The 54,522-nt window shown below is 67.8% G+C and carries 57 protein-coding genes and 2 pseudogenes (1 of these 59 running past the window's edge); 24 read left to right on the forward strand and 35 right to left on the reverse strand.

The annotated features are described in order from the left end of the window. The 4 genes and pseudogenes from DIE12_RS07875 to DIE12_RS07890 form a co-directional block, all read left to right on the forward strand. Positions 1-296 (forward strand): annotated as a pseudogene (locus tag DIE12_RS07875) (glycine betaine/L-proline ABC transporter ATP-binding protein) (its annotated part extends 1,116 nt beyond the left edge of the window); the annotation flags it as partial. Further along, entirely contained in the window at positions 289-1,185 is an 897-nt protein-coding gene (gene choW / locus DIE12_RS07880; protein ID WP_044844439.1) for a choline ABC transporter permease subunit, read from the forward strand. The pseudogene DIE12_RS07875 and the gene choW, both read left to right, overlap by 8 nt. Positions 1,186-1,302: 117 nt before the next feature. Further along, entirely contained in the window at positions 1,303-2,304 is a 1,002-nt protein-coding gene (locus DIE12_RS07885) for a GlxA family transcriptional regulator (RefSeq protein ID WP_044844438.1), read from the forward strand. A gap of 110 nt (positions 2,305-2,414) precedes the next feature. Beyond that, positions 2,415-3,362, forward strand: coding sequence for a choline ABC transporter substrate-binding protein (locus DIE12_RS07890; RefSeq protein WP_124521396.1), 948 nt, complete (start codon positions 2,415-2,417; stop codon positions 3,360-3,362). Positions 3,363-3,499: 137 nt separating this feature from the next. On the opposite strand, the gene DIE12_RS07895 is transcribed toward DIE12_RS07890, so the two are convergent. Further along, positions 3,500-3,925 (reverse strand): PACE efflux transporter, encoded by a 426-nt coding sequence (locus DIE12_RS07895; RefSeq protein ID WP_124485095.1) that lies wholly within the window; start codon positions 3,923-3,925, stop codon positions 3,500-3,502. A 189-nt stretch (positions 3,926-4,114) separates the two neighbouring features. On the opposite strand from DIE12_RS07895, the gene DIE12_RS07900 reads away from it, so the two are divergent. Continuing rightward, complete coding sequence (locus tag DIE12_RS07900; RefSeq protein ID WP_124521398.1) at positions 4,115-5,038, forward strand: LysR substrate-binding domain-containing protein; 924 nt, start codon at positions 4,115-4,117, stop codon at positions 5,036-5,038. 50 nt (positions 5,039-5,088) lie between these two features. Here the strand turns inward: DIE12_RS07900 and DIE12_RS07905 are convergent, their stop codons facing one another. The 3 genes from DIE12_RS07905 to DIE12_RS07915 all read right to left on the reverse strand — a co-directional run bounded on the left by DIE12_RS07905 (position 5,089) and on the right by DIE12_RS07915 (position 7,107). Continuing rightward, complete coding sequence (locus tag DIE12_RS07905; protein ID WP_124521400.1) at positions 5,089-6,237, reverse strand: exo-alpha-sialidase; 1,149 nt, start codon at positions 6,235-6,237, stop codon at positions 5,089-5,091. 56 nt (positions 6,238-6,293) lie between these two features. After that, complete coding sequence (locus DIE12_RS07910; RefSeq protein ID WP_044844433.1) at positions 6,294-6,563, reverse strand: MoaD/ThiS family protein; 270 nt, start codon at positions 6,561-6,563, stop codon at positions 6,294-6,296. A gap of 145 nt (positions 6,564-6,708) precedes the next feature. Then, positions 6,709-7,107, reverse strand: a complete 399-nt coding sequence (locus DIE12_RS07915; protein ID WP_124521558.1) for a nuclear transport factor 2 family protein — start codon at positions 7,105-7,107, stop codon at positions 6,709-6,711. 78 nt (positions 7,108-7,185) lie between these two features. On the opposite strand from DIE12_RS07915, the gene DIE12_RS07920 reads away from it, so the two are divergent. Then, positions 7,186-8,127, forward strand: coding sequence for a LysR substrate-binding domain-containing protein (locus tag DIE12_RS07920; RefSeq protein ID WP_124521402.1), 942 nt, complete (start codon positions 7,186-7,188; stop codon positions 8,125-8,127). A 28-nt stretch (positions 8,128-8,155) separates the two neighbouring features. Here the strand turns inward: DIE12_RS07920 and DIE12_RS07925 are convergent, their stop codons facing one another. After that, complete coding sequence (locus DIE12_RS07925; RefSeq protein ID WP_044844430.1) at positions 8,156-8,845, reverse strand: aspartyl/asparaginyl beta-hydroxylase domain-containing protein; 690 nt, start codon at positions 8,843-8,845, stop codon at positions 8,156-8,158. A gap of 204 nt (positions 8,846-9,049) precedes the next feature. On the opposite strand from DIE12_RS07925, the gene DIE12_RS07930 reads away from it, so the two are divergent. Together DIE12_RS07930 and DIE12_RS07935 are read left to right on the forward strand one after the other, a co-directional pair. Further along, positions 9,050-9,394: a DUF4148 domain-containing protein gene (locus DIE12_RS07930; protein WP_044844429.1), complete on the forward strand. Its 345-nt coding sequence runs from the start codon at positions 9,050-9,052 to the stop codon at positions 9,392-9,394. A gap of 71 nt (positions 9,395-9,465) precedes the next feature. Further along, a complete protein-coding gene (locus tag DIE12_RS07935; RefSeq protein WP_124521560.1) occupies positions 9,466-9,756 on the forward strand; it encodes a DUF4148 domain-containing protein in 291 nt (96 codons plus the stop codon). A 266-nt stretch (positions 9,757-10,022) separates the two neighbouring features. On the opposite strand, the gene DIE12_RS07940 is transcribed toward DIE12_RS07935, so the two are convergent. Next, complete coding sequence (locus DIE12_RS07940; RefSeq protein WP_124521404.1) at positions 10,023-10,550, reverse strand: cytochrome b; 528 nt, start codon at positions 10,548-10,550, stop codon at positions 10,023-10,025. 70 nt (positions 10,551-10,620) lie between these two features. Beyond that, positions 10,621-10,935 carry a hypothetical protein gene (locus tag DIE12_RS07945; RefSeq protein ID WP_124521406.1) on the reverse strand — a complete coding sequence of 105 codons (315 nt, stop codon included), beginning with the start codon at positions 10,933-10,935 and terminating at the stop codon, positions 10,621-10,623. A gap of 251 nt (positions 10,936-11,186) precedes the next feature. Here DIE12_RS07945 and hpnI point away from each other — a divergent pair, with 251 nt between their 5' ends. Both hpnI and DIE12_RS07955 read left to right on the forward strand, forming a co-directional pair. Beyond that, entirely contained in the window at positions 11,187-12,356 is a 1,170-nt protein-coding gene (gene hpnI, locus DIE12_RS07950; protein WP_124521408.1) for a bacteriohopanetetrol glucosamine biosynthesis glycosyltransferase HpnI, read from the forward strand. Then, entirely contained in the window at positions 12,353-13,441 is a 1,089-nt protein-coding gene (locus DIE12_RS07955; protein WP_124521410.1) for a lysylphosphatidylglycerol synthase domain-containing protein, read from the forward strand. The genes hpnI and DIE12_RS07955 overlap by 4 nt, the downstream gene beginning before the upstream one ends. Positions 13,442-13,520: 79 nt before the next feature. Here the strand turns inward: DIE12_RS07955 and denD are convergent, their stop codons facing one another. The 8 genes from denD to DIE12_RS07995 all read right to left on the reverse strand — a co-directional run bounded on the left by denD (position 13,521) and on the right by DIE12_RS07995 (position 21,815). Next, positions 13,521-14,492, reverse strand: a complete 972-nt coding sequence (gene denD / locus DIE12_RS07960) for a D-erythronate dehydrogenase (RefSeq protein WP_124521412.1) — start codon at positions 14,490-14,492, stop codon at positions 13,521-13,523. Between the two features lie 28 nt (positions 14,493-14,520). Beyond that, complete coding sequence (gene otnI, locus DIE12_RS07965; protein ID WP_124521414.1) at positions 14,521-15,297, reverse strand: 2-oxo-tetronate isomerase; 777 nt, start codon at positions 15,295-15,297, stop codon at positions 14,521-14,523. A gap of 59 nt (positions 15,298-15,356) precedes the next feature. Beyond that, positions 15,357-16,682 carry an MFS transporter gene (locus tag DIE12_RS07970; protein WP_044844420.1) on the reverse strand — a complete coding sequence of 442 codons (1,326 nt, stop codon included), beginning with the start codon at positions 16,680-16,682 and terminating at the stop codon, positions 15,357-15,359. A gap of 140 nt (positions 16,683-16,822) precedes the next feature. Further along, a complete protein-coding gene (locus DIE12_RS07975; RefSeq protein ID WP_124485393.1) occupies positions 16,823-17,461 on the reverse strand; it encodes an aldolase in 639 nt (212 codons plus the stop codon). Next, complete coding sequence (gene otnK / locus DIE12_RS07980) at positions 17,461-18,747, reverse strand: 3-oxo-tetronate kinase (RefSeq protein WP_124521416.1); 1,287 nt, start codon at positions 18,745-18,747, stop codon at positions 17,461-17,463. The genes DIE12_RS07975 and otnK overlap by 1 nt, the downstream gene beginning before the upstream one ends. A 19-nt stretch (positions 18,748-18,766) precedes the next feature. After that, complete coding sequence (ltnD, locus tag DIE12_RS07985) at positions 18,767-19,657, reverse strand: L-threonate dehydrogenase (protein ID WP_124521418.1); 891 nt, start codon at positions 19,655-19,657, stop codon at positions 18,767-18,769. 76 nt (positions 19,658-19,733) lie between these two features. Continuing rightward, positions 19,734-20,438: a FadR/GntR family transcriptional regulator gene (locus DIE12_RS07990; protein WP_044844417.1), complete on the reverse strand. Its 705-nt coding sequence runs from the start codon at positions 20,436-20,438 to the stop codon at positions 19,734-19,736. 303 nt (positions 20,439-20,741) lie between these two features. Next, positions 20,742-21,815, reverse strand: a complete 1,074-nt coding sequence (locus DIE12_RS07995) for a GlxA family transcriptional regulator (RefSeq protein ID WP_124521420.1) — start codon at positions 21,813-21,815, stop codon at positions 20,742-20,744. A 241-nt stretch (positions 21,816-22,056) separates the two neighbouring features. Here DIE12_RS07995 and DIE12_RS08000 point away from each other — a divergent pair, with 241 nt between their 5' ends. From DIE12_RS08000 to DIE12_RS08025, 6 genes are read left to right on the forward strand one after another with little or no spacing between them, the layout of a single operon-like run. After that, positions 22,057-23,442, forward strand: coding sequence for an L-serine ammonia-lyase (locus DIE12_RS08000; RefSeq protein ID WP_124521422.1), 1,386 nt, complete (start codon positions 22,057-22,059; stop codon positions 23,440-23,442). Positions 23,443-23,457: 15 nt separating this feature from the next. Next, positions 23,458-24,702, forward strand: coding sequence for a sarcosine oxidase subunit beta family protein (locus DIE12_RS08005; protein ID WP_034180813.1), 1,245 nt, complete (start codon positions 23,458-23,460; stop codon positions 24,700-24,702). A 26-nt stretch (positions 24,703-24,728) separates the two neighbouring features. Continuing rightward, a complete protein-coding gene (locus tag DIE12_RS08010) occupies positions 24,729-25,028 on the forward strand; it encodes a sarcosine oxidase subunit delta (RefSeq protein ID WP_124485108.1) in 300 nt (99 codons plus the stop codon). Beyond that, positions 25,025-28,036: a sarcosine oxidase subunit alpha family protein gene (locus DIE12_RS08015; RefSeq protein WP_044844413.1), complete on the forward strand. Its 3,012-nt coding sequence runs from the start codon at positions 25,025-25,027 to the stop codon at positions 28,034-28,036. The genes DIE12_RS08010 and DIE12_RS08015 overlap by 4 nt, the downstream gene beginning before the upstream one ends. Beyond that, positions 28,026-28,655 carry a sarcosine oxidase subunit gamma gene (locus DIE12_RS08020; RefSeq protein ID WP_044844412.1) on the forward strand — a complete coding sequence of 210 codons (630 nt, stop codon included), beginning with the start codon at positions 28,026-28,028 and terminating at the stop codon, positions 28,653-28,655. The genes DIE12_RS08015 and DIE12_RS08020 overlap by 11 nt, the downstream gene beginning before the upstream one ends. Beyond that, positions 28,652-29,092 (forward strand): dihydroneopterin aldolase, encoded by a 441-nt coding sequence (locus tag DIE12_RS08025; RefSeq protein ID WP_006749884.1) that lies wholly within the window; start codon positions 28,652-28,654, stop codon positions 29,090-29,092. The genes DIE12_RS08020 and DIE12_RS08025 overlap by 4 nt, the downstream gene beginning before the upstream one ends. A gap of 243 nt (positions 29,093-29,335) precedes the next feature. Here DIE12_RS08025 and DIE12_RS08030 read toward each other — a convergent pair whose 3' ends face one another. Further along, the gene (locus DIE12_RS08030; protein WP_124521424.1) at positions 29,336-30,448 is read right to left on the reverse strand and encodes an alkene reductase; all 1,113 of its coding nucleotides are present in this window, start codon (positions 30,446-30,448) and stop codon (positions 29,336-29,338) included. 169 nt (positions 30,449-30,617) lie between these two features. On the opposite strand from DIE12_RS08030, the gene DIE12_RS08035 reads away from it, so the two are divergent. After that, positions 30,618-31,493: a LysR family transcriptional regulator gene (locus DIE12_RS08035; protein ID WP_124521425.1), complete on the forward strand. Its 876-nt coding sequence runs from the start codon at positions 30,618-30,620 to the stop codon at positions 31,491-31,493. Between the two features lie 65 nt (positions 31,494-31,558). Here DIE12_RS08035 and DIE12_RS08040 read toward each other — a convergent pair whose 3' ends face one another. The 5 genes from DIE12_RS08040 to DIE12_RS08060 form a co-directional block, all read right to left on the reverse strand. Continuing rightward, complete coding sequence (locus DIE12_RS08040; RefSeq protein WP_124521427.1) at positions 31,559-32,227, reverse strand: lytic transglycosylase domain-containing protein; 669 nt, start codon at positions 32,225-32,227, stop codon at positions 31,559-31,561. Positions 32,228-32,467: 240 nt separating this feature from the next. Then, the gene (locus DIE12_RS08045) at positions 32,468-33,241 is read right to left on the reverse strand and encodes an ABC transporter permease (protein WP_124521429.1); all 774 of its coding nucleotides are present in this window, start codon (positions 33,239-33,241) and stop codon (positions 32,468-32,470) included. Beyond that, positions 33,238-34,176: an ABC transporter ATP-binding protein gene (locus DIE12_RS08050; RefSeq protein ID WP_124521431.1), complete on the reverse strand. Its 939-nt coding sequence runs from the start codon at positions 34,174-34,176 to the stop codon at positions 33,238-33,240. The genes DIE12_RS08045 and DIE12_RS08050 overlap by 4 nt, the downstream gene beginning before the upstream one ends. Next, positions 34,173-35,351 carry an ABC transporter permease gene (locus DIE12_RS08055; RefSeq protein WP_124521433.1) on the reverse strand — a complete coding sequence of 393 codons (1,179 nt, stop codon included), beginning with the start codon at positions 35,349-35,351 and terminating at the stop codon, positions 34,173-34,175. Before DIE12_RS08055 ends, DIE12_RS08050 begins: the two co-directional genes overlap by 4 nt. Continuing rightward, positions 35,348-36,271: an ABC transporter substrate-binding protein gene (locus DIE12_RS08060; protein WP_044844405.1), complete on the reverse strand. Its 924-nt coding sequence runs from the start codon at positions 36,269-36,271 to the stop codon at positions 35,348-35,350. Before DIE12_RS08060 ends, DIE12_RS08055 begins: the two co-directional genes overlap by 4 nt. Positions 36,272-36,437: 166 nt before the next feature. Here DIE12_RS08060 and DIE12_RS08065 point away from each other — a divergent pair, with 166 nt between their 5' ends. Next, a complete protein-coding gene (locus DIE12_RS08065; RefSeq protein WP_124521435.1) occupies positions 36,438-37,367 on the forward strand; it encodes a 2-hydroxyacid dehydrogenase in 930 nt (309 codons plus the stop codon). Between the two features lie 178 nt (positions 37,368-37,545). After that, a pseudogene (locus tag DIE12_RS38020) lies at positions 37,546-37,677 on the forward strand (Zn-dependent hydrolase); the annotation flags it as partial. Between the two features lie 151 nt (positions 37,678-37,828). Here DIE12_RS38020 and DIE12_RS08070 read toward each other — a convergent pair. Further along, positions 37,829-39,781 carry a Xaa-Pro dipeptidyl-peptidase gene (locus DIE12_RS08070; protein WP_124521437.1) on the reverse strand — a complete coding sequence of 651 codons (1,953 nt, stop codon included), beginning with the start codon at positions 39,779-39,781 and terminating at the stop codon, positions 37,829-37,831. 621 nt (positions 39,782-40,402) lie between these two features. After that, positions 40,403-40,741 (reverse strand): helix-turn-helix transcriptional regulator, encoded by a 339-nt coding sequence (locus DIE12_RS08075; protein ID WP_044844401.1) that lies wholly within the window; start codon positions 40,739-40,741, stop codon positions 40,403-40,405. A gap of 78 nt (positions 40,742-40,819) precedes the next feature. On the opposite strand from DIE12_RS08075, the gene DIE12_RS08080 reads away from it, so the two are divergent. Further along, positions 40,820-41,725: a hypothetical protein gene (locus DIE12_RS08080; protein ID WP_124521439.1), complete on the forward strand. Its 906-nt coding sequence runs from the start codon at positions 40,820-40,822 to the stop codon at positions 41,723-41,725. Between the two features lie 279 nt (positions 41,726-42,004). After that, positions 42,005-42,235: a hypothetical protein gene (locus DIE12_RS08090; protein ID WP_124485119.1), complete on the forward strand. Its 231-nt coding sequence runs from the start codon at positions 42,005-42,007 to the stop codon at positions 42,233-42,235. A 227-nt stretch (positions 42,236-42,462) separates the two neighbouring features. Here DIE12_RS08090 and DIE12_RS08095 read toward each other — a convergent pair whose 3' ends face one another. The 7 genes from DIE12_RS08095 to DIE12_RS08125 form a co-directional block, all read right to left on the reverse strand. Beyond that, a complete protein-coding gene (locus DIE12_RS08095; RefSeq protein ID WP_124521443.1) occupies positions 42,463-43,470 on the reverse strand; it encodes an aldo/keto reductase in 1,008 nt (335 codons plus the stop codon). 74 nt (positions 43,471-43,544) lie between these two features. Then, on the reverse strand, positions 43,545-43,871 hold the full coding sequence (locus tag DIE12_RS08100; protein WP_059466882.1) for a carboxymuconolactone decarboxylase family protein: 327 nt from the start codon (positions 43,869-43,871) through the stop codon (positions 43,545-43,547). Positions 43,872-43,966: 95 nt separating this feature from the next. Continuing rightward, a complete protein-coding gene (locus tag DIE12_RS08105) occupies positions 43,967-44,866 on the reverse strand; it encodes a LysR family transcriptional regulator (RefSeq protein ID WP_124521445.1) in 900 nt (299 codons plus the stop codon). 144 nt (positions 44,867-45,010) lie between these two features. After that, complete coding sequence (locus DIE12_RS08110) at positions 45,011-45,859, reverse strand: alpha/beta hydrolase family protein (protein ID WP_185500329.1); 849 nt, start codon at positions 45,857-45,859, stop codon at positions 45,011-45,013. 146 nt (positions 45,860-46,005) lie between these two features. Beyond that, on the reverse strand, positions 46,006-46,737 hold the full coding sequence (locus tag DIE12_RS08115; protein WP_124521447.1) for an alpha/beta fold hydrolase: 732 nt from the start codon (positions 46,735-46,737) through the stop codon (positions 46,006-46,008). Further along, positions 46,734-47,540, reverse strand: a complete 807-nt coding sequence (locus DIE12_RS08120) for a DinB family protein (protein ID WP_124521449.1) — start codon at positions 47,538-47,540, stop codon at positions 46,734-46,736. Before DIE12_RS08120 ends, DIE12_RS08115 begins: the two co-directional genes overlap by 4 nt. Before the next feature lie 92 nt (positions 47,541-47,632). Beyond that, a complete protein-coding gene (locus DIE12_RS08125) occupies positions 47,633-48,403 on the reverse strand; it encodes an alpha/beta hydrolase (protein ID WP_124521451.1) in 771 nt (256 codons plus the stop codon). 180 nt (positions 48,404-48,583) lie between these two features. Between DIE12_RS08125 and DIE12_RS08130 the strand changes: the two genes are divergently transcribed. After that, a complete protein-coding gene (locus DIE12_RS08130) occupies positions 48,584-49,180 on the forward strand; it encodes a TetR/AcrR family transcriptional regulator (RefSeq protein ID WP_124521453.1) in 597 nt (198 codons plus the stop codon). A 68-nt stretch (positions 49,181-49,248) separates the two neighbouring features. Here DIE12_RS08130 and DIE12_RS08135 read toward each other — a convergent pair whose 3' ends face one another. Both DIE12_RS08135 and DIE12_RS08140 read right to left on the reverse strand, forming a co-directional pair. Continuing rightward, entirely contained in the window at positions 49,249-49,680 is a 432-nt protein-coding gene (locus DIE12_RS08135; protein ID WP_044844390.1) for a YciI family protein, read from the reverse strand. Positions 49,681-49,920: 240 nt separating this feature from the next. Further along, positions 49,921-50,367 (reverse strand): YciI family protein, encoded by a 447-nt coding sequence (locus DIE12_RS08140; RefSeq protein WP_124485127.1) that lies wholly within the window; start codon positions 50,365-50,367, stop codon positions 49,921-49,923. Positions 50,368-50,623: 256 nt separating this feature from the next. Here DIE12_RS08140 and DIE12_RS08145 point away from each other — a divergent pair, with 256 nt between their 5' ends. Further along, the gene (locus tag DIE12_RS08145) at positions 50,624-50,854 is read left to right on the forward strand and encodes a hypothetical protein (protein WP_044844388.1); all 231 of its coding nucleotides are present in this window, start codon (positions 50,624-50,626) and stop codon (positions 50,852-50,854) included. A gap of 42 nt (positions 50,855-50,896) precedes the next feature. Here the strand turns inward: DIE12_RS08145 and DIE12_RS08150 are convergent, their stop codons facing one another. The 3 genes from DIE12_RS08150 to DIE12_RS08160 form a co-directional block, all read right to left on the reverse strand. Next, positions 50,897-51,598: an MBL fold metallo-hydrolase gene (locus DIE12_RS08150; RefSeq protein ID WP_124521455.1), complete on the reverse strand. Its 702-nt coding sequence runs from the start codon at positions 51,596-51,598 to the stop codon at positions 50,897-50,899. A gap of 145 nt (positions 51,599-51,743) precedes the next feature. Further along, the gene (locus DIE12_RS08155; RefSeq protein ID WP_124485129.1) at positions 51,744-52,514 is read right to left on the reverse strand and encodes an ABC transporter permease; all 771 of its coding nucleotides are present in this window, start codon (positions 52,512-52,514) and stop codon (positions 51,744-51,746) included. Positions 52,515-52,519: 5 nt separating this feature from the next. Further along, on the reverse strand, positions 52,520-53,464 hold the full coding sequence (locus DIE12_RS08160; RefSeq protein WP_124521457.1) for an ABC transporter ATP-binding protein: 945 nt from the start codon (positions 53,462-53,464) through the stop codon (positions 52,520-52,522). A 417-nt stretch (positions 53,465-53,881) separates the two neighbouring features. Here DIE12_RS08160 and DIE12_RS08170 point away from each other — a divergent pair, with 417 nt between their 5' ends. Next, positions 53,882-54,178, forward strand: coding sequence for a cupin domain-containing protein (locus DIE12_RS08170; protein ID WP_044844384.1), 297 nt, complete (start codon positions 53,882-53,884; stop codon positions 54,176-54,178). Positions 54,179-54,522: the final 344 nt, after the last annotated feature.

Genomic DNA, 54,522 nt, shown 5'->3' on the forward strand with positions numbered 1-54,522 from the left:
GCGACGCCGCGAACGTCGCGGCGACGCTGAACGGCAGTGCCGAATATGCGTTCGTGCTCGACGCCGCACGCAAGATCCGCGGCTTCGTCACGCGCGAGGCGATCGGTCAGGACACGCCGTCGGTGCGGCCGATCGAAAGCATCCGGCGCGATGCGTCGCTCGAACATGTCGTCGCGCGCGTCGTCGCGAGCCCGAATGCACTGCCCGTCGTCGACGACGACGGCTGCTACTGCGGCTCGGTCGACCGCGCTCTTATCCTGAAGGCCATCACGCGTTCGCGAGGCTCCCATGTCTGAAATGATTCCGCTCGGTACCTGGGTCGACCAGTCCGTTCACTACCTGCTCGATCATGACGCGGCGACGTTCGATGCGATCGGCCGCGCGATCGAGGGGCTCGCCGCCTTCGTCGAGCACAGCCTGCAGGCGATCCCGATGTGGCTGATGATGGCGATCTTCATCGGCGTCGGCTTGTGGCGCGTGGGCTGGCGCTTCGCGCTGTTCACCACCGCGTCGCTGCTGCTGATCTTCGCGACGGGCTTCTGGGATCAGACGGTCATCACGCTCGGCCTCACGCTGTCGTCGACGATCATCAGCCTCGTGCTCGGCATTCCGCTCGGCATCTGGGCCGCGAAGAGCAAGTGGGTCGCCGCGATCGTGCGTCCGATCCTCGACCTGATGCAGACGATGCCCGCGTTCGTCTACCTGATTCCTGCCGCGATGCTGTTCGGTCTCGGCCGCGTGCCGGGGATCCTGTCGACGGTGATCTTCGCGATGCCGCCGGCCGTGCGCCTGACGAGCCTCGGCATCCGTCACGTGAACCGCGAGATCGTCGAAGCCGGCCAGGCATTCGGCTGCACGCCGTGGCAGCTGCTGTACAAGGTGCAGTTCCCGAACGCGCTGCCGTCGATCATGCAGGGCGTGAACCAGACCATCATGATGGCGCTGTCGATGGTGATCATCGCGTCGATGGTCGGCGCGGGTGGCCTCGGCAACGACGTGCTCGCAAGTATCCAGCGCCTCGACATCGGCCTCGGCTTCGAAAGCGGTCTGTCGGTCGTGCTGCTCGCGATCATTCTCGACCGCATCACCGAGAGCTTCGGCCGCGCGCCGGGCACCGCGAAAGCACCGCTGTTCTCGGGCCTGAAGCAGCTGTTCCGCGCGAAGGCCGCGCCCGCGCAAGCGTAAGCAACCGGCGGCCGGTTCGACTTCCGGCCGCCTCTTCCGATTCGATACCGGCTTCCGTGGCGTTTGCCACGGGGCTGGCTGCGTGCAACCTGCTCAACCGTTCGCCAGGAGCTCGATGTGACGTCCGCCGCCGCTGCCGCCGTGCCCGCCGCTCGCGTTTCACCGGTTTCGTCCCTTGCCCATTTCGGCTTCCTGACGCTGCCGCACTTCTCGATGATCGCGTTCTCGAGCGCGGTCGAAGTGCTTCGGATGGCGAACTACGTCGGGCGTGCCGATCACTACCAGTGGTCGATCTATTCGCTCGACGGTGCCCCCGTGCGGGCCAGCAACGGCATCGCGGTGCGGCCGACCCAGGCGCTCGACTACACGAACCTGCCCGACGTGATGATCGTGTGCGGCGGGATTCACATCCGCGAGGTGGTCGACGACGGCGCGCGCGACACGCTCGCGGCGCTCGCCGAACGCGGGCTGCCGCTGGGCGGCATCTGCACCGGCGCGTATGCGCTGATGTCGGGCGGCCTGCTCGACGGCTATCGCTGCACCGTGCACTGGGAGAACCTGTCCGCGCTGCATGCGGAGTTTCCGCAGGTGGGGTTCGCCGACGAGCTGTTCGTCGTCGATCGCGACCGGCTCACCTGCACCGGCGGCACCGCGCCGCTCGACCTGATGCTGAATCTCGTCGGCATGCGTTTCGGCCAGCAGCTCGCCGCGCAGGTGTCCGAGCAGTTCATCCTCGAACGCATCCGCAGCTCGACCGATACGCAGCCGATCCCCGTCGATGCGCGCGTCGGCTTCTCGCGCGCGGAACTGATCGAAGTGGTGCGGCTGATGGAAGCGAACATCGAGGAGCCGCTGTCGCTCGAGGAACTCGCGCGGCTCGTGCGGCTGTCGCAGCGTCACCTGCAGCGGATGTTCAAGGTGTACCTGAACGTGTCGCCCACTCACTATTACCTCACGCTTCGGCTGAAACGCGCGCGCGACCTGCTGCGCACTACGGATGCGTCGATCGCGCGCGTGACGACGACGTGCGGATTCCATTCGCCGTGTCACTTCAGCAAGGCGTATCGCGCGCAGTTCGGTCACGCGCCGAGCTACGAGCGACGGTTGCCGGGGCGCTGACGCAACCCGCGCGAACCATTCGGTCCGCGACGCCGCCGGGATCGCGGCGCGCGGCTTCAACCATCGATCCCGCCCCCATGAAAAACGACGTCACTTTGAGGAGAAGACAGATGAAGCGCCAATTGATCGCAGCGGTATGCGGGATCGGGATGGCCGCGCCGATGTCGGCGGTTTATGCGGCCGACCCGCCCGTATGCAAGAACGTGCGCTTCGCGGACGTCGGCTGGACCGACATCGCTGCCACCACCGGTCTTGCAGCGACGATGCTGCAGGGGCTCGGCTACGCGCCGACCAAGACGATCGCGTCGGTGCCGATCACGTTCGCGGGCATCAAGAGCAAGCAGATCGACGTGTTCCTCGGCTACTGGTCGCCGACGATGGACCCGATCATCCAGCCGTTCACGAAGGCCGGCACGATCAAGGTGCTCGCCACGCCCAACCTGACCGGCGCGAAATACACGCTCGCGGTGCCCGACTACGTGTACCAGGGCGGCCTGAAGTCGTTCGCCGACATCCAGAAGTACGCCGACAAGCTCAACGGCAAGATCTACGGGATCGAACCGGGCAACGACGGCAACCTGCTGATCAAGAAGATGATCGACGGCAACCAGTTCGGCCTCGGCAAGTTCAAGATGGTCGAGTCGAGCGAGGCCGGGATGCTGGTCGAGGTGAACCGCGCGATCCGCGACAAGCAGTGGATCGTGTTCCTCGGCTGGGAACCGCATCCGATGAACGTGCAGATGAAGATCGACTACCTGAGCGGCGGCGACGACGTGTTCGGCCCGAACTACGGCGAGGCGAAGGTGCTGACGGCCACGCCGCCGGACTACGCGCAGCGTTGCCCGAACGTCGCGAAGTTCGTGTCGAACCTGCAGTTCACGACGTCGATCGAGAACCACGTGATGTTGCCGATCATGAACAAGGAAGACCCGAACAAGGCCGCCGCCGAGTGGCTGAAGGCGAATCCGCAGGCGCTCGACAAGTGGCTGGCCGGCGTGACGACGCTCGACGGCAAGCCGGGCCTGCCGGCGGTGAAGGCGTATCTCGGCGTGCATTGAGCGTCGACGTGACCGACGCGCTCGCCGAAGGCGGCGCGCCGGCGTGATGAAACGCGGCCCTCCCGTATCGTGCGGGCGGGCCGCGTTGCTTTCGGGCTGCGCGTCGATCGGCGCGAAGCCGGCCCGCGAACACCTCGTCACGATTCCTTCGTCGCCGCCGGCACATCGAACACGCGATCGAACGCCCACTGGAACACGAACGCGTAGCAGAAGAAGAACGCGAACAGCCCGATGTCGACGACGAACGCGTCGAACCACGAGATGTCGAGCCACCACGATACGACCGGCACGAGGATGAAGATGAGCCCGCCCTCGAAGCCGGTCGCATGCAGGATCCGTCGCGCGAGCGTGCGCGCGGGCTGCCGGCGCGACGCTTCCCAGCGCTCGAACAGCGCGTTGAAGATCATGTTCCACAGCAGCGCGATCGCCGACATCGTCGCGGACAGCGCGCCCGAATAGACCAGACCCTGCTTGAAGAGCGCCGCGATCGCGGGCGAGATGCAGGAAATGGCGATCGCTTCGTAGAGCACCGCCTGCGTGATCCTGCGCGGTAGGCCTTGCACGTTGGTTCTCCGGTTCGACGGTTGCTGGTGCGTCGATGGTTGGGCGGTGGGTTGGCCGCTACTGCGTGCCGCGGCCGCCGTGCCGCGACGTCCCGGAAGGCTACCCGCGTTGCGCGCGCGCCTCAATTCACCTAATCTCACGCGGATTGAATCGAATTCAACCTGGCCGGATCCGGCCCGCGAGGCCTCGTGTTCTCGAAAATTCCCCTGACTGCATTGCGTGTATTCGAGTCGTGCGCGCGGCTCGGCACGTTCAAGGCGGCCGCCGACGAACTTTCCGTGACGCCGGCGGCCGTGTCGCATCAGATCAAGTCGCTCGAAAGCCGGCTCGGCGTGCTGCTGTTCGAGCGTGGCGCGAGCGGCGTGCGGTTGACGGACGAGGGCGGGCAACTGTTTCGCGCGTGTCACGACGCGCTGCTCGGCATGAGCCGCGGGCTCGATGCGCTGCGGCCCGCGGCGGCCGATACGCGCACGCTGGTGCTGACCACCACGCCCGCGTTCGCCGCGATGTGGCTGATTCCGCGGCTCGGCCGGTTCCGGCGCGTCGATCCGCAGTTGCACATCAAGGTGGAAACCGGCAACGCGCTCGTCGATCTCGAACGCGACGCGCGGGTCGATCTCGCGATCCGCGCGACGTCGCGCACATTTCCCGCGCTGCACGAGATCGCGCTGATCGACGAGTATTTCGGCGCGTATGCGGCGCGCGGCCTCGACGTCGGGCGCGCGAACGAGCGTATCGAGCTGATCGAGACCACCTGGGATACGCCGCTTCCCGTGTCGGTCGACTGGGCATCGTGGTGCCGTGCGGCCGGTCGCGAAGCATGGCTCGAGCGCGCGGTGTTCCGCCATTACGACGACGAGCATTACGCGCTGCAGGCCGTGCTGCATGGGCAGGGTGTCGGGCTGCTCAGTTCGGTGCTGGCCGCCGAGCACGTCGAACGCGACGCGCTGACGCCGATCGATGCATCGGTGCGGCTCGCCGGCGCGCGTTTCGTCGCGCTGTGCCGGCCCGGGCGAGAGCGCGAGCCGCGGGTCCGGCGGTTTCTCGACTGGCTTGAAGCGGAAATCGTGCAGACGCGCGACGCGGTCGCGCGGATCGCGCCGCCGACGTAAAGCAACGGGCGGGCGCTTGCCGTCGGCACGCGCTGCGTGTGAGTCGTTCGTTATCCGAAGCGCACGCAATACACCGGTGGCAAATGCGCGGAGACCTGCCGCCAGTTTTCGCCGCCGTCCGCGGAGGTCCATAACCCGCCCGTCGTCGACGCCATCGCGAGACGCGTGCCGGAGTCGTCCACCGCGAGCCCGTGCCGATAGACGAGATCGTAGGCCGGCGCAGGCGGCAACCCGTTCGACAGGCTCTCGAAGCTGCGGCCGCCGTCGCGCGTGCGCGTGACGACGAAGCGGCCGTTCACCGGAATCCGGCACGCATCCTTCACGGCGGGGACGAACCACGCAGTGTCGGGGTCTGCCGGATGCACGGCGACCGCGAAGCCGAAGCTCGATGGCTGCGCTTCGATCCGCTGCCAGTGCGCGGCACCGTCGGTCGAGCGGAAGATCGCGCAGTGATGCTGGGTCCACAGCACATCGGGGTTGGCCGCGCACTGGACGACGCGATGCGGGTCCTGCACGTTGGGTTCGCCGCGCCGCTCGGGCGGCATGTAGTCGGCCTCCATGCCGTCGGCGCTGACGCGCCAGGTCGCGCCGCCGTCGAAGGTCTGCCAGACGCCGCCGCACGAGATGCCGATCGTCACGTGCCGGCTGTCGCGCGGATCGACCATCACCGAATGGATGCCCGGCGCATCGTAGCCGCCACCGAACCACTCGGGGCGCTCCGGGCGATCCCACAGCGGGCGGTTGAGCGCCCACGAATCGCCGCCGTCATCGGAGCGGAAGAGGCCGCCCGGTATCGTGCCGGCCCACAATACGCCCGGTTCGTCCGCGCCGCCGGTTTCGAGCGACCAGATCTGCTGAAGCGTCCACGGCGGGCGGGGCGGGGTGGGCGCTTCGTCGTGCGCGTCGCCGGTGCCGGCATGGGCGCTGACGTCGGCGCGCAGTTCATCGGCGGGCTGCGGCGGATAGACGGGGACCGCACATTCTTCCCATGCGGCGGCACCGGCACGCCTGCGGTGCAGCTTGACCCCGAAATGGCCGAGATTGAGCGCCGCGTACAGCGTGCCGTCGCGCGGGTCGGCCAGTGCCATGCTGACCGGTTCGCCGACGAAGTGCGGCTCGCCGAGCGCCCAGCCGCCGTTGCCGTCGGCGTGCAGCACGAACAGGCCCTTGCGGGTCGCGACGAGCAGTCGATCGTTCATGTCGGATGTCTCCTGTGGGCGCGGCCGCGCGCTCGTTTGGATGGCGATGCGTCCCTTTATCCGCCGGACAGCGCCTGCACGACGTACACGCGGCTGCCGTTGCCGAGCGGATCGGACAGATGTTGCCGGTCGCGTACCGGCTGGCCGTCGATGAACACCGACAGGTGCTTTCGCAGCGCGCCCTGGTCGTCGACGATATAGCCGCGCAGCCGCGGCTGTTCACCGAAGACGGTTTCAAGCGCTTCGCCGAGCGTCCGTGCGTCGATGTCGCGCTCGGGCGTGTCGATATGGCGCTGGATCGACGCCGCGAAGAAGAGGTGTGCCATGGCGGTGGCTGGCAGGAGCCGTGCGGGGGGACGGTCTGTAGTGTAGGCGATCGATCGGGCCGGCAGCGACATTGCCGTACGGCCGGCGGCGCGGCGACGTTGCTGCGCCGCGCAACGGCCGTGGTGCCTGATCCCCGTCGATGCGCTATGCGTACTTGTCGCCGACCGTGCTGCGGATCTGATAGGTGTCGTAGACGATGATCATGCGCTCGATGCGCGCGTCGTCGTCGAATTCGAAGACGTCGACACACTCGAATTGCACCGCGGTGCCGTCCTTCAGTCCCCAGTCGTAGACGAAATAGCCGGTGGCCCGACGTGCGCCCGTGGCGCTGACGCAGATGTCGATCGGCGTGATCCGGCTTTGTCCGGAGGCCGCCGCGACTTTTTCGAAGAAGGGCAGTGGCGACATCCAGCCGAGGAACGGCGAAAATATCTGCGCATCCGGCGTGAACAATGCGCAGATCGCGGCGACGTTGCCGCTCTCGAGCGCTTTGAGGTAGGTATCGACCTGCCGCGTGTATAGTGCGTCGGACGACGAGACCATGGTATTTCTCCGCTGATTGTTGACGAGCCAGCCACGACAGCCGTCGCGAACCGGTTCAACCACGATAGCGATGCAGCGATGACCGAACAAACGAATAATCCGCAACCCGGGTATGCCGCCCGCGCATATCCGCTCGCGGATCTCACCCGTGCGCTGCCGCCGCTGACGGCATTCCAGGCGTTCGTCGCCGCCGCCGAACTCGGCAGCTTCAACCGCGCGGCCGAGCATCTGTGCCGGACCCAGGGTGCGGTGAGCCGTCAGGTGCAGCAACTCGAAGCGCATTACCGGTGTGCGTTGTTCGTCCGTCATGCGTCGGGATTGACGTTGACCGCGGAAGGCGGCGCGCTGCTGACGGTGGCCGTCGACGTACTCTCGCAACTGGCGCAACACGCGCGCGCGCATGCGCATGCCGCGTCGACTCTCACATTGCGCTTGCCCTCCACGTTCGCGATTCGCTGGCTGCTGCCGCGGCTGTCGGCGCTCAATCATGCGTTGCCGCGCACGGAGTTGCGCATTCACACGTCGGCGGACGACACGCCGGATTTCACCGACGCCGGTTTCGATGCGATCGTCGTGCGCGGCAGCGGAAGCTGGGCGGGCATGGTGGCCGTGCCGCTGTTCGACGAGTGCCTCACGCCGATGTGTACGCGCGAGGCGGGCGCGGTGCTGAAGTCGATCGCCGATCTCGCGCACGCGACACTGCTGCATCCCGCCAGCAATCGCGACGAATGGCGATGCTGGCTGGACGCCGTCGGCGCAACGCAGGTCGACCCGGGCACCGGGCTCGTGTTCGATACGCTCGAGCTGACATTGACGGCCGCGTCGGACGGGCACGGCGTCGCGATCGGCGATCCGCGCATGGCGGCGGATCGGCTGGAAGCCGGCGCGCTGGTCGCGCCGTTTCCGGAGGTGGTGCGCAACGGTCTGGGCTACTACCTCGTGTACCCGGTGCAGCGCGCCGCTCAACCCGCGATTCAAGCGCTCACGGAGGTGCTGACGCGGCTTGCGCGCGAGGATTGACCGCAAGGCGCGTGCGCCGGGCGGGTTGCTAAACCGGAATCGACCGCCCCCGCACCCTGATCCCGAGCCGCACGACGCCGATCACCGCATTCGACAGCCACATCAGCAAGCGCGGCATGCCGCGCCGGCGGATATCGAGCAGCAGCACGATCCGCACTTCGTCGCTGTCGTTCCACACTTCGTGCACGAAGGTGTCGTCCCACAGCAGGAAGCAGCCTTCGTCGAGCCGGTAGTCGCGGCCGTCGACCTTCAGCACGGCGGCCGGCGTACCATCCGCGCGCTTCGGCATCGACAGCACCAGATAACCGCGCAGGATGCCGCGGAACGGCCCGCGATGCGGCGGGATGTGCTTGCCGGGCGCGAGGAACGACAGCGACGCGGACAGCACGTCCGGCGACGCCGCGACGATCGATTCGACGGTCGGGCAGCGCGACAGGTTGCGCGGGAACGGCTGGCCGTAAGCCTGCATGATGAACATCCGCCAGTCGCGCGCATCGTTGGCCGAGATGTCGTGCTGCTCGCGCATGATCTCGTGGAAGCGCGGGATGCGCGGCAGGTCGCGCGCGACGGCCAGCGCTTCCGCGCGAATGGCCGGCCACGCACGAACGAATCGCTCGGCGTCGGGAAACGCGGCCGTATCGAGCACGGCGCCGCCGTCGAGATGGCGATCGTACAGCGTGCGAAGCAGGCCGGCTGCATAGTCGTAAGCGACGGACATGATCGAGGGGCGATCCACAAGGTGTCGTCAGTCTGCCCCACGTGCGGTGGGGCCTGCGTTACGTCAGGTTACGCCGGCTGACGAAAGAATGACAGATCGGTGAAGGTCCGGTGCGAGCGCTCCGGCATTCCGGGAATAAACGTATGCCCCGCGTCGTCATACGGGTGTAGCACCTCGTTTCGTTGACTTCCGAAGGAGTGGAGCATGAATACGCATTGGCTGGTGGCCGCCACGGTGGCGGCGATGTCCGTCGCGAGTGTCGCGACGCCTGCGTCGGCACAGGCACTGACGCGCGCGCAGGTCAGGCAGCAACTGATCGACGCCGAAACCAACGGGCTGCGCTTCGTGACCGATACGTCGTATCCGGACGTAAGTCCGCTGTTCCAGCAGCAGGCCGGGCAACTTCCTCGGCATCAGGCCGAAACCGCGGTCGGCGGCGATCCGGCGGGGACGTCCGATGCGGGCAGGCCGGCGGCGCAACCGACCCGTCCGCGCCCGGCCGCATGCGTCGGCCCCGAGAGCTTTTGCACGCCGTATTTCGGAAGCTGACGCAGCGGACCGCCGCGGCGGGTTCGACATTCACGAAGGTTGATCGGCACGCAACATTGAAGGAGTTGATGATGAAAACTTATATCGCACTACTGATGATGATCGGCGCAATCTCCGGTCAGTCCGCATTCGCGCAATCGAATGCGCCGCTCACGCGTGCCCAGGTTCGCGAGGAGCTGATTCGTCTGGAAGCGGCCGGGTACGATCCGTCGAAGGGGGACGACGGCGAATATCCGGCGGACATTCAGGCCGCGCAGGCGAAGCTCGCCGAGCAGGATCGCGCGAGGATGGCGGCTTCGGCTTCGGCTTCGGCTGCCGCGCCTGCGCCGGCCTCCGTCATGCCGGCGCAGGCCGGCAACTAGGAGCCGACATGTACGTGTGTGTCTTCAGGCCGTCGTGTTCGCGGTGCGGCGATACGCATGCCGTTCGCGGCACGCGGCCCGGTCGAACGGCACGGACGGCCAGGCCGTCGATCGCGCGCCGCTTCGCGCGGCGCCGAGACCGTCTCGTTGCCCGATTCCGTTGGGCGCGCAGGTGGATCGCGGGATGAGCGGCGATGCGGGCGAGATGCGATCCGCGATCGGCGGACTGCTGTCCGCGATGGCGCGCAAGGATGCCGGCGGCGGGATTACCAGGGCATCATCCGCTGCATGACCTGGTCGCGCAGGATGAAACGATGCGCGACCGCGGCCGCGACGTGAAGGCAGATGCCGCCGAACAGCACCCACGCGAGGATGCCGTGCACGTCGCCCATCGCATGCCCGAATCCCGATCCGGCCGCCGACAGCGCAGGCAGCGGCACGATGCCGAGCAGCGTCACGGCCCAGGCACGCGACGACGCATTGATCCAGCCGAGCAACGGCACCGCGATCAGCAGCGCATAGAGCCCGAAGTGCGTCGCGCCGGACACGGCGCGCATCGCGGGCGACAGCTGGTCGGCGGGCGGACGATGCGTCACGCGCCAGAGTACGCGGCAAGCCATCGCGGCGAGCAGCGCGGTGCCCACGATCAGGTGCGCGGCGATCAAGCCGACCGGTTGCGTATCGCGATGCACGTCGGGCATCGTCCAGCCGATTGCATACTGCGCGACGACGAGCGCCACGATCAGCCAGTGGAGAAGGCGTGCGACTGCATCGTATCGGGCGGAGGTAGACATGAAAGCTCCTGGCAAGCGGGTGGGGACCGTATCTTCCGGAGGATTCTACGGCCGAATCCTTAACAAAACGTTAAGCGTGCGGCCGCGCATCGGATTCGCCCCGTGACGCATGCGCGCTCTCGACCCGGGCGGCGTCGGCCGACGGCAACACGATCGCGACGCCGGTGCCGTATCCGCCGATGCCGGGCCCGAACCGCACGCGGCCGCCGAACCATCGCGCGATGCGCCGGATGATCGACAGCACGGACCCGCTGCCGGGCTGCTTGTGCGCCGGATCGTCGGTTACGAGCGCCACCAGGGAGTGTGTCGTGCCAGCCGGACTGTTTGCGCCGAGCGTACCCGAAGCGTCTTTCACGGCGATGACATTCCGCATCCGGACCGTCATCGCGACCGCGATCCTGTCGGCCCGTAAGGTGGCCCACGCGGCGTTCAGGGCCGCGGACGTTCGCGGCTGTGCGCGCGTGACCGGAATCGATCGCCGCACGGTAGTCGTGTCATCTGATTGCGCGTACCGTCGGTTGGTCGTCCTTGATATCCGGCTCAACGGGAATCGACACGGCGGCGTGTCCGGGCGAGCGCGCGTTCGCGCGTGCCGGCCGGGGCGTCGCGGTCATTGGGTCACCACTGGGGAGAAGCATGATCCTGTTGCATCTGCTGCACGCGCTGGCCGGCGCGATGTCGATCGCCTGCGGACTGGGCGTGTTGCTCGGCATTGCCTACACGGTCACGGCCAGCGTGCTGGTCGGCCGGTTCTTTTCCCGCGCGCGGGCGGTGCCGTGCGATTATCCGGGCGTGACCGTCGCGAAGCCGCTGCACGGCGACGAATGGAATCTCGTACAGCATCTCGAAAGCTTCTTCGTGCAGGATTATCCGGGGCCGGTACAGCATCTGTTCGGCGTGCACGATGCGGGCGACGCGGCGCTCGCGGCCGTCGAAACGTTGCGCAGGCGCCATCCGGACGCGAACATCAAGGTCGTCGCCGACGCGCGACTGTACGGGCCGAACCGCAAGATCGCGAACCTCGTCAACATGCTCGAACACGCGGAACATTCAGTGCTGTGTCTTGCCGACAGCGACGTGCTGGTCGAGCGCGATTATCTGCGTGCCGTCGTCGGCGCGCTGCAGCAGCCGGAAGTCGGCATCGTGACGAGCGTGTATCGCGGCATCGCGTCGCCGGGCTTCTGGCCTGGTGTCGCCGTCGCGATGACGAACTACCATTTCCTGCCGGGCGTCATCACGGGGCTTTTCATCGGGCGCGCCCGTCCGTGCTTTGGCCAGACGATTGCGATCACGCGCGCGACGCTCGAACGCATCGGCGGGCTCGCGCGTTTCGCGCATCACCTGGCCGAGGATCACGCGCTCGGCGAAGCAGTGCGGCAGGTCGGCGCGCAGGTCGTCGTCCCGCCGTTGGTCGTCGGGCACGCCTGTGTCGAAGAGACGTTCGCCACGCTGTACGCGCACGAATTGCGCTGGAGTTGCACGATCCGCGCGGCGGACCGGCTCGGTCACGCCGGGTCGGTGCTGATGCACCCGTTGCCGCTGGCGATGCTGGCCGTGCTGTTTTCCGGCGGCACGCTCGCCGCCTGGGGGCTGGCGTTCGCGGCGCTCGTCGCGCGGGCGCTGCTGATGTTGAAGACGAGCCGCGCCACCGGCGCGGGTCTGCGCGGCGCGCTCTGGTTGCCGTTCGTCGATTTCCTGCAGTTCGTGGTGTTCGTGTCGAGTTTCTTCTCGTCGCACGTCGTCTGGCGCGGCACGCGCTTTCGCGTCGACCGCGAGGGCTTGCTGTCGCCCGCGGGGAAATCATGACGCACGACACGCATGCCGACCTCGAAGGCGCGGACCGGCGGTCCGAGCGTTGCGACGCGCGCCTGCGGCAAGCGGGGCGCGCGGCGGCGCTGGCCGGGCTGGTGCTCGCGGTGTGGCTGGTCTGGCGCGAGCATCCGCTGGAGATCCTGCACCGGCTGAGGATCGCCGGCGCCGGGTTGCTGGTCGCCGCGCTGGCCCACATCCTGCCGATGCTTGCGAATGCGTGGGACTGGCGGATGCTGATCCGCGGCCCGCGCCGGCCGTCGTTCGCGACGATGCTCAAGCTCGTGTGGATCCGCGAATCGATCAACGGATTGTTGCCGGTCGCGCGAATCGGCGGCGAGATCGTGTCGTTCGGCCTGCTGCGGCAGGCGGGCGTACGCCCGGCGACCGCCGTGGCGAGCCTCGTCGCCGACATGCAGCTGACGTTGATCAGCCAGCTCGTGTTCGCGCTGGTCGCGATCGGCTACGTGCTCGAACACGTATCGTCCGATGCCGCGCAGGTTGCCGCGCGCCTCGCCATCGGCATGGCGGCGCTGGTGCCGGTGCTGCTGCTGTTCGCACTGGTTCAGCACGCGCGGCCGTTCGAGCGCGCGATGCGCGTGGTCAACCGCGTCACGAGCGGCAAGGTGGTGGCGCTGGTCGGCGAATCGGCACGCACCGATCAGTCGATCCTTGTGATCTGGCGCAAGACGGGTATCGTCGTCCGCTATCTGGTGATCTGGCAGACGCTGCAGTTCGCCGGCTATGCGCTGGAAATCTGGCTCGCGCTGCGTTTTCTCGGCGCCGATCCGACGTTCGCGCAGGCGCTCGCGATCGAAGCGCTGATCCAGCTGCTGAGCAGCATCGCGTTCCTGATGCCGGGCGGGCTGGGCGTGCAGGAGGGCGGGTTCGTGCTGATCGGCGGGCTGCTCGGGTTCGACGCGCCGACCTGTCTGGCGCTCGCCGGCGCGCGACGAGTGCGCGATCTGCTGTTCTATCTGCCCGGATTGCTGGCGTGGCAGCATGCGGCCGGCGCGGCGCGCTCGCCATCCGGCGCGAAGCGCGCATCGATACACGTCGGGGAGTCCGCCGGGCCGCGCTGATGCGGCCGGGCGTTGCCGGCCTGCCGGGCGGGCAGCGGCGACGCCGGGGCGGCTGCTTGCCTGCCGGGCGGCGCGGCCGTCAACGCCGTTCGTCGGCGAGATGGCTGCGGATGACGTCCGCGAACGACGTGTCGCCTTTCAGCCCGAGCGCTTCCGCGCGCGTCGTGTCCCAGCGGCCCGGCCAGCTGCCGACGATCTTCTCGACGCGTTCGTCCGGTGCATGGCGGATCAGCTTCACGACCTCGTCGCCCGCGACTTCGCGCAGCGCCGCGATCATTTCGTCGACCGACACCGACAGGCCGGGCAGGTTGATCACGCGCTTGTTGCCGAGTTTCTCGCTGTCGAGCTCGCAACCGGCGACGAGCGCGTCGATCGCGCCGCGCGGCGACAGCAGCCACAGCCGCGTCGACCCCGGCACCGGGCACACGCTTTCCTCGCCGTTCAGCGGCTCGCGGATGATGCCGCTCGCGAACGACGATGCAGCCGCGTTCGGGCGCCCCGGCCGCACGCTGATGGTCGGCAGCCGCAGCACGCGGCCGTCGACGAAGCCGCGGCGCGCGTAGTCGCAGAGCAGCAGCTCGGCGATCGCCTTTTCCGCACCATACGACGATTGCGGATTCAGCGCGGTATCGTCCCGCACGACGTCGGGCAGCACGCCGCCGTAGACGGCCACCGAGCTCGTGAACACGACGCGCGGACGATGGCCGCGCGCGCGGCACACTTCGAGCAGCGTGCGCGACGCGTCGAGGTTGATCCGCATGCCGAGATCGAAATCGGCTTCGGCCTGCCCGCTGACGATCGCCGCGAGGTGGAAGATCGCGCCCGTCTGCGTGTCGATCGCGCTTTCGAGCACCGCGCGATCGGCGATGTCGCCGACGATCGACGTCACGCGCGCGTCGCCGAAATCGCTGCCCTCGACGACGTCGAGCAGCACCAGCTCGTCGATCCTGCTGCTCCGGCCGTCGGGGCCGGTCAGCTCGCCGCGTTCGAGCAGCTTGCGCGCGAGACGCTGGCCGAGAAAGCCGGCGCCGCCGGTGATCAGTACTTTCATGTTCTTTGCCCTCTGAGGAATACGGAAATTACAGGTACGGCCTGAGCCAGCCGAGGCCCTCGGACGTGCCGGCCTTCGGGCGATACTCGCAGCCGATCCAGCCGTCGTAGCCCAGCGCGTCGATCAGCGCGAACAGATACGGGTAATTGAGTTCGCCGATGTCCGGCTCGTGACGCTCGGGCACGCCGGCGATCTGGATGTGGCCGATGCCCGCGAAATCGCGCTTGAGCTTCATCGCGAGGTCGCCCTCGACGATCTGGCAGTGATAGCAGTCGAACTGCACCTTCAGGTTCGGCGCGCCGACTTCCGCGCGGATGTCGTGCGCATCGTCCTGGCGGCTCAGGAAATAGCCGGGCATGTCGCGCTGGTTGATCGGCTCGATCAGGATCGTGATGCCGTGCGCGGCAGCCGCCTGCGCCGCATGCCGCAGGTTCGCCACGTAGGTGTCGCGATGGCGCGCGCGATCGGCGCCCGGCGCGACCATCCCGGCCATCACGTGCAGCTTCTTGTTGCCGAGCACGCGCGCATAATCGAGCGCCTGGTCGATGCCGCGCCGGAACTCGTCCTCGCGGCCCGGCAGCGATGCGATCCCGCGTTCGCCGGCGGCCCAGTCGCCGGGCGGCGCGTTGAACAGCGCCTGCTCGAGGTCGTGCGCGTCGAGGCGCGCGCGGATGTCCTCGGCGGCGAAGTCGTACGGGAACAGGTACTCGACGGCCTTGAAGCCGTCGTGCGAGGCAGCGGCGAAGCGTTCGAGGAACGCGTGCTCGGTGTACATCATCGAGAGGTTGGCGGCGAAGCGGGGCATGGCAGCGGTCCGGTGAATGAATGGGGCGGGGCGCCCGGCGCCCCGCGTCGAATGAAGGGTCAGCGGTTCACGAGTTTCGCGGGCGTGAGCCACACGGCGATCGCGCCGATCACGAGCATGCCGGCCAGCACGTACATGCCGGACGACGTGCTGTGCGTGACGTCCTTCAGGTAGCCGATCACGTACGGGCTCGCGAACCCGGCGAGGTTGCCGACCGAGTTGATGATCGCGATCCCGGCGGCCGCGGCGGAGCCGGCGAGGAACGCGGTCGGCAGCGACCAGAACAGCGGTGCGCAGGTCAGTACGCCGCCCGCCGCGAGCGACAGGAACACGATCGACACCGCCGTATTGTGCGAGTACGACGCGGCGACCGCAAACCCGACCGCGCCCATCAGCGCCGGCACGATCAGGTGCCAGCGGCGTTCGCGGCGCTTGTCCGCGCTGTGGCCGAACAGGTTCATCACGACGATCGCGACGACGAACGGGATCGCCGACAGCAGGCCGATCTGGAGCGTATCGGTGATGCCGGTCGATTTCACGAGGGTCGGCATCCAGAACGTGAGGCCGTACTGGCCGGTGACGAACGCGAAGTAGATCAGCGACATCCACCACATGCGCGGGTCGGCGAACACGGCCTTCAGCGAATGGCCGTGCTGCTGCTGTTCCTGCGGCTGCGCGGCGATTTCGTCCTCGAGCAGCTGCTTCTCGCGCGCGTCGAGCCACTTCGCGCTGCGGATGCCGTTGTCGAGATACAGGATCGTCGCGATACCGACGAGCAGCGCCGGCACGGCTTCGATCACGAACATCCATTGCCAGCCGTGAAAGCCCGAGCCGCCGTGGAAGCGCTCCATGATCCAGCCGGACAGCGGGTTGCCGAAGATGCCCGACACCGGAATCGCGGACATGAACACCGCGATGATCTTCGCGCGCCGATGCGACGGGAACCAGTACGTGAGGTAGAGGATCACGCCCGGATAGAAGCCGGCTTCCGCGAGGCCGAGCAGGAAGCGCAGCACGTAGAACTGCGTCGGCGTCTTCACGAACGCGAACACCGCCGACAGCAGGCCCCACGTGATCATGATCCGCGCGATCCAGATGCGTGCGCCGATGCGGTGCATCAGCAGGTTGCTCGGCAGCTCGAACAGGAAGTAGCCGAGGAAGAAGATGCCGGCGCCGAGGCCGAACACGGTTTCGCTGAACGCGAGGTCCTGCGACATCTGCAGCTTCGCGAAGCCGACGTTCACGCGGTCGAGATACGCGACCACGTAGCAGAGCATCAGGAATGGCACGATGCGCCAGAACACTTTCCTGTAGGTGCGGTCGAGCTCGGCCGATTGGGCGGGCGCGGCGGGCGAGCGGCTTGCGGCCGCGTCGAGAGCAGTCATCGTCGTCTCCAGATATGTCGTGTGCCGGCGGCGCGTAGGCCGCCGGATCGTGTGTGTGTGCTGACGGAAGGGCCCGCGCACACGGCGGGCATGGGAATCGCTACGGAGTCCTGTGTGATTCGTATACGCGACGCGTTGCGTTACCAGCGCGCGCCGAAGGCCTGGCGCAGTTCGTCGAGCGCGGCGTCGGACAGCGGCTCGGGCTTCGGGTCCGTCATCAGCCACAGCCGCGCGGTTTCCTCGAGTTCCTCGAGCGCATACGATGCGTGCGACACCGACGAACCCCACATCACCGGGCCGAGGCGGTCGAGCAGCACGCCGCGCACCTGGTCGGCGAGCGCCGCGACTTCGGCCGCGACGGCCGGGTCGCCGGGGCGGCGATAGCGGATCAGCGGAATGTGGCCGACCTTCATCACGTAGTACGGCGTGAGCGGCGGCAGCACGTCGGTGTCGCGCCACACGCCCGCGAGCGTCAGCGCGACGAGGTGCGTCGAATGCGTATGGACGATGCCGTGCGCTTGCGCGTTGCGCGCGTAGATCCCGCGATGAAGCGCAAGCGTCTTCGACGGCCTGCCGCCCGATACCGGCTGGCCGTCGAGGCCGACCTTCGCGATGTCGTTCGGGTCGAGGCGGCCGAGGCACGCGTCGGTCGGCGTGATCAACCAGCCGTCGTCCAGGCGCGCGCTGATGTTGCCGGCGCTGCCGACCGCGTGGCCGCGCGCATACAGGCTCGCGCCGACGACGCAGATCTCTTCGCGCAGTGTCGCTTCGTGACTCATCATGCGGCTCCGTCGAGTGCGCGCAGCGCCTTGTCGAAAAAGTCCACCGTGCCGAAGTTGCCGGACTTCAGCGCGAGGCCGAGCGGCTGCGCGTCGATGGTGGCCGTCGCCGGCACGCCCGGATCGATCTGCGCGCCGATCTGCAGCGATTTCACGTCGAGCGCCTGCACGACCGCGCCGGACGTCTCGCCGCCGGCCACGACGAACTTGCGCACGCCGAGGTCGCGCAGGCCGCGGGCGATCGCCGCGAGCGTGCTTTCGACGAGATGGCCGGCCGCTTCGACGCCGAGCGCGTGCTGGACGGCCTTCACTTCGTCGGGCGTCGCGGTCGCGTAGATCAGCACGGGCTGCGGCAGGTGCGAGCGTGCGAACGCGAGTGCCGCGTCGACGACGGGTTCGCCGCGCGAGGCCGCGAGCGGATCGATCCGGAAGCTCGGCCGGCTTTCGCGCCACGCGGCGACCTGTGCGTTGGTCGCCTTCGACGCGCTGCCGGCGAGCACCGCCGACGATCCGTCGATCTGCGGCAGCGAGGCTGCGTTGTCGCGCTCGGGCAGTTGGTCCACGCGGCGGAAATTCGCGGGCAGGCCGAGCGCGACGCCCGAGCCGCCGGTGACGAGCGGCAGGCCCGCGCACGCTTCGCCGAGCACGTAGAGGTCGTGATCCGACAGCGCGTCCGCGATCGCGAAGCGCGCGCCTTCCGCGCGCAGCTGCTCGATCCGCTCGCGCACGGCGGCCGCACCCAGCGCGATCGTGTCGTAGCGGATCAGGCCGACTTGCGACTTCGTCTGCCGCTGCAGCACGCGCACGAGGTTCGCGTCCTTCATCGGCGTGAGCGGGTGGTTCTCCATTCCCGATTCGTTCAGCAGCACGTCGCCGACGAACAGGTGGCCGCGATAGATCGTGCGGCCGTTCTCCGGGAACGCCGGGCACGCAATCGTGAAGTCGCCGCCGGCCGCATCGAGCAGCGCGTCGGCCACCGGCCCGATGTTGCCCGCGTCGGTCGAATCGAACGTCGAACAGTACTTGAAGAAGAACTGGCGGCACCCTTGCGCGCGCAACCATTCGTAGGCGGCAAGCGATTGCGCGACGGCGTCGGCGGCGGGAATCGTGCGCGACTTCAGCGCGACGACGATCGCGTCGGCATCGATTGCGGTGCCGCCGGCGGGCACGCCGATCGTCTGCACGGTACGCATGCCGCTCTTGACGAGCATGTTCGCGAGATCGGTCGCGCCGGTGAAATCGTCGGCGATGCAGCCGAGCAGGGGGCGGGAAGCGGAAGCGGTCATGGCGGGAACGTCGTTCGAATCAGCGGGCGGGCGGCAGCGTGATGCCGGGGAAAGTCTTGATCACGGCGGAATCGTCCTCGCCGCCGTGGCCGGCGCTCGATGCGCTCATGAACATCTGGTGCGCGGTGGCCGACAGCGGCAGCGGGAACTTGCTGCGGCGCGCGGTATCGAGCACGAGGCCGAGATCCTTCACGAAGATGTCGACGGCCGACAGCGGCGTGTAGTCGCCGTTCAGGATGTGCGGCACGCGGTTCTCGAACATCCACGAGTTGCCGGCGCTGTGCGTGATCACGTCGTACAGCGCGTCGGCATCGACGCCTTCGCGCAGGCCCAGCGCCATCGCCTCGGCGGCCGCCGCGATATGCACGCCGGCCAGCAGCTGGTTGATGATCTTCACCTTCGAGCCGATGCCGTGCGCGTCGCCGAGGCGATAGACCTTGCCGGCGATCGCGGCGAGCACGTCATCGCAGGCCGCATACGCGGCGGCGGGGCCCGACGTCATCATCGTCATCTCGCCGGAGGCCGCGCGTGCGGCGCCGCCGGACACCGGCGCATCGAGCATCTGCAGGCCTGCGGCCTCGATGCGCGCGCCGAGCGCAACCGCGAAGTCGGGCGCGACGGTCGCGCTCGCGATCACGACGCCGCCCGGCTTCATCGCCGCGACCGCGCCGTGCTCGCCGAACAGCACCGTTTCGGTCTGCGCGGCATTGACGACGAGCGTGACGACGACGTCGCACTGCGCGCCGAGTTCGGCCGGGTTCGCGCAGGCCACGCCGCCTTCGGCCGCGAATGCCTGCAGCACGGTGTCGCGCACGTCGCACGCGTGCACGCGGAACCCCGCGCGCAGCAGCGAGCGGGCGACGCCGAGGCCCATCGCGCCGAGGCCGATGACTCCAACATTTCGTGACATGGTCAACCTTGATCGATTCGGAAAAGGTTCGGGACAACGACGGCGCCGGTTCGGCCCGGGCCGCCGCATTCGTTCATCAACAGATGCCGGCTTCCGCGAGGCGGCGCGCGGCGTTGTACATGTGCGTGCGTGCCGCGTTGCGCGCCGCCATCGGGTCGCGTGCGCGGATCGCGTCCGCGATCGCCGCGTGTTCGTCGCGCACCTGCCGCGAGAAATCCTCGCGCGTCGCTTCGTTGCGCCGCGTGACCTTCACGCCGGCCTCGAGGTACTGGTTCAGGAACTGCAGCGTCTTCAGGAAATACGGGTTGCCGGTAACGGCCGCGATCGTGCGGTGGAACGCGACGTCTTCCGCGACGCCGTCGCGCCCTTCGGCCACCGCATCGTCGATCTTGCGCAGCGCGTCGTCGATGTCGGCCATGTCGTCGGCGGTGTGATGCAGCGCGGCTTCGGCCGCGACTTCAGCCTCGATCGCGCGGCGCACCGCAAGCAGGTGCGGCAGCGAGCTCGCCTCGACGGCTTCCGCGTAGTCGATCCGCAGCGGCCGGATCGCGCCGTGCTGGTTCACGTACACGCCGCTGCCCTGGCGCGGCTCGACCACGCCTTCGTTCTTCAGGCGCGAGATCGCCTCGCGGATCACGGTGCGGCTCACGCCGAATTCCTGCGCGAGCACGGCTTCCGTCGGCAGCTTGCCGGTGGCCGAGAAACTGCCGGCTTCGATCTGCTTCAGCAGCTGCTGCGCGACGTGGTCGCTCATCGCACGGGCGGGAATTTTCTCGAACATGGCGCTCTGGTTTGTAAGGTGATGTGGTCATCATACAAATTTGAAGGTGCGTCAGCATCCGGAATAACCCTCGATCAATGAGTTGCAACGTCGGTCAAATTGATTGGAACCGGTTCCAAATGGCGGGGAAATGTGGCGATCGTGCCGGGTTCGATGTGCGGTTGGCGGGCGAAGGGAGGGCGGAGGTGAAGGGCGAACGGCGGGGGCCGAGGCGAAGGGTGAAGAGCGAAGAACGAAGAACGAAGAACGAAGAACGAAGAACGAAGAACGAAGCCGCGCGCCGGCGGCGCGCGTGATCGTCAATCAGTCGGCGACGTCTTCCACGGGATCGGGATCGGTCGCCGCCGACATACCGCCTTCCGCGACTTCCCCGCCGCGCTCGCGATAGGTCGCCGGCGGCACGCCGAACTGCTTGCGGAACTCGCGGCCGAGGTGCGACGCGTCGGCGAACCCGCAGCTCGACGCGATATCGGCGACGGTGCGGTCGGAACTGGTCAGCAGCCAAGCGGCCGTGCGCAGCCGCACCTGCTTCGCGAACGCCTGCGGGCTTTTGCCCGTCTCGGCCTTGAACAGCCGCTCGAGCTGGCGGGTCGACATGTCCAGCTTGCACGCGAGTTCCTCGAGCGGCAGCGCGCGCCCGACATGCTGTTCCATCAGGAGAATCGCGCGCTTGACCTTCGGATGCGTGGCCGGCTCGAGGCCCGGCGGATGCGGCTGCGGCGCATTGCCTTTCTGCATCTCGCCGACCAGCAGGATGCGCAGCGCCTTCTGCACGGTCGCATGGTCGAAATGGCGCAGCAGGATCGCGGCGGCGACGTCGATCGACGCACGGCCGCCCGAGCAGGTGATCCGGCGCCGGTCGATCACGAACAGGCGATCGGCGATCAGCAGGTCCGGATCGGCGTTCGGGAAGCGCTCGATGAAATCCCAGTAGTGGAACCAGCTCACGCAGGTGCGGTAGCCGTCGAGCACGTTCGCGCGCATCAGCGTGAACACGCCCGTGCAGATGCCGACGACCGTCGCGCCGTCCGCCGCCGCGCGGCGCACGAACTCGAGCGTTTCGGGGCCGGCTTGCGGCCCCGAATGCAGCAGCCCGCCGACCACGACCACGTAGTCGAACGGCTCGGCGCTCTCGAAGGTTTCCCACGGCGTGATCTGGATCCCGCAGCTCGCGCGCACCGGCGCCAGCGTTTCGCCGATCACGCTCCACGCGCAGCGCACCGGCTTGCTGTAGTCGCCGTCGTCGGCCGACAGCCGCAGCATGTCGACGAAACCCGAGAAGGCCGTGAGCGTGAAGTTCGGCAGCAGCACGATGCCGAAGCGGATGCGCCGCGGCGCAGGTTCGGCGAGGGGGAAAGCGGGTACGTCGGGTGTCATCGCGGTCAATCTCGTCACGCCGGGAAGGCGGGTCTCACTTGTTGCACTCTGCTTGCGGGCGCGCCGGCCGACTTGTGGTTTTGCGTCGCCGATCATCGTCAAAACGCACTTTCCGGCCGTCCTGCGCGGGGCTTGGCGGCGGTATCCCACGCCGATGCCGTTTTTGTTCTATCGGCCAATTTTACGCTTTGATGTACTGATGCCAACGACATTTCACGTACGCCCACCCAGAGGAAGCCAGATGAACGTCAGCGCGTTCGACCTGTTCAAGATCGGCATCGGCCCGTCCAGTTCGCATACGGTCGGCCCGATGATCGCCGCGTGCCGCTTCGCGTCGCACATCGAGGACGCGAACCTGCTCGGCTTCGTGCGCCGCGTGCGGGTCGAACTATACGGCTCGCTCGGTGCAACGGGCAAGGGCCACGGCACCGACAAGGCGGTGCTGCTCGGCCTCGAGGGCCACCTGCCGGACACGATCGATCCGGACCTGATCGAGCCGCGGCTCGCGGCGATCCGCGCGGAGAAGTCGCTGGCGCTGCTCGGCAAGCAGACGATCCGCTTCGACGAGAAGGAGAACATCGGCTTCTACCGCAAGCTGATGAGCGGCACGAGCATCGTGCATCCGAACGGGATGCGCTTCCAGGCGTTCGACGAGCACGGCCAGCTGCTCGTCGAGAAAGAGTATTACTCGGTCGGCGGCGGCTTCGTCGTGAATCGCGACGGCGATCGCGTGAACGGCGTGCGCGCGGCGGTCGAGGTGCCGTATCCGTTCCGCACCGGCGACGACCTGATGCGCCAGTGCCGCGAACACGGGCTGTCGATCGCCGAACTGATGCTGCGCAACGAATGCGCGCTGCGGCCGGCCGACGAAGTGCGCGCCGGGCTGCTCGCGATCTGGCGCACGATGGCCGCGTGCGTCGAGCGCGGCTGCAAGGTCGAGGGCGAACTGCCGGGCCCGATGCGCGTGAAGCGCCGCGCGGCCGAACTGAACGGGCGCCTGCGCGCGCGTTCGGAGGAGTCGCTGCGCGATCCGCTGTCGATGCTCGACTGGGTCAACCTGTACGCGATGGCCGTCAACGAGGAGAACGCGGCGGGCGGCCGGGTCGTCACCGCGCCGACCAACGGCGCGGCCGGCGTGATTCCCGCGGTGCTGCACTACTACGTGAAGTTCGTGCCGGGCTCGAACGAAGCCGGCATCGTCGAATTCCTGCTGACGGCCGCGGCGATCGGGATCATCTACAAGGAAACGGCGTCGATCTCCGGCGCGGAAGTCGGCTGCCAGGGCGAAGTGGGCGTCGCGTGCTCGATGGCCGCCGCCGCGCTGGCCGCGGTGATGGGCGGCACGCCTGACCAGGTCGAGAACGCGGCCGAGATCGGCATGGAGCACAACCTCGGCATGACCTGCGATCCGGTCGGCGGGCTCGTGCAGATTCCGTGCATCGAACGCAACGCGATGGGCGCGATCAAGGCGCTGAACGCGTCGCGCATGGCGCTCAAGGGTAACGGCCAGCACTACGTCTCGCTTGATTCGGTGATCAAGACGATGCGCGAGACGGGGGCCGACATGAAGACGAAATACAAGGAAACGTCGCGCGGCGGTCTTGCCGTGAACGTCATCGAATGCTAACGAAGGATCACTAACATGAGCCGCTACTCGATATTCAGCCTGTTCCGCAACGGCCTCTCGTATCACGAGAACTGGGAAAAGCAGTGGAAGAGCCCGGAACCGAAGAAGGAATACGACGTCGTGATCGTCGGCGGCGGCGGCCACGGCCTCGCGACCGCGTACTACCTCGCGAAGGAGCATGGCATCACGAACGTCGCGATCCTCGAGAAGGGCTGGATCGGCGGCGGCAACACCGCGCGCAACACGACGATCGTGCGCTCGAACTACCTGTGGGACGAATCGGCCGCGCTGTACGAGAAGGCGATGAAGCTGTGGGAAGGGCTGTCGCAGGACCTCAACTACAACGTGATGTTCAGCCAGCGCGGCGTGATGAACCTCGCGCACACGCTGCAGGACGTGCGTGACACCGAGCGTCGCGTGAACGCGAACCGCCTGAACGGCGTCGACGCCGAATTCCTGACGCCCGCGCAGATCAAGGAAATCGAGCCGACGATCAACCTGAACAGCCGCTACCCGGTGCTCGGCGCCTCGATCCAGCGCCGTGCGGGCGTCGCGCGTCACGACGCGGTGGCCTGGGGCTTCGCGCGCGGCGCCGACCGCGCCGGCGTCGACATCATCCAGAACTGCCAGGTGACGGGCATTCGCCGCGAAGGCGGCGCGGTGGTCGGCGTCGACACGGTGAAGGGCTTCATCAAGGCGAAGAAGGTCGCGGTGGTCGCAGCCGGCAACACGACGACGCTCGCCGACATGGCCGGCGTGCGCCTGCCGATCGAAAGCCACCCGCTGCAGGCGCTCGTGTCCGAGCCGATCAAGCCGGTGGTGAACTCGGTGATCATGTCGAACGCGGTGCACGCGTACATCAGCCAGTCCGACAAGGGCGACCTCGTGATCGGCGCGGGTATCGACCAGTACACGGGCTTCGGCCAGCGCGGCAGCTTCCACATCATCGAGAGCACGCTGCAGGCGATCATCGAGATGTTCCCGGTGTTCTCGCGCGTGCGGATGAACCGCCAGTGGGGCGGCATCGTCGACGTGTCGCCGGACGCCTGCCCGATCATCACCAAGACCGACGTGAAGGGCCTCTATTTCAACTGCGGCTGGGGTACCGGCGGCTTCAAGGCGACGCCGGGCTCGGGCTGGGTGTTCGCGCACACGATCGCCCGCGACGAACCGCACCCGCTGAACGCCCCGTTCGCGCTCGACCGCTTCTACACGGGCCACCTGATCGACGAACACGGCGCTGCCGCCGTTGCGCACTAAACCCGACGACCATTGGAGAAAGAAACATGTTGCTGATCGAATGTCCGTGGTGCGGGCCGCGCGCCGAATCCGAGTTCACGTGCGGCGGTGAAGCCGACATCGTGCGCCCGGTCGCGAACGAGACCATGACCGACCGCGAATGGGGCGAATACGTGTTCATGCGCGAGAACAAGCGCGGCCTGCACAAGGAGCAATGGCTGCACACGCAGGGCTGCCGCCGCTGGTTCAAGGTGACGCGCGACACGGTGACCTACGATATCAAGGGCTACGAAAAGTTCGGTGGCGCAGCTGCCGGCAACGCACACGAAGAGGGCACGAGCAAATGAGCCAGAAAGACCGCCTCGGCACCGGTGGCCGCATCAATCGCGCGATTCCGTTGACGTTCACGTTCAACGGCCGCACGTACCAGGGCTTCCAGGGCGACACGCTCGCGTCCGCGCTGCTCGCGAACGGCGTGCACTTCGTCGCGCGCAGCTTCAAGTACCACCGTCCGCGCGGGATCGTGACGGCCGACGTCGCGGAACCGAATGCCGTCGTGCAGCTCGAAACCGGCCCGTACACGGTGCCGAACGCGCGTGCGACCGAGATCGAGCTGTACCAGGGCCTCGTCGCGACGAGCGTGAACGCCGAGCCGTCGCTCGAGAACGACAAGTACGCGATCAACCAGAAGTTCTCGCGCTTCATGCCGGCCGGCTTCTACTACAAGACCTTCATGTGGCCGCGCAACATGTGGCCGAAGTACGAAGAGAAGATCCGCGAGGCCGCCGGCCTCGGCAAGGCGCCCGAAGTGCTCGACGCCGATCGCTACGACAAATGCTACGCGCACTGCGACGTGCTCGTGGTCGGCGGTGGCCCGTCGGGCCTCGCCGCCGCGCATGCGGCAGCGATCGCCGGCGCACGCGTGATCCTCGTCGACGACCAGCGCGAACTCGGCGGCAGCCTGCTGTCGTGCCGCGCGGAAATCGACGCGAAGCCCGCGCTGCAATGGGTCGAGAAGATCGAGGCCGAGCTGCGCAAGCTGCCCGACGTGACGATCCTGTCGCGCAGCACGGCGTTCGGCTACCAGGACCACAACCTCGTGACGGTCACGCAGCGCCTGACCGATCACCAGCCGGTGTCGATGCGCAAGGGCACGCGCGAGCTGCTGTGGAAGGTCCGCGCGAAGCGCGTGATCCTCGCGACCGGCGCGCACGAGCGTCCGATCGTGTTCGGCAACAACGACCTGCCGGGCGTGATGCTCGCCGGCGCGGTGTCCACCTACGTGCATCGCTACGGCGTGCTGCCGGGCCGCAACGTGGTCGTGTTCACGAACAACGACCGTGCGTACCAGACCGCGCTCGACCTGAAGGCATGCGGTGCGAAGGTGACCGTCGTCGATTCGCGTGCGTCGTCGAACGGCGCGCTGCCCGCGGCCGCGAAGCGGCAGGGCGTGACGGTGATGAGCGGTGCGGTCGTGACGGCCGCTTCGGGCAAGTGGCGCGTATCGTCGGTCGACGTCGCGTCCTACTCGAACGGCCAGACCGGCGGCAAGCTGCAGTCGCTGCCGTGCGACCTCGTCGCGATGTCGGGCGGCTTCAGCCCGGTGCTGCACCTGTTTGCGCAGTCGGGCGGCAAGGCGTGCTGGAGCGACGAGAAGGCGTGTTTCCTGCCGGGCAAGCCCGTGCAGGCCGAAGCGAGCGTCGGTGCGGCCGCGGGCGAGTTCGGTCTCGCCCGTGCGCTGCGGCTCGCGGTCGACGCGGGCGCCGAAGCGGCGAAGGCCGCGGGCTTCACGGCCGCGCAGCGCCCCGTCGCGCCGCAGGTCGCGGAAACCGTCGAAGGTGCGCTGCAGCCGTTGTGGCTCGTCGGCAGCCGCGAGGCCGCCGCACGCGGGCCGAAGCAGTTCGTCGACTTCCAGAACGACGTGGCGGCCGCCGACATCCTGCTGGCCGCGCGTGAAGGCTTCGAGTCGGTCGAGCACGTGAAGCGCTACACCGCGATGGGCTTCGGTACCGACCAGGGCAAGCTCGGCAACATCAACGGGATGGCGATCCTCGCGCAGGCGCTCGGCAAGACGATTCCGGAAACGGGCACGACGACGTTCCGCCCGAACTACACGCCCGTGTCGTTCGGTACGTTCGCGGGCCGCGAGACGGGCGACTTCCTCGACCCGATCCGCAAGACGGCCGTGCACGAATGGCACGTCGAGCACGGTGCGATGTTCGAGGACGTCGGCAACTGGAAGCGGCCGTGGTACTTCCCGAAGAAGGGCGAGGACCTGCATGCGGCCGTGAAGCGCGAATGCCTCGCGGTGCGCAACGGCGTCGGCATCCTCGACGCGTCGACGCTCGGCAAGATCGACATCCAGGGTCCGGACGCGGTGAAGCTGCTGAACTGGATGTACACGAACCCGTGGAACAAGCTCGAGATCGGCAAGTGCCGCTACGGGCTGATGCTCGACGAAAACGGGATGGTGTTCGACGACGGCGTGACGGTGCGCCTCGCCGACCAGCATTTCATGATGACGACGACCACCGGCGGCGCGGCGCGCGTCCTCACGTGGCTCGAGCGCTGGCTGCAGACCGAATGGCCCGACATGAAGGTGCGGCTCGCGTCCGTCACCGATCACTGGGCGACGTTCGCGGTGGTCGGCCCGAAGAGCCGCAAGGTCGTGCAGAAGGTCTGCCAGGACATCGACTTCGGCAACGACGCGTTCCCGTTCATGAGCTACCGGAACGGTACCGTCGCGGGCGCGAAGGCGCGCGTGATGCGGATCAGCTTCTCGGGCGAGCTCGCCTATGAAGTGAACGTGCCGGCCAACGCGGGCCGCGCGGTGTGGGAAGCGCTGATGGCAGCGGGTGCCGAGTTCGACATCACGCCGTACGGCACGGAAACGATGCACGTGCTGCGCGCGGAGAAGGGCTACATCATCGTCGGCCAGGACACCGACGGCTCGATCACGCCGTACGACCTCGGGATGGGCGGGCTCGTCGCGAAGTCGAAGGACTTCCTCGGCAAGCGTTCGCTGTCGCGCTCCGATACGTCGAAGGAAGGCCGCAAGCAGTTCGTCGGCCTGCTGACCGAGGACGAACAGTTCGTGCTGCCGGAAGGCGCGCAGATCATCGCGAAGGACACGCAGGTGTCGGCGGTCGATCCGACGCCGATGATCGGCCACGTGACGTCGAGTTATTACAGCCCGATCCTGAAGCGCTCGATTGCGCTGGCGGTGGTGAAGGGCGGCCTGAACAAGATGGGCGAGAGCGTCGTGATTCCGCTGGCCAACGGCAAGCGCATCACCGCGAAGATCTCGAGCCCGGTTTTCTACGATACCGAAGGGGTGCGCCAGCATGTGGAATGAAACGAGAAACCAGACGCCGGTGGCGGGCGCGGGCGTGACGCTTGAATCGCCGTTCGTCGGCGCGGCCGATGTGCTGAAGCTGCACCAGGCACGCGCATCGAAGAAGTTCACGCTGCGCGAGCGGCCGTTCCTCGATCTCGTGAACGTGCGCGGCGAGCTGAGCGACCCGGCATTCGTCAGCGCGTTCGAGCGCGTGGTCGGCTGCCGGCCGCCGGCGGTGCCGAACACGGTCGCGCGCGGCGCCGAGTACGACGTGCTGTGGCTCGGTCCCGACGAGTGGCTCGTGCGCTCGAACGGGCCCGTGCAGGCGGGCGTGCTCGAGGCGCAACTCGCGGAGGCCGTGCAGGGTTCGTATGCGGCGGCCGTCGACGTCGGCAGCGGCTACACGGTCGTCGAGGTCAGCGGCGAACGCGTGCGCGACGTGATCGCGCGCGGCTGCCCGCTCGACCTGCATCCGCGCGTGCTGAAGCCGGGCCAGTGCGCGCAGTCGCACTACTTCAAGTCGCCGATCACGCTGATCCCGACCGGCGACGATACGTTCGAGATCGTCCTGCGCCGCAGCTTCGCCGACTATTTCGTGCGCATCATGCTCGACGCCGCGGCGCCGCTCGCATCATGAAGCCGTTCGACGAACCGTTCGTGGCGATCGACGCGCCGCGCCTGCGCGGGCGTGGCTGGAGCGTGTTCGTCGACGAACTGAAGGTGCCCGCGCGGATCGGCATCCACGCGCACGAGCACGAGGCGCCGCAGCCGATCGTGATCGATGCGCGGCTCGGGTATCGCTGCGAGCCGAGCGAGCAGGGCGAGTGGATCGACTACGACGGCTACTGCGCGCGCGTCGCGTCGTTCCTGTCGCACAAGCCGCATACGCGGCTGCTGGAGACGCTCGTCGCCGATCTCGCGGTGCTGTCGTTCCGCGAATGGCCCGCGCTGGAGTCGCTGACGCTGTCGATGTACAAGCCGAAGATCCGGCCGGGGACGAAGCGCGTGGGCGTGTCGCTCGACTGGACGCGCGGGGATTACCTGCGGTGGACGGGGGCGGCGGGGCAGCTTTGAGCGGGTAGGGCTGGTCGGCGGGATCCGGTCAGTGCGAGACGGCGGCGCGGAGGCGTCGCCGTTTTGTTTTTAATTCCTGAAATAGCAGAACAATGGCCGGTTGCGGGCCATCGCCGCCTTTATTCCTGAAATGTCGGAACAATGCGCGATCCGGTCGTTCCGTTCGGCTGATGGCACGGGGCTCCCCGGCCATCGCCGCGACACCATTCCGGCATGTCGCGGCGACGGCCTCACGCGACTCCGTCACGCCGCCGCGCCGCTCAACGCCGGATAGTCGACATACCCGCGCGCATCGCCGCCGAAGAACGTGGCGCGCTGCGCGTCGTTCAATGGCGCGCCCGTCTTCACGCGCGTCACGAAATCCGGATTCGCGAGCACCATCTGCCCGTACGCTTCGAGATCGGCGAGACCCGCTGCTACGTCGGCGCCGATCGAATCGCGCGCGCGGCCCGGGCGATTGAGAATCAGCGTGCCGCGCCAGCGCGCGCGCAGATCCGCGAGCAGCGACTCGTCACCCTGGTGCATCACGTGCAGATACGCGAGGCCGAGCGCGTCGAGCTGCGTCGCGAGGTAGCGGTACAGGTCGGCGCTGTCCGGACCTTCGTCGATGCCCCACAGCGTGGTGCCGGGCGACAGGCGGATCGCGGTGCGGTCCGCGCCGATCTCGTCGGCGATCGCCGCGGCGACTTCGATCGCGAACCGGGCGCGATGCTCGATCGATCCGCCGTATGCGTCGGTCCGCGTATTGGCGTTCGGCGCGAAGAACTGCTGGACCAGATACCCGTTCGCACCGTGGATCTCGACGCCGTCGGCGCCGGCTTCGATCGCGCGCCGCGCGGCGAAGCGGAAGTCGTTCACGGTGTCGCGCACCTCGGCAGTCGTCAGCGCGCGCGGCACCGGAATCTCCTGCATGCCCGTCGCGGTGAACATCGGCACGCCCGGTGCAATCGCCGACGGCGCGACGCCCGGCCGGTGATGCGGTGTGTTGTCGGGGTGCGACATGCGGCCCACGTGCATCAACTGGATGAACAGCCGGCCGCCGCGTGCGTGCACGTCGTCGCTGATCGTCTTCCAGCCGGCGACGTGCGCGTCGGTATAAATGCCCGGCGTCGTCAGGTAGCCCTGGCCGTCGTCCGACGGCTGCGTGCCCTCGGTAACGATCAGCCCGAGGCCGGCGCGCTGCGCGTAATACTCGGCGGCCAATATGCCGGGCGTGCCGTCGAATGCGGCGCGGCTGCGCGTCATCGGCGCCATCACGAGTCGGTTGTCGAGCGTGTACCGGCCGACGCGGACCGGGGCGAACAGTTGCTGCGTATCTTCTTCATCGGCACGTGCCGAAACGAACAGGGGTTTCATCTCGTTTTCCTCATCGAAGTTCGGAATGCGTCATCGGGGCGATGCCGCATCGGGCGCTCACCGCGCACGTTGCGCCGGCCTCGCGCCCACGTCTGCATCATCCATTGCTTCCTTTTCGAGATAAACCGGGTATCGTGGAGAACATTGATCCATTGGTGGAGCATTCCGCATGGAACTGCTGAACGACATGGCGCTGTTCGTGGAGGTCGTGAAGGCGCGCGGCTTCCGCAGCGCCGCCGACACGCTGGGCATGCCGAACTCGACGCTGTCGCGGCGGATCGCCGCGCTGGAAAAGGCCATCGGCCTGCGCTTGCTGCATCGCACGACGCGCCGGATCGAACTCACGGAGGCCGGACAGCTGTATTTCGCGCGCTGCAAGCGGATCGTCGACGAGGCGCGGCTCGCGCACGAGCAGCTCGGCGAGCTGCTGGCCGAACCGTCGGGCGTGCTGCGCGCGTCGTTTCCGGTCGATTTCGCGGTGATCTACCTGACGCCGCTGATCGTCGAATTCGCGGCACGGTATCCGAAGCTGACGTTCGATTTTGAACTGACGTCGCGGCGCGTCGATCTCGTCAGCGAGCCGTTCGACGTCGCGATCCGCATCGGCGAATCCGCGGACTCGCAACTCGTCGCACGGCGGCTCGCGACGTTCCGCAACTGCCTGTATGCGTCGCCGCGTTATCTCGACCGCGCGGGCGAGCCGCTCGAACCGGCCGACCTGACGCGGCACCAGTGCATGAGCGTACAACGCGTTGCCGCATGGACGCTGCTCTGCGGCGAGCGCACGGTCGAGGTGCCGGTGGGCAGTCGGTTTGTCGTGAACAGCGTCGGCATGAACCGGCAGCTGGCCGTGCACGGCGCGGGAATCATCCAGTTGCCGGAGGAAGTGGTGGCCGATGATGTGGCGGCCGGCCGGCTGCGCCGCGTGCTGCCCGACTGGGAGGGCACGCCGGTGCCCGTCTACGCGATGACGGAAACGCGGTTGCTGCCCGCGAAGACGCAGGTTTTCATCGAATTCTTGCGCGCGCATTTCGCGCGGGAGTGATGCGGGAGCGTGTGCGGCGGTGTGTCGAGCTGCTTCAGGAGACGCTCGTACGGTGTGCCGTGCGCTTACTTCCCGTTACGCTTCGCTGCCGGCGCCGCGGCGGACGGATCGCTGACCGGCACCATGCGTGCCTTCCCGTCGCTCGCGGTATTCGTACCGTCGTCGGGATCGAGCACGAAGCGGAACGCGTCGACGCGCTGCATCACCTTCGCCGCATACGCGTTGGAGCCGCCATAACTCCTCAGCCCGGCTTGCACGTTGCCACCGGCCGCCCGCACATAGCCCGACAGGATCTTGGAGCCCGCTTCGACGTTCGCATTCGGCTCGGTGAGGTCCTTCACGTCGCGCAGCATGCCGCGGTGTGCTGCCGGCACGACCTGCATCAGCCCGGTCGCGCCATGCTGGCCGCGCGCTTTTTCCTGAAAGCGCGATTCGATCGAGATAATCGCGTAAACGAGTGCCGGAGGCAGCGAATATTTCGTCGCAGTGACGCTCACGATGTCGGCGAGCTTCGCGGCGCGCTCTTTCGCGACGCCGAATTTCTTCGTCAGGTAGGAGGTGATGCGGCGGTTTGCTTCGTTCGGCTGATCGTTCGCGAGCGGGGCGGAGGCCTCGGCCGGCGCGGATGCGGCCGCTTCGGGCGCGGAGGCAGGCAGCGTTGGCACCTGCTGCGCCGAGGCCTGTTGCGCAATGCCGAGCGAAAGCACGATCAGCCAGAGAAACCGTCGTCGCATGGTGGAGTGCGGGGAAATGAGAGGCGCATAGTATATCGGCCAATCGTGGTACGCGTTCGAGCGCAGGCTCGAATGAAAGCACGATGTAGGCTTGTATCGATGCGCGCGGCGCGCAGACGGGATCGTTGCACGAACACGCATCGGAGTCCGGAGGAAGCCCGTCCGGCATTTTTCGCGCCCCCTTTTTCTCCCGCGACGCAGCGACTGCGGGTGCGTAATCCGCCTGCCGCCTGCCGCGTGCTACGCCCGCCGCGCGCCCGCCACCCGCGCGATCGCCCCGATCGCATCGCTGACCAGCACCGCGAGCAGCCCGACGATCACGCCGCCCTGCAGCACGAACGCGGTGTTCGACGTCTGCAGGCCCGCGATGATCACGTCGCCGAGCCCGCGCGCGGCAACCGTCGAGCCGATCGTCGCGGTGCCGAGATTGATCACGACCGCGAGCCGGATGCCGTTCACGATCACCGGAAACGCGAGCGGCAGCTCGACCGACACCAGCTGCTGCCAGCCGCTCATCCCCATCCCGCGCGCGGCGTCGACGACGTCGCGCGGCACGTCCTCGAGCCCCGCGATCGTGCTCTCGAAAACCGGCAGGAGCCCGTACAGCACGAGCGCGATCAGCACGGGTTTCAACCCGAAGCCGACGGCCGGTACCGCGAGCGCGAGCACCGCGACGGGCGGAAAGGTCTGGCCGATGTCGACGACGCTGCGCGCGACCGGCAGGAAATCCGCGCCGGACGGCCGCGTGACCGCGATCCCGGCCGCGACCGCGATCAGCGTGCCGAGCAGGCTCGACAGCGCGACGGTGCCGAGATGCGCGAGCGTGAGATCGAGCAGGCTCGCGCGATCGTAGATGACCGGCGCGCCGTTGTCCGCGAACGGCGCGAACACGCCCTGCAGCCACGCGGGGCGCAACAGCAGCACGAGCAGCAGCGCGAGCGCGACCGCGCGCGCGACATGCGCGGGCAGCCGCCGCGGCCGGGACGAGTGCGAACGCGCGGGCCGCGTCGTCATGCGGGCTTCCTCGCGTGCGCGCGGATCGCGTCGAGCGTGATGCGGCGCACGGCGTGCCCGTTGCCGCCTTCGACCGGCAATGCGTCCGCTCCGCGCCACAGCAGTTCGGACACCGCGTCGCGCAGCGTGCGTGTCGCGGCGATCGGTTCGCCGTCGGCGTGACCGGGCTCGGCCACCGCGTCGATCGGCGTCAGCGCGAGCAGGCGCAGCGGCCGGTCGACGCCGGCGACGAGCTGTTCGACGACACCCGCCGCCGGCTTGCCGAGAATCTCGGCCGGCGACGCGACCTGCAGCAGCCGGCCGCCGTCCATCACCGCGATCGTGTCGCCGAGCTTCAGCGCTTCCTCGATATCGTGCGTGACGATCACGACCGTGATGCCGAGGCGGCGCTGCAGTGCGTACAGATCGTCTTGAGCCTTGTTGCGGATGATCGGATCGAGGGCGCCGAACGGCTCGTCCATCAGCAGCATCGCGGGCTCGGCCGCGAGCGCGCGCGCGACGCCGACGCGCTGCTGCTGGCCGCCCGACAGTTCGTGCGGCAGCTTGTCCGCGAATTCGGACGGCGCGAGATGAAACAGGTCGAGCAGTTCGCGCACGCGTGCGTCGATGCGCTCGGCCGGCCAGCCGAGCAGGCGCGGCACGGTCGCGATATTGCGCGCGACGCTCCAGTGCGGGAACAGGCCGTGCCCCTGGATCACGTAGCCGATGCGACGCCGCAGCTGCTCGGGCGGCACGCTCGCGGTGTCGACGCCGTCGATGCGGATCGTGCCGCCGGTCGGCGCGATCAGCCGGTTGATCATCCGCAGCAGCGTCGACTTGCCGCTGCCCGATGCGCCGACGAGCGCGGTGATCGTGCCTTGCTTCATCGTCATCGATACGTCGTCGACGGCGACGACGTCGCCGAAGCGTTTGCCGATGCGTTCGATCTCGATCATGCGGTACGTCCCTTCGCGAGCGTGGTCGCGGCTTCGAACACGACGGCGGCCGCCAGCGCGAGCGCGATCGTCGGGATCGCGCCGAGCAGCACGAGATCGGCGGCCGATTGCCCGATTCCCTGGAAGATGAAGATGCCGAACCCGCCGCCGCCGATCAGCGCGGCGACCGCGGTCAGGCCGATGTTCTGCACCAGCACGATGCGCACGCCGCTCAGGATCACCGGCAACGCGAGCACGAGATCGACGCGCAGCAGCCGCTGCGCGCGCGTCATGCCCATCGCGCGTGCTGCTTCGGTCACGTGCGGCGGCACCTGCTCGAGCCCGACCACGACGCTCGACGCGATCGGCAGCAGCGAGTAGAGAAACAGCGCGAGCACGGCCGGCGCGACGCCGATCCCGCGGATGCCGAGCGCGGCCGCGAGCGGCACGTGCGCGGCGAGCAGGCCGAGCGGCGCCATCATCAGCCCGTACATCGCGATGCTCGGGATCGTCTGCACGATATTGAGCACCGGCATCACGACGGTGCGCACCGGCGCGACCCGCGCGCACGCGATGCCGAGCGGCAGGCCCGCGACGAGCGCGGCCGCGACCGAGCCGCCCGCGAGCGCGACGTGCCGGATCGCCTCGCGCCAGAAGTCGTCGCTGCGCACCGCGTATTCGCGCATCACGGACAGGCCGTCCCACCAGCCGCTCGCGAGCGGCAGCGATATCGCTGCCATGGCGACGGCGAGCGCGACGAGGCGTCGCCACGGGCCGAAGGCGAGCCGCGCGAGCGCGTCGGCGACGAGCACGGCCCACGCGAACAGCAGCAGCCACACGCCCGCCGCGGGCGACACGCGTGCGAGCGCGTCGTCGGCGGCGACGGCGTGCGTCGCGGCCGCACCGACCGCGTAGGCCAGCGTCGCGAGCCACGTGCAGCCGGCCGCGAGCCGCCAGGCGGGACGGCTCGCCGTCATCGCCCACAACGCGCCGACGAGCCACAGCGCGGCGAGCGCGGCACCCTGCACGGCGGGCAGCGCGGCGAATACCGACAGCCCCGTGCCGGCCGCGATGCGGTTCGGCCGCAGCACCATGAACGGCATGCCGAACACCGCCACGATCGTCAGGACACCGATCAGGATACCGACCTTGTCGAGCGTGATGCGTCGCGCGGACGCCACCGCGCGACCCGTCACTTAACGAAGCCTTTCGACTTCAGGTAACTTTTGGCCACGCCGGCCGCCGGTTCGCCGTTGATCTGGATGCGCGCGTTCAGCGTCTGCAGCGTCTTCAGGTCGAGGCTCGCGAACACGGGTTTCAGGAAGTCGGCGATTTGCGGATGCGCGTTCAGCACGGCTTCGCGAATCACTGGCGTCGGCGCATAGACGGGCTGCACGTGCTTGTCGTCGTCGAGCACGACGAGGCCGCTCGACGAGATGCCGCCATCGGTGCCGTACACCATCGCCGCGTTTACGCCGTCGGTCTGGTTCGCGGCGGCCTTGATCGTCGCGGCCGTGTCGCCGCCCGACAGCACGACGAGCTGATCGGGTTTCAGCTTGAAGCCGTATGCCTTTTCGAACGACGGCAGCGCGGACGCGCTGTTCACGAACTCGGCCGATGCCGCGAGCTTCAGCTTGCCGCCGCCCGCGATCCACTTGCCGAAGTCGGAGAAGGTCTTCAGGTGCTGCGCTTGCGCGACCGGCGCGAGCACGGCGACGCCCCACGTGTTGTTCGCGGGCGCCGGCGTCAGCCAGACGAGATGGTTCGCCGCGTAGTCGAGCTTCTTCGCGGTGTCGTAGCCCTGGCTCGCGTTCTTCCACAGGGGATCGTCGGCCTTGTTGAAGAAGAACGCCGCGTTGCCCGTGTATTCGGGGTAGATGTCGATCTCGCCGCTCGTGAGCGCCTTGCGCACGATCGGGGTCGTGCCGAGCGCGATCTTTTCGGTGACGGGGATGCCGTGGGCCTTCAGCACCTGTGCGATGACGTTGCCGAGCAGGTTGCCTTCGGTGTCGATTTTCGATGACACCACGACGGGCGTGTCGGCGTGCGCGCCGGGTGCGACGACTGCGGCGGCGAACGCGAGGCCCAGGATGCGGGCGGGCAGGGCGAGCTTCATCGGGGCCTTTCTCCAGAACGGGGACGTACGCCGAAAGTTACTTGACTGAGTCGGCTTTGGCAAACCGCGTGCGGCGGCACGTCCACAGCACGCGTGGGGGTAACCCGCATGCGTCGCACGCCGTTGTTACACTGGAGCGCATTCCCGCCTGCGGACACTTGCTGACATGAAACCCGAGCTACTGGTCCTTATCGCGCTGCGCGACGACGCGCACCGCCAGATCGCCGCGTCGTACGACGTCCACCATGCACCGACCGCCGAGGAACGCGAGCGCGCGATCGCCGAACACGGCCGCACGATTCGCGCGGTGTTGACCAACGGCAGCACGGGCCTGACAGCCGCCGAAATCGATCGTCTGCCGCAGCTCACGTTCGTCAGCGCGCTCGGCGCCGGCTACGAGCACATCGACGTCGCGCATGCGAAGGCGCGCGGCATCACCGTGGTGACGGGCGCGGGCACCAACGACGATTGCGTTGCCGATCATGCGTTCGCGCTGCTGCTGGCGGCGGTGCGCAACGTCGTGCAACTCGATGCGAAGACCCGCGCGGGCGTATGGCGCGACGCGCTGCCGATGCCGCCGAACGTGTCGGGCAAGAAGCTCGGTATCGTCGGGCTCGGCAAGATCGGCGAGAAATGCGCGCGGCGCGCGGCCGGCTTCGACATCGAGATCGGTTATCACAACCGTTCCGGGAAAGATGTTCCGTATCGCTATTTCGAGCGCGTCGAGGCGCTCGCGCAATGGGCCGATTTCCTGATCGTCGCGACGCCGGGCGGCGCGGGCACGCGTCACCTGATCGACCGCGCGGTGCTCGATGCGCTCGGCCCCGGCGGGTTTCTCGTCAACGTGTCGCGCGGCAGCGTTGTCGATACCGCCGCTTTGGCGGATGCGCTGAGCGAACGGCGCATCGCGGGCGCGGGGCTCGACGTGTACGAAGGCGAGCCGGAGCCGCCGCGCGCGCTGACGGCGCTCGACAATATCGTGTTGACGCCGCACATGGGCGGCTGGTCGCCGGAGGCGCTCGATCGCTCGGTCCAGCAGTTTCTCGACAATGCGGCGCGGCATTTCGCCGGGGAGGCGGTGCTGACGCCGCTGTGAGTGTGGTCCGTGCGGCGCGCGGGCATGTATCCGCAACCCGCACGCGAAAATCGGAAAAATTCGCATCATGGCCGGCCATTCGGCGCCGGAACGTCGATCCCGCTGCAATGACATCGCACTCCATGCCGTCCGGCTGCTGCCGGACGTGTGCCGTTCATGGAGACGATCGATGACTATCGCTGCCGTACCCTTCGTGCCGAGGCGCGGCGGGGTCGGCCGCCAACCCCGCGAACATACCGGCGACGATCAACTCGTCGAGCGCGCGAACGTGTGGCCGGATGTCGTGCCCAGGCGTCTTGCGGCGGGCTGAGCCGCGTTGCCGATGAAGAACGGCGCCACGCAACGGTGCAGCATCGCCGCGTGGCGCCCAGGGTGCGTTTCGTGTGGATTCGGGCGCGTGCGATCGTTCACGATCGCACGCGCATCCTTTGGGCCACCGCGCCCGTTTTGCGTGCGCCGGGTCAGGACGACACCAGCGGCACCGTCACCGACGTTCCTGCCGGGTCGAGCGCGAGCCCCGTGCCCGGTGCCGGCCGCAGCGTCGCCTCGTTGTCGCTCGACAGCACGACGAGGCCGAGCCTGTGACCCGCTTCGAGCGTGTAGTCGCGCGGCATGAACGTCAGCTTCAGGTCATACGGCATGCCCGGCAGCACCGGCGCCGAGATCCAGTCCGACACGCGGTTGCGCGGATCGGTCCATGCCCGCGAGACGATCGTCGCCGTGCCGTCCGGTGCGCGGTCGACCAGCAGCGCCGTCACGTTCGCGACGCCGGTGAAGGTCAGCCGCACGCGGGCGGTCGCGGAGCCGGACAGGCGCGTCGCGGTCGTGAACGGAGTCGTCTCGAAGCGGCTGCGATGCTCGCCGGTCGGCGCGTTCGCCAGCGTGAGCGCGGGAATCGACGCATCGTCGGTGAAGCGCGCGAGCGGGCCGCCGCTCGGCAGCCGCGACAGCGTGCCGGTGCCCGTGCCGTCGCCGCCCGCGAAATACGCGACCGGCGTGGCGCGCCGCGCGGCCCAGTCGGTTTCCTTCAGCAGCGTGCCGTCGGCCTGCGCGACCACCGCGCGCGGATCGCGTTCGACGCCGTTGTCGACGCCGATCAGGTAGCGCGTGAACCAGCGGTTCACCTCGGCGGTCCACGCATCGGCCATCGCCGGCACGCGGGTCGGGTCGGTGTGCTTCAGGCGATGCAGCCACAGCTGCGTCGGCACGCCCTGACGCCGCATCGCGAGATACCACGACGTCGACTGGTCGACGCGCACGTTGTCGTCGGTCAACCCTTGCGCGACGAGTGCCGGCGCGACGGCGCGCTCGGTCGGGATGTCGCGCGCGGCCCAGAACGGCGAATAGTCGCCCGTCTTGCGGTCTTCCTGCTGCAGCGCTTCGTCGACCAGGTGCGTGCAGCGCTCCGGATGCGCATTCGTCAGCAGCGCCTTGATGTAGACGTCGACGTCCTCGCCCTGATAGCCCTGCGGCGCGCGCACGAGGCCGCCCGAGCGATAGTAGCCGTACATGTTGGACAACCCGGCAATCGGCACGATCGCATCGAGCCCGCGGGTGCGCAGGCTCGCGACCATCTTCGGCAGCGTGCCGTCGTACGACACGCCGTACATGCCGACGTGGCCCGTCGACCAGCTCGCGACGACTGCCTTGCCGCTCGCATCCTTCGCGGTCGCATCGCGGCCGAGCCAGCGGATCACCGACGCCATCGCGACGGATTCGTCGCGCGTGAGGATCGTCGGGCAGCCGTCGGAGCCGGCGGTGCCGAGCGAGTCCGCATAGACGATGGTGAAGCCGCGCGGAATGAAGTAGCCCTCGATCCACGAACGGCCGGCCGCGGCCGCCTCGAGCTGCTGCAGCATCCGCACTTGCGGCGCGGCGGCCATGATCCGCGTGGACGTGCTGCCGGGGGCGGCGGCCGTCGCAACGGGATGCGGCGAGCCGTCGAGCTCGACGTCGACATCGTGGTTCGGGCTGTCGGCAAGCCCCGCGTAGTACGGGCTCGCGAGCACGATGACCGGCGTGCGCGCGCCGTTGGCGGTTTCGGACGGACGCACGATGCGCACGTGAATGCGGTCGCGCGTGCCGTCGCCGTCGGAGTCGACCGGCGTGTCGATCCACGCGTTTTCCTCGATCGTGCCGCCCGACAGCGACGGCTGTACCTGGCCGTTGCTGATCACCGGTTTGTAGCGTCCGCCGCTCGCCGGGTTCGCGTACGGGACGCCGGACGGCGACACGCGCGCTGCGAGCGATTGAGCGCCGGCCGCCGATGCAGCGGCCTCGTCCTGTTGATTTTGCGCGAGCGCGGAGACGCCTGCCACGCTGCCGCCGTCGTCACCGCCGCACGCGGCGAGCGTCGCGGCCGCAACGAGCGCGGGTAGCCATGCGCTGCGCGATCCTCTGATATGAAATTGCATTGCCGACCTCGTTCTTTTGATTGTGTGGATACGACCGTTCCGCGATACGCCCCCTGCGGGCCGGGCCGATTACTGCATGCGACGAAGGGGAAACTGCACCATCGGGACAACGCCGGGCGCGATCCCGGCCGGAAAGCGGCGGCAGTGCATTGCAGTCATGCAGGACTACGAATCAAATGCGCGCATGCCACGCGTCCTTCCAGATGAAACGGAACGACATCATTCGATGAGACGGGGATGTTGCGAGCTGCGGTGCTGCGCTGCGAAAAAACACGACGCGACGCGCGTGCGGCGACGGAATGAAACGGATCGGCGGTTTCGGCCGCGCCGCGCATCGTGATGGCTTGCCGGTTCGCGTTTGCTTTCCGGAAGCTTGCGCAAAAGTTATCTCAGCGAAAACGGCGTGTCAAACTTTTTTAACTGTAGGTAAAAAAGTTTCGATGCGCATGCCGATGCGGCGCGCATAGTGCGATGACCTCGCGCATGTGCGGCGACGCGCTTGCCGTTGCTTCGCGTCCTGTCGCCCCAAGCAAAACGGGCGGTGACGAATCGCATTCGCCACCGCCCGCATCGCCGGATGCTCCCGGTCTTCCTTCCATTGATCAACGCCCGCGCGCGCCGTCACCCGTCATCCGCCTTCGCCTGCAGATCCTTCAACCCTTGAATCACGACCAGCAGTGCGCGCCCGTGCTCGTCGGAGCCGTCCCACGCGTCGACGATCGCGTCGCGCAGCAGGTCGTTGTAGCGGCGGCGCGCCGGGCCGGTATCGACGCCGTAGAAACTGCATAGCTTGTTGAATGGCGCGCTGCGCCGCAGCCGATGCCCGTTCGACAGCCGCAGCCGCGACACGGTCGGCTGGCTGACCCCGGAAAGTCGCGCAATTTCGCTGGACGAGCGCGTGTCCGCCATCAGACGGCGTAACAGGTCTTGTACAGGAAAATCGTGATCCGGGGCTTCCATACGATGCATTATACCTATACAGTTACGGTTGTTGAATGGGCTTGCTGTCACCAGCGAGGCTGTATCCCGAGAAAGTTGATGACACTGAAACACCTCCCTCCCACGTTCTGCTGGACGAAGATCGGTACCGAGTCCGGCGAGGAACTGCCGACCGTCGTGCTCCGCAAGGAATGGGAGCGCCGGCTCGGAGGCGGGCGTTTTCTGTGGGGCATCAACCAGCCGCTCGGCAGCAGCGCGCAAGTCGCCGCGCATCGCACGGGCTCGCTGCTCGCGCTGTTCTCGCCGGTTGCGTCGCGCACGCGGCCGGGCGAGCGCAAGCGCGAGGACGCGCTGCTGTGGAATGCCTGGGTCGACGCCAGCGGCCAGGTGCGGCCGCTGCCGCCGCACACGTTCATTGCAAGCCGCGCGACGCTGCCGTCGGGCCGGCGTCGCGAACAGCACTACGCGCTCGTCTGCGCATCGTCCACCGCGCTGACGGTCGGCACGCAACTGCGCGTGTGCCCCGATCACCTGCGCAGCGTGAGCACGGGCAAGCCGCTCGGCGTCGCGCAGGGCGCGGCCGTGGTCGACTGCATCGGGCGCGCGAAGGAACAAACCGGCAAGAGCTATCCGCTCGCGCTGTCGGTCGAACTCGAGGCACCGTATTTCGTGCGGCTCGCACAGCCGTGCGTGCTGAAGGCGCGCGATCTCGCCGAAGTGAACAAGGCGACGCGCGCCGGCGATTTCGACCGCTTCGTCGAACTGGTCGCGCGCTTGCGCGGCCGTTCGCCGACGGATGCCGTGCGCGGCGTCACGCGCGACCTGTTCGACGTGCCGCCGATCGAAACGGCGGCTGCCTACGTCGCGCCCACGCATGTCGCGCGGCTGCGCAGCCGGCCCGCGGCCGAGCATCCGGGCGAGCTCACCGGCGATCTGTTCGATCTGTCGCCCGGCGAAGCGGCCGCGTTCGGCGGTCTCGCGCATCCGCGCATCGGGCGCGCATGACGTTCGCGCCGCCGGTGCGCGGCGCGTGACGCGAGGCAGGGCAGATGAATGCGCGTGCAACGACGCGCATGCGTGTGGCCGCCATCTCGGCGCGCGCAAGAATTTGTTGCAATCTCGCCGTAGCGGATCGGCGGGTGCGGAGCGACAATCGCCACGAAGCGTGCCGCGCGGTGGCCGTGCATCGACAGGCGGCTTGCCGTCGTTCACGCCGCCGACATGCGCACCACGCACACTGGGCGTCGGCTTGCTTCACACAGCAACCCTGAGGGAGAAGTGTCGATGTCGACCCACACCTGTTCGCGGGAAGCCCGGGCCGCGCAACGCTTCGTCGAGGCGACGCGCAACGTCGACCAGGCGTTTCGCGCCGTGCGCGGCGAAAGCGACGACGACATCTCGTCGGCCGACTATGCACTTGCGATGTCGCGCCTCGATCGCGCGCTCGACGAACTGGCGCGCGCGCAGGAATTCTTCGATCGCGTGGTGGGCGCCGACGCCGCGCGCGGCAACTGAACAACTGAACTGAATTCGCGGCCTCTGCTTTTGCTTCGGCCGCGGTTGTCTGCCGTTTTTCGTTCTGATCGTTTCGCCGCGTCATGCGACGTTCGTTGGCGTGCCGACGTACCAGCATGCCGGACGACAACGTCCGGCATGTCAGTCGCTCATCCTCCGCCAACCGGCCATTACACCCGTCGCATCGTGCAGTCGGGCGGCGCGCACCCGGTTTCAGCAGACGAACATCAAACCTTCCGCCCTTCGACCGGATAACCGGGATCCGTGTACCCGTGTGTCGACGCATGTCCGGGCGGCACCAGCGAATCGACGAAGCGTTCGTCGTCGGGGCCGAGTTCGAGCGTCAACGCATCGATGTAGCTGTCCCAGTGCGCTTCGGTGCGCGGCCCGGCGATCGTCGAGCTGACGATCCGGTTCTTCATCACCCAGGCGAGCGCGAACGCGACCGACGTCGTGCCGCGCGCGGCCGCGTGCTCGGCCACCTGCCGCGCGATGTGCAGCGACTCGGGCCGCCATTCCGTCTGCTGGATGCGCCGGTCGCCACGGCCCGCGCGCGAATCGGCGGGCGGCTGCGCGCCGGGCGTGTATTTGCCGGTCAGCACGCCACGCGCGAGCGGGCTGTACGGCACGACGCCGATGCCGTAATGCGCGGCCGCCGGCAACTGTTCGACCTCGGCCGTGCGATCGACGAGGTTGTACAACGGTTCGCTCGCCACTGGGCGATCGATGCCGAGCTGGTCGGCGAGGCGCACGATCTCGGCGATGCGCCAGCCCTTGAAGTTCGACAGCCCGACGTAGCGCACCTTGCCTTGCCGGATCAGGTCTGCCACCGCGCGCATCCCTTCTTCGAGCGGCGCATCGGTCAGCGCGCGGTGGAAATAGAGGATGTCGATGTAATCGGTGCCGAGCCGCTTCAGGCTCGCGTCGACCGATTCGCAGATCCATTTGCGCGACTGGCCTTGACGGTTCGGCCCCGCGTCCGGACCGGCCGGAAAGCCGAACTTCGTCGCGACGACCCACCTGTCGCGATGCCGCGCGATCGCACGGCCGACGATTTGTTCCGAGCGTCCGGCGTGATAGACGTCGGCCGTGTCGATGAAGTTGATGCCCTGGTCGAACGCCTTGTCGATGATGCGCGTCGACGTCGCTTCGTCGGTCTCGCCGCCGAACATCATCGCGCCGAGACACAGCGGCGACACTTTCAGCGCGCTGCGCCCGAGATAGCGGTAATCCATGGTGAAGCTCCATGCGGGCGAGCGCCCGCGTCGATTGAAGTCGGTTGAATGAGCGTGCGGTCCGGATGTGGCGCTCACACGCCTGCTTCGTCGAACACGCGCTTCGCGATCGGTAGCGCCGAGCTGGCGGTCGGCCAGCCCGAATAGAACGCGAGATGCGTGATCGCCTCGATCAGCTCGTCGCGCGTGATGCCGTTGTCGAGCGCCTTCTTCAGATGGAACGGCAGTTCGTTCACGCGATACAGCGCGACGAGGCTCGCGACCGTGATCAGGCTGCGATCGCGCGGCGACAGGCCGGGGCGCTGCCACACGTCGCCGAACAGCACGTTGTCGGTGTAGTCGGCGAGAGCCGGCGCGATTGCGCCGAAGGCCTGGCGCGCGGCGGAAGTCGGTTCGGACATCGAGGGCTCCGGAGGACGTGGAAGACATCGACGATGGTAGCCACCGACGCGCTATCGATAATCCCCAGGAATGCGCATGCACTTATCGAACCGGTTCATGAATGGCCGGGATGGCGCAGCGCGTCGACGATCAGCGCGAAAGCCCGCGACGATTGCCGCCGGCTCGCGTAGTACAGGTGGTGGCCGGGAAAGGTGGGACACCAGTCGTCGAGCACGCTGACGAGCCTGCCGGTACCGACGTGCGGCGCGGCGAGTTCGGCCGGCACGTACGCAAGGCCGTAGCCTGCGAGCGCCGCGTCGAGCATTTCATAGGTGCCGTTGAACGTGACCTGGCCGTCGACGCGCACCTGCAGCGTGTCGTCGCCGCGCGCGAGTTCCCACGCGTACAGCGCGCCGTGAGTCGGCAGCCGCAGGTTGATGCAGTCGTGCGCGACGAGATCCTGCGGCGTCGCGGGGTGCTCGCGTTGCGCGAAATACGCGGGCGCGCCGACGATCGCCATTTTCAGGTCGGGCGAGATGCGCACCGCGATCATGTCCTTCGCGACCTGGTCTCCCAGCCGCACGCCGATGTCGAAGCGTTCCGCGACGATGTCGGAGAGCCCGTAGTCGGTTACGAACTCGACCTTGAGGTCGCGGTAGTCGAGCAGGATCGGCGACAGCTTTGGCCACAGCAGCGTGCGGATCACGTAGTCGGTCGCGTTGATGCGCACGGTGCCGGCCGGTTTGTCGCGCAGTTCCGCGAGCGCCGACAGTTCGGCCTCGATTTCGTCGAAGCGCGGCGCGAGGTTGAGCAGCAGGCGCTCGCCGGCTTCGGTCGGCGCCACGCTGCGCGTCGTGCGCGTGAGCAGCCGCACACCGAGACGCGTCTCGAGCGAGCGGATCGTGTGGCTGAGTGCGGATTGCGACACGCCGAGCCGGGCGGCCGCGCGCGTGAAGCTGCGCTCGCGCGCGACGGCGATGAAGGCGAGCAGGTCCGCAAAGTTGTCGCGCGGCATGGAGGAAGTCGGGTGGTCGATGCCTGCGCATCCTACCATCGGGTCCGTCGCGCGCTGCGACGACCCACGGGCGCGGCAGCGCGATGCGCGTCGGGCTGTCCGCGTCACGCCGGCCGGACGGCGCGCGACACGGGTGGGCGGATCCTACGCGTAGCCGCCGTGCTGGAACGACGTCGCGAAGAACTGCATCTGGTAGCGGATCGCGTGCGCCCAGTAGTCCCACGTGTGACCGCCCGGACGCTCCGCATAGTCGTGCGGCACGCCGAGTGCGACGAGTCGTTGATGCAGCGTGCGGTTCGAGCTGACGAACGAGTCGTCGCGGCCGCAGTCGATCGTCAGGTCGAGATGCGCACGGACGAACGCGCGCGCGCTTTCGACGATCGCGTTGCGGTTCCAGAACGACGGATGGCGGACGGGATCGCCGAACACGTGGTCGATGCCGGGCTCGTCCTCGCAGCAGCGCGGATCGACCGCGCCGCTGATGCTGCCGACCGCGCCGAACGTGTCGGGCCGGTCGAGCGCGATGCGCAGCGCGCCGAAGCCGCCCATGCTGAGCCCGGTGATCGCACGTGCGCCCTTGGTCGCGATGGTTCTGAAGTGCATGTCGACATACGACACGACTTCGTCGCCGACGAAGGTTTCGTAGCGGCTGCCCGAGTCGAACGGGCTGTCGATGTACCAGCTTTCGTGTCCGCCGTCGGGCATCACCAGGATCACGTGATGGCGATCGGCCAGCGCGGCGATCCGCGTGTTCGCGGTCCAGTCGGTGTGGTCGCCGCCGGAGCCGTGCAGCAGGTAGACGACCGGAAAGCGCTCGACGGCGCGTTCAGGCCCGTGGCGCAGGCGCGCATAGTCGTCCGGCAGCACGACGGTCGCCTTCAGCGTCTCGTTCATCGCCGCGCTCGGGATCGCGACGACCCGCGTCTGAAAGGCGAGGGCCGGGCCCGCGACGGCGAGCAGCAGCAGTAGCCAGAACGTGCGGATCAGGTTCATGGAGCCTCGCATGTGTCGTTTCCGTTCGGCAGTCGGGCATCGGGAAAACCCTGTTTGGCGACTCTAGCAACCGTGCCTTTCAGCCAAATTTCGGCGAATCCTACGAGTTGTCAGGTGGCCGGCGCCCAGTCCGGCGGCCGCGCGCGTCAGCCGAGGCAGCGCGCCAGCGCCTCCCGGAACGCGGCGGGCCGCTCGGCCGGTATCAGGTGCCCGCAGCCGGCGATCGTCTCGAAGCCGGCGCAGCGCGCGAGCGCCCAGTCCGGCACGTGCCAGCCCGCGCGCGAGCGATCGCCGGCGACGAGCCACACCGGATGGCGCTCGAATACTTCGGCCAGCAGCTGCAGATAGCCGGGTTCGCCCGTCGTCGCGACCACCGAGCGTCCCATCGCGCGCAGCGTCGACGCCGGCTGATGCGCGAGCCAGCGGCGCGCGTCGTCGAGCTGGCGCGGCGACGGTTCGTCGATCGCGCCGCGCAGCCAGCCGGATGGATCGCTGCGCAGGCCGTCGAGCATCGCGTCGGCTTGCGCGGGCGACATGCGGCCGACCGACGCCGACCAGAATGCGTCGTCGAGCGTGAAGTTGCCTTCGACGTTGACGATCCGGCGCACGCGCGCCGGATGGGCATGGGCGAACAGCATCGCGATCGCGCCGCCGACCGAGTGACCGACGAGATCGACCGGCTGCGCGCCGTAGTGCGTGTCGACAGCCTGCCGCAGATGCTCGACCTGCGCGGCGAGCGTGATCGCGTCGAACGGCGTGTCGCGATGGATGCCGTAGCCGAGCAGGTCGGGGGCGAGATGCGGGCCGGGCCATGCGGGCACGTCGAACGTGCCGATGAAACCGTGGACGAAGACGACGGGCGGGGCGGGCAGGCTCATTGGACGGTCGACGACGGAAGGGGCGGCAATTCGAGTTCGGCGAGCAGTTCGTCGAGTTCGAGCACGTGGGTGCGATCGTGGTCGAGCAGCTCGCGCACGAGTTCGTCGAGCGACATCCGGCGGATGCCGTCGCGCAGCCCGCAGCGCGCCAGTTCCGACGGTTGCAGCGCGGCGGCCGTCGCGCACAGCGCGGCGCGACCGGCGCGGAACGTGGCAAGCGCGTCGTCGAGCGGCTGCGCCAGATAGTCGCGCTGCGCGGCGAGTGCCGTCCCGTCGACGGAGGCGATCACCGGCAATTCGTGCGCGCGCACGACTTCGATGCGTTCGGCGAACACCGCGTCGAGGTCGCGCAGGTGGCATGCGTGCTCGACGAGCGAGAAGCCCGTGCCGGCCGGGCGGCGTGTGACGAGCACGGCGGGAAAGTGCGCGGCATACGCGGCGATCCGCGCGGGCATCGCGGCCAGCTCGACGACGACGTCGGCGAACGGCAGCACCCGCGGAAATGCGCTGAATACCGCGCCGTAGCTGAACAACGCGCCGCCGATCCGGCCGCGCGCCTGCACGACGTCATGCCCGTGGCGGCGCATCACGTCGGCGACCATCGCGCCGCAGAACTGCCGGGCCGTCGTATCGGCTTCGATTTCGGGAAATTTGTGCGCGATTTCGTGCTGGATCGCGCCGATCGCGGCGACGCCGACACGCGACAGCGCCGCGAATTCGACATAGCGCTCAGGCCGCGCGATCAGCGCTTCGAGTTGCGTGCCGAGCGGCGTCGCGCGAAAGCGGTCGAAACGGGAATGCATGGTGGAAAGCGTTTGTCGGTCCAGTAACGTGTCAAAACGATACGTTACTGGACCGACGGCGTCAACCGGAGCGCTTCGGGCAACGCGCTGCATTACTCCTTGCCGGTGCCCCGGGCTGCCTGTTCGATCAGCTTCGCGACTTCAGCGGGATGCGAGATGTAGGCGACATGGCTCGACTTGAGTTCGATCGTCTTGCTGCCGGCGCGTTGCGTCATGAAGCGTTCGAGCTCGGGGTTGATCGCGCGGTCCGCGGTGGCGACCACCGCCCAGCTCGGCTTCGTCCGCCATGCGGCGTGCGTGATCGGCACGCCGAACGACTGCGCGGCCGGCGTGACTTGCGAGATCGCCATGAATTTCGCTTGGGCGGCCGGCACGTCGGCCGCGAAGTCGGCATGGAACGACGCTTCGTCGAAATACAGATGGCCGTCTTCGGTGGCCTTGATCGCCTTTGTCGCGGGCGGCGTCTTCCTGGTCAGTTCGAGCGGGCTTTCGCCGGTGTCGGGCTGGAATGCTGCGACGTAGACGAGGCCCGCGACCTTGTCGTCGTTGCCGGCTTCGGTGATCACCGCGCCGCCGTAGCTATGGCCGACGAGGATGCTCGGGCCGTCCTGCGCGTCGACGACGCGCCGGGTTGCCTTCACGTCGTCGTCGAACGACGTTTCCGGCTGCTGCACGACGGAAACCTTGTAGCCGTCACGTGTCAGGATGTTCGAGACGGCTTGCCAGCCAGAGCCGTCGGCGAAGTAGCCATGAACCAGCACGACGTTCTTGACGGGGGCGGCGACGGCCGCATGCGAGCCGAGTGCGGCGGCGGTCAGGGCGAGTGCCGCGGCGATCTGGCGGACTTGGGAAAAGCGCTTCATTTTCATTCTCCAGAAGGAAGACAGGGTAGGAACCGTCGGATATCGACAGGCGTCTTGTTCCGTCGATGAAGTCATCCTACTAGTAGGTAGGATGACGTGCAAGAAGAAATCACGGCTGGAAAAGAGTATCTCAGGGAGGTAAACTATCCGTGTTTTTCATCCGACTAGATGGTAGGCAAGATGACGGTATCAGGGGACAGTACGGCGGGGCGCATACTCGAAGCCGGGCGGCAACTGATCATGCGGCGCGGCTACAGCGGGTTCAGTTATGCCGACATCGCCGAGGCGATCGACATCAGGAAGGCGAGCATTCACCACCACTTTCCGACGAAGGCGGATCTGGCGGTCGCCGTGCTGCAGCAGTCGCAGGCGAAATTCGATGCCGACATGGCGTTGCTCGACGCGAGCGGTGCCGACGCGCTGGTGCAGATGCGCGCATACATCGGCTACTGGGAACGCTGCATCGCGGACGACAGCGCGCCGTTCTGCGTCGCCGGCATGCTCGGCGCGGAGTTGCCGGCGCTGCCCGACGAAGTCGCGCGGGCGGTGAAGGCGCATTTCGACGACCTTGCGGCGTGGCTGGTGCGCGTGCTCGACACCGGCGTGAAAGACGGCGTCGTGCAGCCGGGCGTGTCGGTGCAGACCGAGGCCGCGACGTTCGTGTCGCTGGTCTATGGCGCAATGCTTGCCGCGCGGGCGTACGGCAATGCCGGGATGTTCAGGGACGTGACCGCTGGGGCGGTCGAGCGGCTCGCGGTGCCGCGCAATCGCGCGTGAGCCATGCACGCGTCGGCGGGTAGCGAAGGCGCCCGGCGGTCATGTGGAGTCGCCAGACGCCGCACGGCTTACGTGCGCTTCCCGGCCTCGGCTTGCGCGCTCAGTGTCGCTTTCAGCGCCTGCAGTTCGGCCGTGAATGCCGGGCTGAAGTCCTCGGCTTCGAACAGCGGGCGGATTTCGATGTCGGAGTCGCCGCGCATCGGATTCGGGCAGCGCTTCACCCATTCGACCGCTTCTTCCATCGATTTCACCTGCCACAGCCAGAAGCCGGCGACGAGCTCCTTCGTTTCGGCGAACGGGCCGTCGATGACGGTGCGGTTCTTGCCGGCAAAGTGGACGCGCTTGCCGCGCATGCTCGGCTGCAAGCCGTCGGCGATCAGCAGGATGCCGGCCTTCGCCAGCTCCTCGTTGAAGCGGCCCATCGCAGCGAACATTTCAGGGTCGGGCATCCGGCCGGATTCGGAATCGGCGGTGGCCTTGACGATTACCAGGACGCGCATGGTCGTATCTCCTTGGGGTGGGTGGTCGAATGATCGTCCGCCGCAAGGCGAACGGGCTTACGACATCAGGACGGCCGGCAAGCAGGGAAATCGACAACGGAGGTGAAAAAAAAGCGCCGAAGGGCAGGCTGGAACGGCGGGTGGCGCGGTGCCGGGGCGCGATCGACCCGAGACTTTCCGGGCGGGCCGCCGCGCACGGCTGCGAGGCGGCCCGCCCGGCGGGCAGGTCAGTGCGATCCGTCAGTTCCCGGCCGGCGGCGCCTTCGGGCCGTCGCCGAGTTGCGCGCGCAGCCGCGCTTCCTGCTCCTGCAGCTCGGGCGTGAATTCCGCGCCGAAATCCTCGGGCGAGAACACCTGGCGGATCTCGATGTCCGATTCGATCGGCATCGGGTTCGGACAGCGCTTGACCCATTCGACGGCTTCTTCCATCGAGTCGACCTGCCACAGCCAGTAGCCGGCGATCAGTTCCTTGGTTTCGGCGAACGGGCCGTCGATGACGGTCCGGTCCTTGCCGGAGAAGTGCACGCGCTTGCCGCGCGAACTCGGGTGCAGCCCTTCGCCGGCCAGCATCACGCCGGCCTTCACGAGTTCCTCGTTGTACTGGCCCATCGCGGCCAGCAGTTCGGTATCGGGCATCGCGCCCGATTCGGAAATGGCCGTTGCCTTGACGATTACCATGACGCGCATCGTTGTGACTCCTTGAACGGGAAAGGGAAGATCCGCGACCGGCCGGCCGTGCGGACGGCAAATCGATCGGTTACGACACTACGACGCGCGACGATCGCGCGAATCGACATCGCGCGAAAAAAAATCTCGATGCCCGATGACGCGGCGAGTCGCGCAAGCCGGTTGATTCCGGTACGGGTCGATCGTGCCGCGGCGCGCTGGAGCCGCCGGTCAAAACTGGTATGCTGGTCTGCATTACGTTCATGCGGAGGGCGCCATGGCAACGAAGGAAGTCTCGAAGAAAAAGTACCTGAAGATTCTGAACAAACGCCTGCGGGCAGAGCCGGATGCGCCGGCCGGCGCGTCGTTCGTGTTCTTTCCGCTCGGCGCGAAGGCCAAGCATGCGACGGGCGTCGTGGCCGGCGAGCCGCGCAGCAAGCGCGAACTCGCGGTGATGGCCGCGGTCCAGAGCAAGGCGTCCGCCGAATTCGTCGTGACCGGCGCCTGACCGGCGACGGGCTGCCGGCTGCCGCACGCGACAGCGCGTGCGCTATGCCGCGGCCGCGTCGCAATGCGCGATCACACCGGCGATCACGCGCGCAATGTCGTGCGTGATCGCCGGGCCGTGCATCGGCAGGATGATGTCGAGATCGAGCGCCTGGATGCGGCGCAGTGCGCTCGCCAGGTGCGCGAGCGACGGCAGGTAGTCCGAGCGCGTGATCGCGTCGAGGATCGCCGGCAGCGGGTCGTCGGTTTCCTCCCTGCCGAAGCGCATCAGGATGTCCGACGACAGCAGCGCCTTGTACGCCGGCAGGTACACGACGAGCGAATCCCACTGATGCACGTGTTTCGTGAAGACCGGCACGACGTCGATGCCCGACAGCGTCCTCGGTTCACCGTCCGTCAGCGGAACCGCATGTACGCCGAATACGTCGGCAAGCCCCCAGGTACACATCGGATGCCCGTACGCGACGAGCGCCGGGTTGGCCGCGAGGAAGTCGGGCAGCGCGCCCATTTCGTCGGCCTCGAAGTGCGGGACGATCACGCTGCTGACCATCGATGGCGCGATGCCGATGGTGTTGAGTGCCGCGCTCAGTTGGGTGAAATTGGAACGGGTGCCCGTTTCGACGCACAGCACGTCGCCGTGCGTCGATCGTACGAAGAACTGGCTGAAGCTCAGGTTCAGCGTTTCGACGTAGGACGTGGCGCGAAACAGGCCGTCGCGGACGACGTCGATTCGGGAGGCGCTCATCGGGGATCCTCGCGCAGGGAAGGGAGCCGGGCCGTCCGCGCGTCGCGGGTTGCGGCGCGGCAGACGGCAGCAGTCGATCTTCCGATCCAGTCTAGCAGCGCGGCCCCGAATCCGCGAACCGCGGCGCCCCCTTGGCCGAGCCGCGTCAGTTCTTCAGCTTGTAGCCGGTGCGGAACATCCACGCGACGACTGCAAGCAGGATCGCGAGGAACAGCGAGGTCGCCGCGAGGCTGATCCCCACGTGCACGTCGGCCAGCCCGTAGAACGACCAGCGGAAGCCGCTGATCAGATAGACGATCGGGTTGAACAGCGTGACGATGCGCCACGCGGGCGGCAGCATGTCGACCGAATAGAAGCTGCCGCCGAGGAACGTGAGCGGCGTGATGATCAGGAGCGGCACGAGCTGCAGCTTCTCGAAGCTGTCGGCCCAGATCCCGATCACGAAGCCGAACAGGCTGAAGGTGATCGACGTCAGCACGAGGAACAGCACCATCCAGAACGGATGCAGGATGTGCAGCGGCACGAACAGGCCGGCCGTCGCGAGGATGATCAGCCCGAGCAGCAGCGACTTCGATGCGGCCGCACCCACATAGGCGATCACGATCTCCCAGTACGACACGGGCGCGGACAGGATCTCGTAGATCGTGCCCGTGAAGCGCGGGAAGTAGATGCCGAACGACGCGTTCGAGATGCTCTGCGACAGCAGCGACAGCATCACGAGGCCCGGCACGATGAACGACCCGTAGCCGATGCCGTTCACGTCGCTGATGCGCGAGCCGATCGCCGAGCCGAACACGACGAAGTACAGCGACGTCGAGATCACCGGCGCGATGATGCTCTGCATCAGCGTGCGGCGCGTGCGGGCCATTTCGGCGCGGTAGATCGCGCGGATGCCGTGGAAATTCCAGTTCGCCATGTGCGTTAGGTCCCTTGTGCGCCGTTGCGGCGGTTGTCGATCAGGCTGACGAAAATGTCCTCGAGCGAGCTCTGTGTCGTATGCAGGTCGCGAAAGCCGATGCCGGCCGAGCCGAGCGCGTTGATCAGCGTCGCGATGCTCGCGTCGTCGCGCTGCGAGTCGTAGGTGTAGACGAGCGCGTTGCCGTCGTCCGCGCGTTCGAGCCCGAACGCGGCGAGATCGGCCGGCACGGTCGCGAGCGGATGCTCGAGCTGCACGGTCAGCTGCTTCTTGCCGAGCTTGCGCATCAGCTCGCGCTTCTCTTCGACGAGCACGAGCTCGCCGCCGAGGATGATGCCGATCCGGTCGGCCATTTCCTCGGCCTCCTCGATGTAGTGCGTGGTCAGCAGGATCGTCACGCCGCTTTCGCGCAGCGAGTCGACCAGCTTCCACATGTCGCGGCGCAGCTCGACGTCGACGCCGGCCGTCGGCTCGTCGAGGAACAGGATGCGCGGCTCGTGCGACAACGCCTTCGCGATCATCACGCGGCGCTTCATGCCGCCCGACAGCGTCATCAGCTTGTTGTCTCGCTTGTCCCACAGCGACAGCGCCTTCAGCGTCTTCTCGATGTACGCGGGATCGGGCGCCTTGCCGAACAGGCCGCGGCTGAACGATACCGTCGCCCAGACGGTTTCGAACGCGTCGGTGGTCAGCTCCTGCGGCACGAGGCCGATCATTTCGCGGGCGGCGCGGTACTGGTCGCGGATGTCGTGACCGCCGACCGTCACGCGGCCTTCGGTCGGCGTGACGATGCCGCAGATCGAGCCGATCAGCGTGGTCTTGCCCGCGCCGTTCGGGCCCAGCAGCGCGAAGATCTCGCCGGGGCGGATGTCGAGGGTCACGTGCTTCAGCGCCTGGAAGCCGGACGCGTATGTCTTGGAGAGGTCGGAGACGGAAAGGATCGGTTGCATGCTCACGGATGGCACGGCCGGTCGGTCCGACGCTGCGCGCCGCGCGTGCCCGGAGCCGCCGCAGCGAAGCGGCGGGGCGGGGGCGGCATGGCGAACGGGCGTCATGTCGAACGGCGTTGTGGTGCGGGATCGCAGGACCGCCATATTAGCAATCGGAAGATGGAAATGCATTTCGACGGCAAGGACATGCGATGCCGGTGCGCGATTTGCGTGAAATGCGCGCGCCTCACTCAATAAAGCGACGCTTTATTGGAATCGAGTGAACAATGCGCGCGGTTTTCGGGCAATCGGATGACGCTCGCGTGAGCGCTTGGCGGCCGGCACGACTGTGCTGCCCGGTCGACGCCGCGCCGTACCGGGACGGCGTGCGCCGCGCTCGCGATAATGCGTTCCTCTCACGTTCCAGGAGCGGTGCGCATGTCTTTGATCGATTTCAAGTCCGTCGCGGCGGCCCAGGCCGTCGCATGGCAATCCACGATCGTCGGCGAAGTCGGCCCGGCCCGGATCAAGGTGCTGCGCATGGACGCGCAGCCGTACGAAGCCGAAGTGCACGATTACAACGAGGGGCTGCTGGTGCTCGACGGCAGGCTGATGCTCGAGGTCGACGCGCAGACGGTCGTGGTCGAGGCCGGACAGATGTATCTCGCGGTCGCCGGCACGCGTCACGCGGTGCTGCCGGGCAGCCACGGCACGCTTGCGATCATCGACGTGTGAGCGTGCGCCCTCGTGCGTGCGGCCCGCCTGAGGCCCGCACGCCGGGCCTCGCGTGGGTCGGGCGCCCTCGTTCGAACGCGCGTTGTACAGCCCCGGTATTTGTCTGAGCAAATAAAATGAAGGCCGTTTGAAAAATTGTCAAACGCCCTGCTCGCACTAGGCGTGCGCGGTTCGGCGCGTTTGGAACTCTGCATCCATTTACTTGTGCGTATCGTCCGATCATAGTCTCGACCAACGACGCATCACGATAACGAATCAAGCGTACGTATGGAGACCACACCATGAGACGCCTTTCCGAGGGGCCGGCCGGACGGCCGTTTTGCTGCATTTCGCCGGATGCGGGC

Source organism: Burkholderia sp. Bp9015, assembly GCF_003853505.1.
GTDB lineage: Bacteria > Pseudomonadota > Gammaproteobacteria > Burkholderiales > Burkholderiaceae > Burkholderia.

Coding starts and splice junctions, on each gene's coding strand:
- choW (WP_044844439.1), top strand. CDS start 289: ATGTCTGAAATGATTCCGCTCGGTACCTGGGTCGACCAGTCCGTTCAC.
- DIE12_RS07890 (WP_124521396.1), top strand. CDS start 2,415: ATGAAGCGCCAATTGATCGCAGCGGTATGCGGGATCGGGATGGCCGCG.
- DIE12_RS07905 (WP_124521400.1), bottom strand. CDS start 6,237: ATGAACGATCGACTGCTCGTCGCGACCCGCAAGGGCCTGTTCGTGCTG.
- DIE12_RS07910 (WP_044844433.1), bottom strand. CDS start 6,563: ATGGCACACCTCTTCTTCGCGGCGTCGATCCAGCGCCATATCGACACG.
- DIE12_RS07915 (WP_124521558.1), bottom strand. CDS start 7,107: ATGGTCTCGTCGTCCGACGCACTATACACGCGGCAGGTCGATACCTAC.
- DIE12_RS07920 (WP_124521402.1), top strand. CDS start 7,186: ATGACCGAACAAACGAATAATCCGCAACCCGGGTATGCCGCCCGCGCA.
- DIE12_RS07925 (WP_044844430.1), bottom strand. CDS start 8,845: ATGTCCGTCGCTTACGACTATGCAGCCGGCCTGCTTCGCACGCTGTAC.
- DIE12_RS07930 (WP_044844429.1), top strand. CDS start 9,050: ATGAATACGCATTGGCTGGTGGCCGCCACGGTGGCGGCGATGTCCGTC.
- DIE12_RS07935 (WP_124521560.1), top strand. CDS start 9,466: ATGAAAACTTATATCGCACTACTGATGATGATCGGCGCAATCTCCGGT.
- DIE12_RS07940 (WP_124521404.1), bottom strand. CDS start 10,550: ATGTCTACCTCCGCCCGATACGATGCAGTCGCACGCCTTCTCCACTGG.
- DIE12_RS07945 (WP_124521406.1), bottom strand. CDS start 10,935: ATGACGGTCCGGATGCGGAATGTCATCGCCGTGAAAGACGCTTCGGGT.
- hpnI (WP_124521408.1), top strand. CDS start 11,187: ATGATCCTGTTGCATCTGCTGCACGCGCTGGCCGGCGCGATGTCGATC.
- DIE12_RS07955 (WP_124521410.1), top strand. CDS start 12,353: ATGACGCACGACACGCATGCCGACCTCGAAGGCGCGGACCGGCGGTCC.
- denD (WP_124521412.1), bottom strand. CDS start 14,492: ATGAAAGTACTGATCACCGGCGGCGCCGGCTTTCTCGGCCAGCGTCTC.
- otnI (WP_124521414.1), bottom strand. CDS start 15,297: ATGCCCCGCTTCGCCGCCAACCTCTCGATGATGTACACCGAGCACGCG.
- DIE12_RS07970 (WP_044844420.1), bottom strand. CDS start 16,682: ATGACTGCTCTCGACGCGGCCGCAAGCCGCTCGCCCGCCGCGCCCGCC.
- DIE12_RS07975 (WP_124485393.1), bottom strand. CDS start 17,461: ATGAGTCACGAAGCGACACTGCGCGAAGAGATCTGCGTCGTCGGCGCG.
- otnK (WP_124521416.1), bottom strand. CDS start 18,747: ATGACCGCTTCCGCTTCCCGCCCCCTGCTCGGCTGCATCGCCGACGAT.
- ltnD (WP_124521418.1), bottom strand. CDS start 19,657: ATGTCACGAAATGTTGGAGTCATCGGCCTCGGCGCGATGGGCCTCGGC.
- DIE12_RS07990 (WP_044844417.1), bottom strand. CDS start 20,438: ATGTTCGAGAAAATTCCCGCCCGTGCGATGAGCGACCACGTCGCGCAG.
- DIE12_RS07995 (WP_124521420.1), bottom strand. CDS start 21,815: ATGACACCCGACGTACCCGCTTTCCCCCTCGCCGAACCTGCGCCGCGG.
- DIE12_RS08000 (WP_124521422.1), top strand. CDS start 22,057: ATGAACGTCAGCGCGTTCGACCTGTTCAAGATCGGCATCGGCCCGTCC.
- DIE12_RS08005 (WP_034180813.1), top strand. CDS start 23,458: ATGAGCCGCTACTCGATATTCAGCCTGTTCCGCAACGGCCTCTCGTAT.
- DIE12_RS08010 (WP_124485108.1), top strand. CDS start 24,729: ATGTTGCTGATCGAATGTCCGTGGTGCGGGCCGCGCGCCGAATCCGAG.
- DIE12_RS08015 (WP_044844413.1), top strand. CDS start 25,025: ATGAGCCAGAAAGACCGCCTCGGCACCGGTGGCCGCATCAATCGCGCG.
- DIE12_RS08020 (WP_044844412.1), top strand. CDS start 28,026: ATGTGGAATGAAACGAGAAACCAGACGCCGGTGGCGGGCGCGGGCGTG.
- DIE12_RS08025 (WP_006749884.1), top strand. CDS start 28,652: ATGAAGCCGTTCGACGAACCGTTCGTGGCGATCGACGCGCCGCGCCTG.
- DIE12_RS08030 (WP_124521424.1), bottom strand. CDS start 30,448: ATGAAACCCCTGTTCGTTTCGGCACGTGCCGATGAAGAAGATACGCAG.
- DIE12_RS08035 (WP_124521425.1), top strand. CDS start 30,618: ATGGAACTGCTGAACGACATGGCGCTGTTCGTGGAGGTCGTGAAGGCG.
- DIE12_RS08040 (WP_124521427.1), bottom strand. CDS start 32,227: ATGCGACGACGGTTTCTCTGGCTGATCGTGCTTTCGCTCGGCATTGCG.
- DIE12_RS08045 (WP_124521429.1), bottom strand. CDS start 33,241: ATGACGACGCGGCCCGCGCGTTCGCACTCGTCCCGGCCGCGGCGGCTG.
- DIE12_RS08050 (WP_124521431.1), bottom strand. CDS start 34,176: ATGATCGAGATCGAACGCATCGGCAAACGCTTCGGCGACGTCGTCGCC.
- DIE12_RS08060 (WP_044844405.1), bottom strand. CDS start 36,271: ATGAAGCTCGCCCTGCCCGCCCGCATCCTGGGCCTCGCGTTCGCCGCC.
- DIE12_RS08065 (WP_124521435.1), top strand. CDS start 36,438: ATGAAACCCGAGCTACTGGTCCTTATCGCGCTGCGCGACGACGCGCAC.
- DIE12_RS08070 (WP_124521437.1), bottom strand. CDS start 39,781: ATGCAATTTCATATCAGAGGATCGCGCAGCGCATGGCTACCCGCGCTC.
- DIE12_RS08075 (WP_044844401.1), bottom strand. CDS start 40,741: ATGGAAGCCCCGGATCACGATTTTCCTGTACAAGACCTGTTACGCCGT.
- DIE12_RS08080 (WP_124521439.1), top strand. CDS start 40,820: ATGACACTGAAACACCTCCCTCCCACGTTCTGCTGGACGAAGATCGGT.
- DIE12_RS08090 (WP_124485119.1), top strand. CDS start 42,005: ATGTCGACCCACACCTGTTCGCGGGAAGCCCGGGCCGCGCAACGCTTC.
- DIE12_RS08095 (WP_124521443.1), bottom strand. CDS start 43,470: ATGGATTACCGCTATCTCGGGCGCAGCGCGCTGAAAGTGTCGCCGCTG.
- DIE12_RS08100 (WP_059466882.1), bottom strand. CDS start 43,871: ATGTCCGAACCGACTTCCGCCGCGCGCCAGGCCTTCGGCGCAATCGCG.
- DIE12_RS08105 (WP_124521445.1), bottom strand. CDS start 44,866: ATGCCGCGCGACAACTTTGCGGACCTGCTCGCCTTCATCGCCGTCGCG.
- DIE12_RS08110 (WP_185500329.1), bottom strand. CDS start 45,859: ATGAACCTGATCCGCACGTTCTGGCTACTGCTGCTGCTCGCCGTCGCG.
- DIE12_RS08115 (WP_124521447.1), bottom strand. CDS start 46,737: ATGAGCCTGCCCGCCCCGCCCGTCGTCTTCGTCCACGGTTTCATCGGC.
- DIE12_RS08120 (WP_124521449.1), bottom strand. CDS start 47,540: ATGCATTCCCGTTTCGACCGCTTTCGCGCGACGCCGCTCGGCACGCAA.
- DIE12_RS08125 (WP_124521451.1), bottom strand. CDS start 48,403: ATGAAGCGCTTTTCCCAAGTCCGCCAGATCGCCGCGGCACTCGCCCTG.
- DIE12_RS08130 (WP_124521453.1), top strand. CDS start 48,584: ATGACGGTATCAGGGGACAGTACGGCGGGGCGCATACTCGAAGCCGGG.
- DIE12_RS08135 (WP_044844390.1), bottom strand. CDS start 49,680: ATGCGCGTCCTGGTAATCGTCAAGGCCACCGCCGATTCCGAATCCGGC.
- DIE12_RS08140 (WP_124485127.1), bottom strand. CDS start 50,367: ATGCGCGTCATGGTAATCGTCAAGGCAACGGCCATTTCCGAATCGGGC.
- DIE12_RS08145 (WP_044844388.1), top strand. CDS start 50,624: ATGGCAACGAAGGAAGTCTCGAAGAAAAAGTACCTGAAGATTCTGAAC.
- DIE12_RS08150 (WP_124521455.1), bottom strand. CDS start 51,598: ATGAGCGCCTCCCGAATCGACGTCGTCCGCGACGGCCTGTTTCGCGCC.
- DIE12_RS08155 (WP_124485129.1), bottom strand. CDS start 52,514: ATGGCGAACTGGAATTTCCACGGCATCCGCGCGATCTACCGCGCCGAA.
- DIE12_RS08160 (WP_124521457.1), bottom strand. CDS start 53,464: ATGCAACCGATCCTTTCCGTCTCCGACCTCTCCAAGACATACGCGTCC.
- DIE12_RS08170 (WP_044844384.1), top strand. CDS start 53,882: ATGTCTTTGATCGATTTCAAGTCCGTCGCGGCGGCCCAGGCCGTCGCA.